Here is a 57671-nt window from a genome sequence, read left to right as displayed (position 1 = left end):
AGGGTTAGGGTGAGGGGCAGCCACAAAGGCCAGCGAAAGCTTAAAGCTTCCCGGCCCGCTGCTGGATCATCATGAACGTGTCGAAGGTGTATTCCGAAAGCTGCATCCAGAGATAGGCGTCCCGCTTGAAGGCGGTCTGGTCGTCGTAGATCTTCTTGAAATACTGGTTGGTGCCCGAGATTTCGCTGTAGATGCCGGTCGCCGCCTGGAAGCAGGCTTCCATGATCTCCTGGCTGAACGGCCGCAGCGTCGCCCCTTCCGCAACGAGTTGCTTCAGCGCGGTCGGGTTTTTCGTGTCGTATTTCGCCAGCATGTTGGTGTTGGCGTAGGCGCAGGCATCGCTCAGCGCCGCCTGATAATGCTTCGGCAGGCCGCTCCATTTTTCGAGATTGAAGAATGCATGCACCGTCGGGCCACCTTCCCACCAGCCCGGATAATAATAATATTTCGCCACCTTGTGGAAGCCGAGCTTCAGGTCGTCATAGGGACCGACGAATTCTGCCGCATCGATGGTGCCCTTTTCCAGCGCCGGGTAAATGTCGCCGCCGGCGATCTGCTGCGGGATGACGCCGACCTTCTCCATGACGCGGCCTGCCAGGCCGGCGATGCGCATCTTGACGCCTTTGAGGTCGTCCAGCGTGTTGATTTCCTTGCGAAACCAGCCGCCCATCTGCGCACCGGTATTGCCGGCAGGCAGTGCGTACATGCCCTGTGTCGCATAAAACTCGTTCATCAGCGTATTGCCGTTGCCTTCGTAGAACCAGGCATTGGTCAGGCGGCTGTTGAGGCCAAACGGAATGGCCGTGCCGATGGCGTAGGTCGGATCCTTGCCGACGAAATAATAGGAGGTCGTGTGCGCCGCCTCGACCGTGCCGGCGGCGACCGCGTCGACGGCCTGCAGGCCGGGCACGATTTCACCGGCCGCGAAAGGCTGGATCGTGAAATTGCCGTCGGTGGCGGCGGCGACATGCTTGGCGATGTCCTCGGCGCCGCCGTAGATCGTGTCCAGGCTCTTCGGAAACGACGACGTCATGCGCCATGCGATCTTCGGATTCTCTTGCGCGATCGCAGGCGCTGCCAATGCCGTTGCGGCAACCGCACCGGCGCTGGCGGTCCCCGCCTTCTTGAAAAACGAACGACGATCCATCAAAAACCTCCCATATAGATGGCACTGCGCGGCCGATCTTCACCCCTACCCGCAGCAAGGGCAAACCTAAGCATGGCGAAGGCCGCGATTCAAGCTTTAGTCTATTAGCCTTTGGCATCAAGACGACAATAAGACAATGCGAACGGGCCCATCAAAATCAGCGGCTTAGCGACAAGCGCGGGAGTTCCGACGCCATTTCCGCCGCAATTTGGCCGCCTGATACAGCCAAGCGTTGACTTGACGACCGTTCTGGCGCCAGAAACGATAAGCATAAAGAAACGACAAGCATGAAGATTTGACCGGGGCTGATATGACGAAACCGATCGTTGCCATTCCTGCCGATATCCGCAGCTTCGACGGCGCGACCTGGCATGCCGTGCAGCATCAATATCTCAGTGCCGCGTTGAATGCAGCCGGCGTCATGGCCTTCATCGTTCCGGCCTTCGAGGCAGGCTACGACACCGACGCGATCCTCGACCGCGTCGACGGCCTCCTGGTTTCCGGCTCGGCCAGCAATGTGCATCCCTCCCTCTACGGCGCCGAGGCCAATGACAAGGACGGCCCCTTCGACCCCGCCCGCGACGCCACCAGCCTGCCGCTGATCCGCCGCGCCATCGACCGCGCCATCCCGCTGCTCGCCATCTGCCGCGGCATCCAGGAGCTGAACGTCGCGCTCGGCGGCTCGCTCGCAAGCGAGATCCAGGAGCAGCCCGGCATCTGGGACCACCGCCGGCCGGAAGGCGTCGACCGCGACGGCATGTACGCCATTCGCCAAAGCGTCCACATCAAGGAGGGATCCTGCATCGCCGGCATTCTCGGCCCGGGCGAGGTCCGCGTGAACTCCCTGCATCGCCAGGCGATCGCCCGCACCGCGCCCCGCCTGCAGGTGGAAGCGATCGCCGAGGACGGCACGGTGGAGGCCGTCTCCGTCATCGACGCCAAGGCCTTCGCCGTCGGCGTGCAATGGCACCCGGAATATTGGGCCGAAACCGACAAGCCGTCGAACAAGCTGTTTGCCGCCTTCGGCGACGCCGTCCGCAGCCATGCCGCGGGCAAGCTGCAAGTCATCCCGGCGCAGGCGATCGCTTAGTTTCAGGTTTTTTGCGGTGTCTCCGGCACCGGCGTCAACGTGGCCCCCTTGTCGAACCAGGCAATGAGATTGTCGGCGACGAGATCGGCCATGGCGTTGCGGGTCGGCACCGACGCGGAGGCGACGTGCGGCAGGAGCACCGCATTGACCGGTTCCAGCAGGCAGGCCGGCACCGTCGGCTCGTCATAGAAGACGTCGAGGCCGGCTGCCCCAAGTGCGCCGGAGGCAAGGGCGGCACCGAGCGCCTCCTCGTCCACCGTCCAGCCGCGGCCGACATTGACGAGAATGCCGTCCGGGCCGAGTGCTGACAGAATATCGGCATCGATCGTCTTATGCGTCTGCGGCGTCTTCGGAACGATGGCGATCAGCGTATCCACCGCTTCCGCCAGCCCCTTCAGCGTCGGATGATAATCATAGGGCGCATCGGCATGGCGCGACCGCGTGTGGTAGCTGATCTTCACCTTGAACGGTTCCAGCCGCTTGGCGATCTCAAGCCCGATACGGCCAAGGCCGTAGAGCCCGACATGACGACCTTTGAGCGAGAAGCGCGACAGCGGATAGGCCACGCCCGGCTTCCAGTTGCCGGTACGCAGCCAGGCCTCGGCCCGCGGCAATTCGCGGATCGTGTTCAGGAGCAGGCCGATCGCCGTATCGGCGACCTCGTCGTTCAGCACATCGGGCGTGTTGGTGACGACGATACCCTTTTCGGCGGCCCGCCTCACATCCATGCCGTCATAACCGACGCCGAAGCTGGCAATCACCTCGACTTCAGGCAGTTGATCCATCCAGGCGCCGGGAAAGGCGCCGGAAACGGCGACGCCGCGAATGCGGCCGGCGGTCTCACCGTCGAGCGCAAGCCTCTCCGCGCGCGGGACGGCGACGATCTCGAAGCGATCCTTCAGCCTTTCGAGAACACGCTCGTGTATCTTCCCGGGAACGAGAATGGCGATGCGGGACATGGCTTTTCCTCTTAGGGCGCGCGGCGGCCTGGGTTCAGGCGCGGGGCCGATGGGGGCTGGTGGACTGGCGAATGCGCATTTCGGGTTTGATCAGATGCATGCCGTCGGGCTCGTGGCTGCCGGCAAGGCGATCGAGCAGCGCCCGGGCGGCCAGGCGCCCGACCTCGGCCTGGCCGTTCCAGACGGTTGTCAGTGCCGGCGTGGCGATCGATGCCTCTTCGAGATCGTCATAACCGGTGACGGAAATGTCGCGTCCCGGCATCAGGCCTGCGCGCGAAATGCCGTTCATCAGCCCGATCGCCACGAGATCGTTCCAGCAAACGGCGGCCGTCGGCTTCTGCGGCAGCGACAGGAAATGCACGGCGGCCTCGAAGCCGCCCTGTTTCGAGCGCGGGCCGGGAATGCGCAGGTTCGGATCGACCTCGATGCCGGCCTTGCGCAAGGCATTGACATAACCCTGGTAGCGGTCGCGGCCAGTGGACGTCTGGTCGGTGCCGCCGATCATGGCGATCGAGCGGTGGCCGAGGCCGATCAGGTGGTTGGTGGCAAGCGAGATGCCGTAGCTGTCGTCGCCGCGATAGGTCGGCAGGTCCTGCCCTTCCATCGAGCGGGCGACCAGGATCGCCGGCATGCCGTTTTCTTCCGCCAGTTGCACGTCTTCCGGCGGCGTGCCGATCGCCGGCGACATGATGACGCCGTCGCCGCCGAGTTGCAGCAGCGTCTCGATGAAGGTGCGCTGTTTCTCGACATTGTCGTAGTGGTTGGAAAGGATGAAGGTATGGCGGCTGCGGTCGAGTTCGCTTTCGATCGCTTTCAGGATCTCGCCGTAGAAGGGGTTCATGATATCGTGCACGACGACGCCGATGATGCCGGAGCGCGAGGTGCGAAGGCTGGCGGCGCGGCGATTGTAGATATAGCCGAGCGCGCGCGCCTGTTCCTTGATCTTTTCCCGGGTATTGCCGGCGACGAGCGGACTGTCGCGTAAGGCTAGCGATACGGTCGCCGTTGAAATGCCGAGCGTTTCGGCGATCGTCGAAAGCTTGATCTTCTGGACCACGTGTCCTCCTCCAGGCAGCACGCAAGACAGCAAGGCCACGCCGGCAAACCGGCGCGGCCCCCTTAAAATGTTTAATTAAAAGATTTAACCGGCGGAGGCAATTCGTCTTTCAGGGAAATTTCAGTCTTCGTCGGGTTCCTCGATATGAAGGGCTTCGGCCTGGAGATTACCGTCGATCGCTTTCAGCAGCCGGACGAGATTGCGGATTTCCTTGTCGGAGAATTCCAGCGTCGCCAGCCGGTCGCATGCCGAGGCCGCCATTTCGATCGCCTGCACGCTGCCACGGCCGAGTTCGGTGAGATAGACCTTGGTGAGACGCGCATCCTCGGCATCGGGCTTGCGCTCGAGAAAACCCTGCGCCTCCATGCGGCCGATCGTGCGCGTCATCGTCGGCGCCTTGACGCCGAGCTTGTGGGCAAGGCCGCCGGCCGTCATGCCGTCGCTTTCGGCGAGCGAGAGAATGACGCCGTCCTGGCCGGCATAGAGGCCGCTTTCGAGCAGGTTGCGCGAAAGTACCGTACGCATGGAACGAGCCGCCTGGGTCAGCGCCGGAGAAAGGTCGACGAGCGTATACTCGGTCTGGTCCTTCTTCTTGGACTTGTTCTTTTTGCCGTCCTTGTGCTTCTTTCCCATTGCCATCCCTTTGATCTTTAAGCCCTGGCGCCGCTGCGATATGACATTGCCCAGGATCTCGTCATAAACAAGAGGCAACGACCGGATGATGACGCCTTCGCCCCGCTTCGAAGACAGCGACCCGGCCTCTGCTCCCGGCGGGCACCGTCCGATCGCCGTGCTGCCGCTCGGCGCCCATGAACAGCACGGCCCTCACCTGCCCTTCGAAACCGACACCCTGATTGCCGAAGGCATCGCCGGACGATTGAAGACGGCCCTGCCCGCCGGCCTGCCGGTTACCTTCCTGCCCGCCGAATCCGTCGGCTATTCCATAGAGCATATGGATGTTGAAGGAACGAAGACGCTCGCCTTCGACGAGGCGGTCGACCGCTGGCTCGGCATCGCCGAAGACGTGGCGAAGCAGGGCATCCGCAAATTCATGATGCTGAACGCCCATGGCGGCAATTCGCCCGTCATGACGATCGTCGCCACCGAAGCGCGGATCCGCTTTGCCATGCTGGCGGTGGCGACGAGCTGGACCCGCTTCGGCCTGCCGGATGGTGTGATCCGACCGGAGGAAAAGGCGATCGGCATTCACGGCGGCGACATCGAGACCTCGGTGATGCTGGCGCTTCATCCTGATAAAGTCGATATGGCCAAGGCTGCGGATTTCCCATCACGGCAAACGGACTTCGCCACCCGCTTCAAACATCTGCGCGCCTACGGGCCGCATGCCTTCGGCTGGAAGATGTCCGATCTCAACCCGCAAGGCGTGACGGGCAACGCCGCGGCTGCGACGGCGGAGAAGGGTGAGGCGCTGATTGCGCATGCGGTGAAGGGACTGGTCGAATTGCTGGAGGATGTCGATGCCTTCGACGTCACGCAGCTGGGCTGAAGGTGGAAGCTGCACCCGGCAGCCGACGTGATCTTATAACATTATAAAACCCTTTGAACTGCCGCGCCCATGCCATTATATGAGACCGACCGTTCAAGCAGCCGACGGGAGCCGCTCGGCTGCACGCCTAATCCTAGAGGTTCTCATGACCGACGCGATCTCCACCCAGAAGCCCATTCCCGTCACCGTGCTCACCGGTTATCTCGGCGCCGGCAAGACGACCTTGCTCAACCGCATCCTTTCCGAAAATCACGGCAAGAAATATGCGGTCATCGTCAATGAGTTCGGCGAAATCGGCATCGACAACGACCTGATCGTCGAGTCGGACGAAGAAATCTACGAGATGAACAACGGCTGCGTCTGTTGCACGGTGCGCGGCGACCTGATCCGTGTCGTCGAAGGTCTGATGCGCCGCCCCGGCCGCTTCGACGGCATCATCGTCGAAACCACCGGCCTTGCCGATCCGGTGCCGGTCGCCCAGACCTTCTTCATGGACGACGACGTGCGCGCCAAGACCGAGCTCGACGCCGTCATCGCCCTCGTCGACGCCAAGCACCTGCCGCTGCGCCTGAAGGACAGCCGCGAGGCCGAAGACCAGATCGCTTTTGCCGACGTCGTCGTCATCAACAAGAGCGACCTCGTGACACCGGAAGAGCTTGATGTCATCGAAGACATCGTCCGCGCCATCAATCCGGCTGCGCGCGTCTACAAAACCAGCCGCTCCGGCGTCGACCTCGCCCGCGTGCTCGATCAGGGCGCCTTCAACCTGGAACGCGCGCTGGAAAACGATCCGCATTTCCTCGAGCATGGCCATGACGATCACGTCTGCGGCCCGGACTGCGATCACGACCACCACCATCATGACCATGATCACGATCATCACCATGATCACCACGGGCACGACCATCATGACCATGGCGCCCATAACCACGGCGCAATGTCGGCGATCCACGATGTCACGGTGCAATCGGTGTCGCTGCGCGGCGGCCAGATGAACCCCGAACGCTTCTTCCCCTGGATTCAGAAGGTCACCCAGACGCAGGGCCCGAATATTCTGCGTCTCAAGGGCATCATCGCCTTCAAGGACGATCCCGAGCGTTATGTCGTTCAAGGCGTCCACATGATCATCGAGGGCGATCACCAGCGGCCCTGGAAGGAAGGCGAAAAGCACGAAAGCCGTCTCGTCTTCATCGGCCGTGATCTCGACCGCGAGAAGCTCGAAGCCTCCTTCAAGGCCTGCGAGGCTGCCGCCTGATGCCGACAGTTGCACCGCTTGATCTCGACGGCCACGTTCTGGCCGTCGAATTTTTAGGTGATGTCCCCTTCTTCGCAAACGCAAACGGCACGTTTCATCGGCTGGATGGCGGCGAGAGGGTTTGCGAAGCCCATCAGGGCATGCTCACCGTCATCCGCGATCCCTATAGCGAGAGCCTGATTTCCGGCGGCGAGGACGGCAAGGTGCTGCGCATCGCCGCCGACGGCAGCGTCAGCGAGATCGCCACCGCGCCGCGCAAGTGGATTTCGCAGGTCGCCGCCGGCCCGCAGGGCGCAATTGCCTATTCCTACGGCAAGAGTTCGCTCGTGCGTCTTGCCGACGGCACCACCAAGGAATTCCCCGAGGAGCGCACCGTCGAAGGCCTTGCCTTCGCGCCGAAGGGCCTGCGCATCGCCGCCGCCCGTTACAACGGCGTGTCGCTGCACTGGGTCGGCATGAGCGCCAAGCCGGTCGATCTCGAATGGAAGGGCGCGCATACCGGCGTCACCTTCTCGCCCGATGGCAATTTCCTCGTCACCTCGATGCAGGAAAATGCGCTGCACGGCTGGAAACTCGACAGCAAGCCGGGCACTGAGGCCCGCCATATGCGGATGACCGGTTATCCCGCCAAGGTGAAATCGCTCTCCTGGTCGGTCAAGGGCAAGTGGCTCGCCTCTTCGGGTGCGCCGGCGGCCATCGTCTGGCCGTTCCAGGGCAAGGACGGGCCGATGGGCAAGGCGCCGCTGGAACTCGGCACCCGCGCCAATATCATGGCAACGGCGGTGAAATTTCATCCGCTCGAGGACATCCTCGCCATCGGCTTCATCGACGGCATGATTCTGGCCGTGCGCATCGCCGACAGCAAGGAGGCGCTGCTGCGCCGTCCCGGCAAGGGCGCCGTCACGGCAATGAGCTGGAGCAAGGACGGCAAACTGCTCGCCTTCGCCTCCGAAGCCGGCGATTGCGGCGTCATCGATATTTCGGCCTGAACTGCATTGTCGGCAATGGACGACGCTCCGACGGAAGCTGAGATCGTGACCCTTGACGCTGGCCATATGCAGGCAGCCGCGAAGATCAGGCGTGTTGCGCTCTGGCAGCGGCTGCCCTGGCTGCCGGATCTGCATACGCCTGAAGAAGAAGAGCAGTACTGGCGCATGCATTTGCTGCCGAACTGCACCATCCTTGGCGCCGCCATGGGCAACCAGCTTGTCGGCGTCATCGCCTATGGCGGCGACTGGATAGAGCAGCTTTACGTTCTCCCCGACTTTCAGGGCCTGGGCATCGGCGCCCGGCTTCTCGGCTACGCGATGGAGGAGATGGACGAGATCAGGCTCTGGACATTCCAGCGGAATATCGGCGCACGTGCTTTCTACGAGCGGCACGGTTTTGCCGCCGAGGAAGAGACCGACGGCGCCGACAATGAGGAAAAAGAGCCTGACGTGCTCTATCATTGGCGCCGTCTTCCGGAACCGACGCTTGGCCCGCAAGCGCCTGGCTAAAGGATCGCCCAAGACCCCTGGAATATCCGGCTTGCCAAATGCCTTGGCCGGGCGAAACATAAAAATCCACGCAGCGACTGCCTGGGCCATGACTGACGGAGGAAACGTCAATGCCGAAATCGACCGGCCTCGGTTTGGCCGAGCAGCAGCCGCTGCCTTTGAGCGACACATCCGTCTGGGCGGCGATCCGCGCCGAGGCGGCCGAACTTGCCGTGCGCGAGCCGATATTACAGCGGCTGCTGGCCGCAGAGGTAATCGAAGCCACCGGCAATAGAGAGATCATCGCCCGTGTTCTGGCCGCGCGGCTTTCCGTGACGCAGGTCGAAACGGGCAATCTGTTCGATCTCATGCTGTCGACGCTTGATGACGATATCATGCGCAAGGTCGAGGCCGATCTCGCCGCCGTGCGCGAGCGCGATCCGGCCTGCGCGACATTTCTGCACGCGCTTCTGAACCTCAAGGGTTTTCATGCGCTTGAGACGCACCGCATCGCCCATGCGCTCTGGAACGCCGGCCGTCCGGAGATCGCCAGCTGGCTCGCCAATCTCGCCTCGCTGGTCTTCGGCCCGGATATCCACCCCGCCGCCAGGATCGGCGCTTCCATCATGCTCGACCACGGCTCGGGCATCGTCATCGGCGAAACCGCTGTCATCGAGGACGAAGTCTCGATCCTGCAGAACGTCACGCTCGGCGGCACCGGCAAGGAAACCGGCGACCGCCACCCGAAGATCCGCCATGGCGTGATGATCGGCGCGGGCGCCAAGATCCTCGGCAATATCGAAATCGGCGCCTTCAGCAAAATCGCCGCCGGCAGCGTCGTGCTGAAGCCGGTTCCCGAGCACTGCACGGTCGCCGGCGTGCCGGCAACACTCGTGCGCGTCCACCGCATCGACGAAATCCCGGCAGAGACGATGGATCAGAATATCTAGAGCATGTCGCGCAAAAGTGTGCAGCGGTTTTGCGGCAACGACATGCGGAAACAAAGACCTAAAGCGCGAAGAGCGAATCTGAAAGATCGCGACGCGCTTTAGGATCATTCCGAGATAGACAGAGTTGTGCTGTCCCTACGCGGCTTGCTGATTTTCTCCGCAGGCTTCGACCCGGTTGCGGCCTTCGCGCTTCGAACGATAGAGGGCCTCATCCGCCTTCTGCATCAGCCGTTCGAAATCTCCGTCGTTTTCCTCGCGCGCGGCAACGCCGATGCTGAGCGTCGGAAAAACAGCCAGATCCGGCCGCTGCATGACGGCGGCGGCAAAGGCGAGGCGGATGCGCTCGGCAATCAGCACCGCATCTTGGCGAGAGATACTTTTCAGCACCGCCAGAAACTCGTCCCCGCCTTGACGGGCGAGCAGATCGCCGGAGCGCATGATGCCTCTCGCAACGCTGGCGAAAAGCCGCAGCATATCGTCGCCGGCGGCGTGGCCGTGCCGGTCGTTCAGCTGCTTGAAATGGTCGATATCGATGATCAGCAGCGATATCGGCTGGGAAGCGAGAGCAGGCAGATGCTGGGCAAGGCCGCCGCGGTTGAGCGCGCCGGTCAGCGGATCGTGATGAGCGAGTTCGGTCAGCTGATTTCGGCTGCGCTCGGCGGCCATCAGCACCATGGCCATGCTGCGGAGCATGATGAAGGCGACCGCCGATACAGCCATCCAGCTATGGACCACACTGCTGCCGAAAGGATCCGGCCCGCCGATCTCGCCAGTCGCCGCAAGAATGCTGCGAACCGCAAAGATCATGGCAGTGCAGACATAGAGACCGACAAGCAGGGCTGCCGAATACAGCTTCTCGCGCCGGACGATGCCGACTGCTTCCCTCGCGACCGCAAGATCGCACAGGCAGCAGATGACGGAGACGTAGAGGAGCCGGGCCGATACTGCCGTAGGGTTGCTGACGATAAGCACGACTGGCACGCTGACGAGAAAGATGGCAAGCCAGAAAATGCGCTGGTCGAGCGCCCGTCCCGAAAAGACGCGCACGGCAAAGAACATCAGCATGTAACCCGCAATGGTCAGCACATTGCCGCCATCGATCGAGACCGAGTAGGGAACGAGATTGCGCAGCGCGACAAGGAAAGACCCGACGCCGACAAGCAGATTGCTCACACCCCACCACAGCGGCCACCTTTCGAAGCGGCCGGTCGCATAGGCTGCAAGCTGGAGCACGCCCAGCACGAAACAACTCACGGCAACAATGAAATAGATTGTCCTGAGATCCAGCAGCATGAGGCTTTTCCGAGGTTCTGGCGGGGAACCTACAGCAAGCATTTTGCAGTTTGATTGGAGGCTTCGTTAAAAATTGAACGATTGCGGGTTTCCTGCCGCATAAATCGAGGCGCTACCTACAGTGCCTGGAGCGGCGCATGCAGGAACGCAGGCATCTCGGCGCCCGCCGACAGATATAGCCGCGCCGTGTCCAGTGCCTCGCGGATAGTGACGTCCATGTCGAGATAGCGGTATGTCCCCAGCCGCCCCACAAAGGTGACGGAGACCTCCCGCAGCGACCTTACCACATATTGGGCAAGCTGCTCCTTTTCCTCCATCAGGCGGATCGGATAGTAAGGAACGTCGTCCGGGCCGCAAGCCCTGGAGAACTCTCGGTAACAGACTGAGCCGGAATGGTCTTCCCACGGTGAGAAGTGCTTATGTTCCGTCACGCGGGTATAGGGCACGGAAACATCTCCGTAGTTCATGACCGCGCAGCCCTGATAGTCACCCTCATAGGTAAAGCGCTCGAAATCCAGCGTGCGATATCCCAAACGGCCATATTCGTAGTCGAAATAACCGTCGAGCGGACCCGAATAGAATACGTGATCGAAGTCCTTGCCGAGAGCCCTGTGAAACCGCGTTTCCAGGTGCACTTCTATATTTGCGTGATCGAGAATTCGTCTGGCCATCTCGGTATAACCGTTTTCCGGCATTCCCTGATGTTTATGGAAGAAATAGTTGTCGTCGTAATTGAAACGGACCGGAAGCCGCTTCAGGATGGAAGCCGGAAGCTCGGCCGGAGAACATCCCCATTGCTTCTGCGTATATCCTTTAAAGAACGCTTCGTAGAGATCCTTGCCGACGAAGCGCAGCGCCTGTTCCTCGAAAGTCTTCGGCTCCCTGATGGTTTTGTCTGCGCATTCATCGATGAACGCCCGCGCTTCGTCCGGCCTGAACGCCTTGCCGAAAAACTGATTGATCGTGTGCAGATTGATGGGCAGGGAATAAATCTGTCCGGAACTCGTCGTCTTGACGCGGTTCTTATAGGGCAGGAATGCCTGAAAGCGGTTCACATAATCCCAGACTTCCGTGTCATCGGTGTGGAAAATATGCGGACCGTAGACATGAACCATGACCCCCGTGGCGGCGTCGCGCTCCGTATGGCAATTTCCGGCAACATGACGTCGCGTGTCGAAAACATCGATCTTGTGACCCGCCAGCGCCAGTTCACGCGCGATGACCGCCCCCGAAAGCCCGGCGCCGACAACGGCAATTTTCTTAACCCGCGGCATTCTGGGTCAGCTCTTTCTGGTTGCGCATATTGGCGTGAATTCCTCAGCCCCCCAATCGGCTGTCGTGCGGAAAAGGCGCATAATTGTGCCATTCGGTCAGCTTGTTGCGGTAAGCCTGCCTGTAAACTCGATCGTCCGAAAACGCGATATTGTCCTGAACGAGTTCCACCCCTATGTCGTAATAGATGTCCAGGTTGCTTAAATCCGGCACCGGTGTTTCACCGCGTTCGCATTCCGCCTGCATTTGCCAGAAAAGCTCTTCGAGACGGGACGCGAGAGCGGGAATATCGCGCAATGCGCAGGCCTCGCGTTTTGCGCGCAAGGATTCCCTGATCTTTCCCAGGCTCTCGGGGTCATTGGCAAAACCGATAGCCCTTTCGATGTAGGCTTGCGGTCCCGAGCAGATCAGTTCCGGGACGCCGGCAGCGGCAACGATGCTGTGGCAGAAGCGGGCCGCAAAGCTCTTGCCGGGGAATGTGAGGACAGGCAGCCCGACGGTCAGAGCATCGGCCGCGGTCGAGTGCGCTCCATAGGGAAAGGTGTCGAGGAACAGATCGGCGAGCTGGATTCGGGCGAGATGTTTGGCATTCGGCGCCTTGGGCGCGAAAATGAGACGGTCGGCTGCGACACCGGCATTTTCAGCCGCTTGGCGCAGACGGTGATCCACATCGTCGTTTCCAGCAAGCAGCCAGAGCACGCTGCCGGGTGCCGCGAGGAGAATGGTCATCCAGTAGGCAAAGGTCTCCTGCGTGATTTTTTGCGTGCCGTTGAAGCAGGCAAAAACGAAAACGGCTTCCGGTAGCCCCGCCTCCGCGCGTGTCGGTCTTTCGGCAATCACCCTCTTTCGATCGATTGGCTGACTGCATGCAACTCTGAGCACTTTTTCCGAATAATAGATCTCGTTTTCGGGCGGGATGATGTGCTCGTCCGCGATGATGTAGTGATGGAACGGGCTGCCCATCGTTCCCGGATAACCGCAAAAGTTGACCACCACCGGTGCCGGTCGATAGGCAAGGATCTTCGTTCGCGCATGTTTGGTGTAACCGTTGACGTCGACAAGGATGTCGATGTCGTCGTCGGCGATCTGCCTTGCAGCTTCCGCATCACCAAGCGCGGCAATGTCGCGCCAGCAATCGACGGCAGCTTTCATGCGCAGCTGGGTCGCATCTCCTTCTGCCGGCTCGCCGCAATAATAGGCGTAGACTTCAACCCTATTCTTGTCATGCAGCTCCAGCACCTCTCTGAGCGCAAAGCCGACCGCATGGTCGCGCAGATCCGAGGAAACATAGCCCACGCGAAGGCGCTGGCCGGTTCCCGTCTTCTGCTTCGCCACCTTGCGCGAGAAGCCGCTGGTATCCGGGCGTCCAACGAAAGACTTGTTGTAGCGGTAGGCCTTGGCGAGCTGGAACAACGGGTCGTCGGAAAAGCAGGCGAGCGCCAGCGGCGACATGGCATCGATCTGTTGACGCATGGAGACATGGTCCGACGGCACAAGCGTTGGCCACTTGCACTGACGCTGGCGCAGCGCACTCCAATGTTGCCCGGCTTCGGTCTTGTCGGGCCGCAGTTCCATTGCCTGCCACAACGCGGTTTCAGCTTCTTCCAACAGACCCGCATTTTCCATGACGCGCCCGACATGCTGAAGCGCCAACAGGCGATGCGTCAGCACGTCAGCGGTAATCTCCCCGGTCATCTCGATAAAATTCCGCCATTGCAGGATTGCTCCCGTGGCGATGCCGCTGTCTTCCAACGCGCGTCCAAGATTGATGTGCGCCGGTCCGAAACGCGGCTCGAGCTTCAAGCATGCACGCAATGCGTGAATCGATCCCGCAACGTCGCCCAATTGCCGCAGAGTGACGGAATAATTGAAATAGACGAGGTGCAGGAACGGATGAGAATCGTTGAAAGCGATCCAGGCTTTGTAGACCTCTGCCGCCTCGAACATCGCTCCGGCAGCACTCCGACTTTCGGCGAACTGAAACAACTCGTTGAAGGAAAGACGTTGGGTGCGCGCAAGCTCCAATATACCGGCAAGAGACGGAACGGGCTGAACTGATGCATCATTGGTGACCATGGACTTCCCACGAATTGACGGCCGGCATTGCAACGAGACAGTTAGCCAGGCCAGCTTGCTTTAAACATGCGTTGAGCGCTGCGGCAGCTCGGTTGAGAGCAGCAATGCGCCGACGAGACGGACGATGGCTTTCGTTCGGAAAGATGGCAACCGCGTGGGCGAGGTCTCAACAGGAAAAGCAGTGGCGCGTCGTCTCTCATCCGCCGAAAACGGCCCGGACCCAAATGGTCTATTTTAACGGGCAAGGTCACGACGCTTCCACCGCGTCTTCGAGACGAATATCGGGTTGGATCTTCGCGCCACCGATCGAGACGGAACCACCCCAACGCACTCCGTTGCGCGGGGTGGACGCGATTCGGTCGAGATCGCGCTTACGCCGTAAGATAGGCCGAGATGACAGCCGCCATCTGATCCGAACTCAGATACGCCATCTGCGACTTCATCAGAGCATCCAGTTGCTCGCTCGAAAGGCTGGCGATGTCTTGCGTAGACAGTCCCGCTATGCCGTTCGAGCTGAACGCGGCGATATCCTTGGTCGAGAAGGTCGCGACCTCCTGGGTCGTCAACGCAGCAACTTGCGCCGACGTCAGCCCACTCACCTGCGCCGGTGTCAGGGCTTCGGCTTGTTCTGTCGTCAACGACGTAATGACGCTCGTGGTCAATCCCGCGATCGCTTTCGAACTCAGAGCCGCGACGTCATCCGTCGTGAAGACGGCGATGTCGTCAGCATCCAGCGCGGCAACCTGCAGCGCGTTCAAGGCGGTGATCTGCGAAGTGGACAGAGCAACGATCTGATCGGTGCTCATTGCCGCTATCTGGTTGTAGGTCAGCGAGGCGACCTGAGTGGTCTTCAGGATCGCGACCTGGTCGGTGGTCAGGGCTGCGACAACGGCGGTCGACAAGCCTTGGATCGAGTCTGAACTAATGGCCAGAAGCTCGGTTGTGGACAGGGTTTCCAGATCCGCCGTGGTCAATCCCGCAACTCCGGAGGAACTCAAGGCAGCGATCTGGGTCGTTGAAAGCGCTTCGAACTGCTCGATGCTCAGAGCTCCGATCTGAGCACTGCTCAGGCCGGCGATGCTGCCCGTTGCCAAGGCGGCGATTTGGGTCGTCGACAGCGACCCGAAAAAGTCCGTGGACAGGCCCTGTATGGAACTGGAACCGATGGCTGCGATATCGGCGGCAGAGAAAGTTGCCAGGTCGAGCGTGCTTAGGCCGGCGATGCCTGCCGAACTCAACGCGGCGATCTGCGTGCTCGACAGCGCTGCGACCTGTTCCACGCTCAGGGCAGCAACCTGTGCGCTGCTCAAGCCGGCGATGCCGGCAGTGCTCAAGGCCGCAATCTTTGCTGTCGACAGGACCGTCAGATCGTCGGTGCTCAACGTCGCCACTTGCTTGGAGCCGAGGGCCCCGATCTGCGCGGCCGTGAGAGCCTCGACCTGGTCGGTGCTGAGCGCGGCAACCTGCGCCGTTGTCAATCCTGCAATACCGCTTGTTCCCAAGGCCGCGATCTGGGCCGTCGTCAGCGCTGCGATGATAGCGGTCGACAGGCCCGATATGCCGGTGGCACTGATTGCCGCAATATCGGCCGTCGATAGGGCTTCGAGAGCAGCGGTTCCAAGAGCCGCAATCTGGGCCGAACTGAAAGCTCCGACTTGGGTAGGCGTCAATACCGCAGCCTGATCGGTGCCAAGCGCTCCGAGTTGATCGGTGGTCAAACCTGATATGCCGGCCGTGCTCAGCGCCGCAATCTGCGCTGTCGACAGGGCTGCAATCACTGAAGTGGACAAGCCCGTTATGGGAAGCGAGCCAATTGCCGCGATATCGGCAGTCGAGAAGGTTGCAAGATCATCGGTCCCGAGGGCTGCGATTTGTTTGGACGTAAGGGTACCGACCTGAACGGATGTGAGGGCCTGGGCCTGGTCGGCGCTGAGCGCGGCTATCTGATCGGTGGTCAGGCCGGCAATACCAGCGGTGCTGAGTGCAGCAATCTGAGCGGTCGAAAGAGCTGTTATACCACTCGTCCCGATTATCGCAGTCTGCTTGGAACTGAGGGCTCCGATCTGAGCGGTGGTCAAAACTTCCAACTGGTCGGAATGCAATGCGGATATCTGTGCAGTGGTCAGGCCAGCGATGCCGGCCGTACTCAATGAGGCGATCTGATTTGTCGAAAGCGCTGCGATCGTGGCCGTCGACAAACCCGATATCGCGCTTGTGATTGCCGCGATATCCGCGGTCGAGAAAGTTTCCAGATCATCGGTTTCGAAAGCCGCTATCTGGGTCGAACTCAACGTCCCGACCTGGGCTGAGGTCAGAGATCCTGCCTGGTCGGCGCTCAGTGTGGCGATCTGCGCAGTCGTCAGACCGGAAATACCACCGGTATTAAGGGCTGCAATCTGCGCGGTCGACAGGGTCGCGATGTCGGCGGTACTCAGAGCCGAGACCTGCTTGGAGCCGAGAACGCCGATCTGGCCTGTCGTCAACGCTGCCACCAGCGTGGTTCCCAGGGCGGCAATCTGCGCGGTGGTCAAGCTGGCAATGCTGGCCGTGCTGATCGCCGCAACCTGCTCCGTCGAGAAGGCGGCGACCGTGGTCGTCGACAAACCGGAGATGGCGCTTGAACTGATTGCGGCGATATCTGCGGTCGAAAAGGCTTCCAGATTGGCGGCATTGAAGGCCGCAATCTGCGTCGAATTCAAAGAGGCGACCTGAACGGATGTCAGGGCCTCGGCCTGGCTGGTACCCAAGGCCGCGATCTGAACAGTGGTTAGACCCGCAATACCGACGCTGCCAAGCGCCGCAATCTGCTCGGTCGTCAGGGCCGAAATATCGGCGGTCGTCAGGGCGGCGACTTGCGTGGAGCCAAGAACCTTGATCTGCCCCGTCGTCAGGGCTTGCACCTGCGCAGTCGTCAGACCGGAAATTTGCGCAGTGGTGAGACCGGTCATCCCGGATGTGCTGATCGCGGCGATCTGTGACGTCGACATCGCGGCCACATCGTCGGTGCCGAGCGCTTTAACCTGCGTGGAACTCAGTGCTGCAAGCTGCTTGGTAAGCAGGGCCTCGACCTGACCGGTGTCCAAGGCAGCGATCTGCCTGGTGGACAGGCCGGAGATGGCAAGCGTGCTGAGCGCGGCAATCTGGGCACTCGTCAATGCCGCAATTGCCTCGGTTGGCAGACCTGAAATAGCGCTGGAGCCGATGGCCGCGATGTCCTGGGTCGAGAAGGCCGCCATATCGGCAGTCGGCACCGCTGAAAGTTGAGTTGAACTAAGGACTGCGACCTGGACGGTCGTCAATGCCTCGGCTTGATCGGTGCTCAAGGCCGCGATCTGCTTGGTGGTCAGGCCGGTAATACCTGAAGCGCTAAGAGCTGCGATCTGAGCAGTCGACAGGGCTGATACAACGGCCGTGGACAGGCCGGATATGGCACTGGACCCGATTGCCGCGATGCTCCTGGTTGACAAAGCCGCTATATCGGCCGTCGTCAGCACCGAAAGCTGAGCCGAGCTGAGGGATGCGACCTGCGTTGTTGTCAGAGCCTGAAGCTGGCCGGTACTCAGTGAACCGATCTGCTGAGTGGTCAGCCCCGCAACGCCCAATGTGCTGAGGGCTGCGACCTGTGTCGTCGACAAGGCTGCAATAGCGTCCGTTGACAGGCCGGAAATGGCGGTCGAGCCGATTGCCGCGATGTCCTTGGTCGAGAAGGTGGCGATATCGGCCGCGCTCAGGCTGTGAATTTGCTTGGAATTCAGCGCTGCCACCTGAACTGATGTCAGAGCTTCGGCCTGGCCGGTGCTCAAGGCCGCAATCTGAGTTGTGGTCAATCCGGCAATGCCAATGCTGCCCAGGGCCGCAATCTGCGCGGTCGAAAGCGTTGCGACAGCCGCCGGGCTCAAGACGGAGACCTGTGCCGAGCTCAACACCGCCATCTGCTTGGTCGTCAGGGCGTTTATCTGGCTGCTGTTCAAAGCGACAAGCTGATTGCTCGTTATGCCTAGGATGCCAGCCGGACTGATGGCAGCGATCTGAGCCGTCGACAAGGCGGCAATAGCAGCGCTGGACAAGCCGGAAATGGCGCTCGAACCGATTGCAGCGATATCCGCGGTCGAGAATGCGGCGATGTCCTCCGCGGTCAGCACGCCAAGCTGCGCGGAGCTCAATGCCGTGACCTGGTTTGTCGCCAGTGCGGCGACTTGCGCACTGTCCAAGGCTTGGACTTGATCCGTGCTCAAGCCGGAAATCCCCGCCGTGCTGAGTGCGGCGATCTGCCCTGTGGCAAGCGACGCGATGGTTGCCGTGCTTAGGGCTGCTACCTGGGCCGAACTCAGTGCCGCAATACGCGTCGTAGCGAAGGCCGCAAGCTGCGCTGTGCCGAGTGCGGCAACCTGATCGGTCGACAAGGCTGCAATGCCGTTTGTGCTCAGGGCCGCGATCTGAGCGGTCGAGAGCGTAGCAATGACCGACGTGCTGAGACCCGAAACCGCTTTGTTCGAAATCGCAGCTATGTCGGCGGTCGAGAAGGTGGCGATGTCTTCCGTGCCGAACGCAGCAAGTTGGGTCGAATTGAGGACCTTCACCTGCGCCGCGGTGAGTGCTTCGGCCTGCGCCGTGCCCAATGCGTCGATCTGGTTCGTCGTCAGGCCGGCAATGCCGGATGTGCTAAGGGCGGCAATTTGTGCCGTGGAGAGCGACGCGACGACATCGGCATCCATTGCGGCAATTTGCGATGAGCTTAAGACCGCAATCTGGTTCGCAAGCAGGGCATCGACCTGACCCGTGCTCAAGGCTTCAATCTGCCCGGTGCTCAGTCCGGCAACACCTGCCGCGCTCAAGGCGGCAATCTGGCTGGCCGATAGAGCTTCAAGCGCGGCCGCGGATAATCCCGGCATCGCGGCTGAGCTGATCGCCGCGATATCGGCTGAGGACATCGCGGCGATATCATCCGTTCCCAAAGCGGAGAGCTGAGCCGATTTCAGGGCCGCGATCTGGCTTGTCGTCAATGCCGCGATCTGCGTTGTGTTGAGTGCATTGACCTGATCGGCCGTCAAACCGGTTATCCCAGATGTGCTGATGGCGGCAACCTGGGCGGTCGACAGGGAATCAATGACGCCGACATCAAATGCGGCAATCTGCGTTGAGCTGAGCGCCGTCATCCACGCCGCGGGCACGGCGGCGATCTGCGTTGTGCTCAACGCGGTGATCTGGCTCGATGTCAATCCGGCGATTCCGGCGGCGCTCAACGCGGTGATCTGGTTCGTCGAAAGGGCTGCGATGACGCTCGTGCCCAAACCCGCTACGGCTTTGCTTGAGATCGCGGCGATTTCGGCGGTTGCAAAGGTTGCGATATCGTCGGTTCCAAGCGCGGAGAGCTGGGTAGAACTCAACTTGCCAATCTGGGTAGCCGTCAATGCCTGGGTCTGAACGGTGCTGAGTGCCGAAATCTGATCGGCGGTCAGCCCCCCGACGCCGGCCGTGCTGAGCGCGGCGATCTGTTCTGCGGAGAAGGATGCGATCACGCCTGTATCGAGAACTGCGACCTGGTTCGATGTCAGAAGCGCAATTTGCGTGGTGTTCAAGGCCGCGACCTGATCGGCTCTCAAGGTGGCGATCTGACTGGTGGTCAGGGCAGCAATGACACTCGTATTCAGGGCAGCAAGCTGGCTGGTCGAAAGAGACGCGATGACGTCTGTGCTCAAACCTCTTATGGCAGTGCTGGTAACTGCCGCCATATCGGCAGTTGAGAAAGCCGAAATATCGTTCGCCGTCAGGGCTGACATTTGAGTTGAGCTCAAGGCCGCGATCTGGCCGGTCGTCAAATTTGCCAGCTGAGCGGTGCTCAGAGTTGAAATCTGATCGGTCGTCAGGCTGGTAACCGCACTCGTCGCCAGTGCGGCAACCTGAGCAGTGGAAAGCGATGCAATGACGCCGGTCGTCAAGCCGTTGATCGCTTTAGTGGAAATCGCCGCCATTTCGTCGGCCGTAAAGGTCGCCAGGTCCTCTGAACTCAGGACAGCGAGTTGCGTCGAACCCAGCGCTTTGATCTGGGTCGACGATAGCGCCGCGATCTGTGCCGTGCTTGCGGCCGCGATTTGACCGGTGGTCAGGCTTGCAACCGCGCTTGTGGTGAGTGCAGCGATCTGCGCGCTTGAAAGGGCCGAAACCTCATCCGTACTCATGGCCGCGATCTGCACGGCTTTCAAAGCGCTGACCTGGGTGGCCGTCAAGGCTGCAATCTGTGCCGTGCTCAGGTTAGCGATCTGATTTGTCGTCAGGCTGGCAACGGCGCCTGAACTGAGAACGGCAACCTGCACGGTTGAAAGTGCTGCAACCTGGCTCGTCGTCAGGCTGGCAGCGGCGCTCGCGTTCAGGGCGGCGACTTGATCACTTGAAAGAGACGCGATGACGCCGGTCGTCAATCCTGGTATGGCACTGCTGACGATCGCTGCCATTTCGGCGGTAGAGAACGTGGCGATGTCATCCGTGGACAGTACGGAAAGCTGGGTCGAACTCAGCACAGCAACCTGCGCGCCGGTGAGAGCTTCGGCCTGCTGCGTGCTCAGCGCGACGATCTGGCCGGTCGTCAGCCCTTTGACGCCCTTCGTGCTGAGGGCGGCCATCTGCGCGGTCGAAAGCGTCGCGACGGCATCCGTGCTGAGCGCCGCAACCTGTTGGGAGCTCAGCACGGCGATCTGCGCCGTCGTCAAAGCGGCCGTCTTCGCCGTGTTCAAGACGGCAACCTGATCAGTGCTGAGACCCGCAATTCCACGCACGCTCAAAGCAGCGACCTGAGCCGTCGAGAGAGCAGCGATCGCAGCCGTGCTCAGGCCCGATATCGCCACGCTGCCGATCGCCGCAATATCGTCGGTCGAGAGGCTGGCGATCTTGTCCGTTCCCAACGCGGAAATCTGCGTCGAGCTCAAAGCGGCGACCTGTGCTGTCGTCAGCGCGGCAAGCTGCGTCGTCGTCAATGTGCCGATCTGCCCCGTGGCAAGACCTGAGAGGCCGCCAAGGCTGAGGGCCGCGATTTGCGCGGTTGAAAGTGCCCCGATGTCGCCCGTGCTCAAGGCCGCTGTTTGCGTCGCCTTCAGTGCGGCGATCTGGCTTGTCGTCAAAGCAGAGGTCTGCGTTGTGCTCAAGACGGCGATCTGGCCTGTCGTCAAGCCGGTGACCGCAGCCTTGCTGACGGCCGCGATCTGCGCGGTCGCCAGCAAGGCGATGTTGTTCGTGCCCATGGCCGCAATCTGCGTCGCCTTGAGGGCCTCGATTTGCGCCGTCGTCAGGGCGCCGGTCTGTGTTGTGCTCAACGCCCCTATCTGCGCGGTCGTCAGGCCGGTGACTGCCGCCGCGCTGAGGGCCGCAACCTGGTCCGTCGAAAGAGAGGAAAGAACTGCCGTCGACAGGCCTGCAACGGCAGAAACGGTGATCGCCGCCATATCCTCGGTGGAAAATGTAGCAAGGTCGTCCGCGCCCAGAATGGAAAGCTGAGCCGAAGTCAATGCTTTCACTTGGCTGGAGCTGAGTGCCTCAGCCTGCGCAGTGCTCAAGGAAGCGACTTGCGCCGTCGTTAGGCCGGCGGTGGCGCTCGTGCCCAAGGCGGCAATCTGCCCGGTTGAAAGCGCCGTGATCCCGCTCGTGCCCAAACCAGCGATTTGGGTGGCTTTGAGTGCCGCGATCTGCGCCGTCGTAAGGGCGCCGATTTGTGCCGTTGTCATGGCCGCAATCTGACTGGTCGTCAGATTGGAGACGGCGCCTGTGCTGAGGCCCGCGACCTGACCGGTCGAAAGAGCCGCAACCGCGGCTGTCGACAAGCCTGTTATCGCTTTGCTGACAATCGCCGCCATATCGGCGGTCGAAAACGTCGCCACATCCGCGGAGCTCAAGGCTGCAATCTGCAACGAACTGAGAGCACCGACCTGTGATGAGGTCAGAGCCTCCGCTTGCTCCGTCGTCAGCGCGCTGATCTGCTTGGTCGTGATTGCAGCGATCTGCAGCGAGGTTAAACTTTCGATGGCGGAGGTCGTCAGGACGGCCAACTGATCGAGAGTGAGGCCGGATACGGCACTTTGCGAAATTGCGCTTAACTGCTGAGAGCTGAGGACCTCTACGTCTTCGGTATCCAAGGCGGCGATTTGAGCCGACGAGAGGACACTGATCTGCTTCGTGGAAAGAGTTGCCACGTCTTCCGTCGTCCAGGCAGCGACAGCCGCCGTCGAAAGCGACCTTATCTGAGTGAGACTGTAGGAAGAAACTATCGAGGTCATAGGGCAGGACTCTTTCAGCAGTCAAATATGAACAGGATCGGAATGTCGCAGCCTGGCAAAGCGCGCTTTACCGAATCGCAGGAAATGAATGTCTCCAAAATTCTCAGCCAGCCTAGACTGGCTGGCTTGCGTGAAACTGTGATTTTTCACGCTGGAGTCCTGGTCCCGAACCAACCGCTGCAACTGCAGAGCGGCAGTACGGGCAATCGATCGGCCTTCTCGCCGGTGCGGATTGAGCGGACGTGGACGCAATGTCCACACGAATGATTCAATGAGAGATGGGAAGGGAATTTGGATGCAGGCCGACAAGGGCTGCGAGGCTTAAGACTTCGTCGAAGGGCGGAAGGTGAAGATGGCCTTCACCTTCGACCTTACCGCTTACAACATCATCCGCCTTTTCAAATTGACAGGATCGATCGTCGGAATGTGTGTTGAGGAACCCAAAACCCTGATGACCGGCCAAATCGCCGTGATCGGCGCAGATCCGCCGGCAATCCGGCTAAAAATCAAATCCACCGCCGGACTGCGCCACGACGCAAAACCATTTTCAGCAGTCGGCTGAAGCGCGTCGCATCGAATGTGATTCACGCGAGGCGCTTCAGCTCTTTGTTTCATACCTGTCGTTATCCCCGACCGCTGCGCGCTTCCGGGTGACCAGCGTTGCCTTCAGGCGGCGCGGCGAACCGGCGCGCTGGCCAGCATGCGTCCCGAAGGGACGATCATGCCGGCCGCGCCGTCAAGCCAGCCTTCCGTGAGCTCGAGCGCGAGAAAGCGCGAGCGTTCGAACGGGCCAGGCATGACAAGATGGCGAGCCTTCTCGGCAAAAAAGCCGAAACGCTCGTAATAGGCGGCATCGCCGACCAGCAGGACGGCGCCATGTCCGCGCTTCTTCGCTTCGAGAATCGCCGCGCGCATCAGCGCCGAACCGATGCCTTTGCCGCCGCAATGCGGCGCAACGGCGAGCGGCCCGAGCAGCAGGGCATTGATCGGCGTGCCTTCGTCGTTGACGCCGGCCTCGATGTTCCAGAGGCGCACCGAGCCGATGATATGGCCGTCGCGATCGCGTGCGACCAGCGCAAGGCCCTCGGCCGGAACGCGGTTGCGGCGGATCTTCTCCGACGACTTCTTGCGGCGATCCGGACCCATGACGCGGTCGAGCAGGTTTTCGCGGGCAACGACATCCGAAGGATTTTCGGCGTCGATGGTGAAGGTGGTGGGCGCAAAGAATGCGCGGACAGAATCAAGAACAGCGGCCATCTTGGCCTCCCGTACCCAATACCGTTATCAGCGGCGATGAAGGAAATTGTGAAGTTGCCGCCCCGGCTGGTTACGGGGCCGGCGGAAACGACCTTAGATGACGTAGGCCTTCAGCGGCTCGAAGCCGTTGAAAGCAACCGCCGAATAGGTCGTCGTATAGGCTCCGGTGCCTTCGATCAGGACCTCGTCGCCGATCGAAAGAGAGATCGGCAGCGGATAGAGGTTCTTCTCGTAGAGCACGTCGGCCGAATCGCAGGTCGGGCCGGCGATGACGCAGGGCTCCATCTCGTCGCCGTCGTGCTCCGTGCGGATCGGATAGCGGATGGCTTCATCCATCGTCTCGGCGAGACCGCCGAACTTGCCGATGTCGAGGAAGACCCAGCGGGCATCGTCATTGTCCGACTTCTTCGAAATCAGAACCACCTCAGCCTTGATGACGCCGGCATTGCCGACCATGCCGCGGCCCGGCTCGATGATCGTCTGCGGGATCTGGTTGCCGAAATGCGTGCGCAGCGCCTGGTAGATCGACTTACCGTAAGCTTCTGCCGACGGAACGTCGCGCAGGTACTTGGTCGGGAAGCCGCCGCCCATATTGACCATCTGCAGGTGGATGCCCTGCTTGGCAAGCGAGACGAAGACGCGCTTGGCATCGGCGAGCGCCGAATCCCAGGCATCGACCTTGGTCATCTGCGAACCGACATGGAACGAGACGCCGTAGGACTGCAGGCCGAGCTGATGGGCGTAGACGAGAACGTCGACGGCCATCTGCGGGACGCAGCCGAACTTGCGCGACAGCGGCCATTCGGCGCCTTCGCCATCGGTCAACACGCGGCAGAAGACACGGGCGCCGGGAGCGGCACGCGAGATCTTTTCGACTTCCTCGTGGCTGTCGACCGCAAAGAGGCTGACGCCGAGCGCATGCGCGCGGGCGACGTCACGTTCCTTCTTGATCGTGTTGCCAAAAGAGATGCGGGCGGCGGTCGCGCCGGCTTCGAGCGCCATTTCGATTTCGGCAACGGATGCGCAATCGAAATTGGAGCCGAGGCCTGCAAGCAGCTTCAGCACTTCGGGGGCCGGATTGGCCTTGACGGCGTAGTAGATGGCGCTGTCCGGCATGGCGTGACGGAAGGCGTGGAAATTGTCGCGAACGACATCGAGGTCAACCACGAGGCAGGGACCGTCGGGACGTCGGGTTGCGAGAAAGTCGCGGATGCGCTGGGTGGTCATATCAGTTCCCTCTTCCAGTTCCAGAGCTCCGGCATGAACCGGAGGACAAAGGGCATACGAGAACTCGCATTGGAACCAGCCGGTGGAGACCCCGGAACCATAGCAAGCGCTCGATGCGCGGTTAGTGAACCAACGCCGCGGACGCGGTGTTAAGTTCGGCTTTGTCTGCCATGGATTGGAGGGAGAATCCCAACCGCACTTCCGGCAATGATGGTGTGCCTCTTCAGTAACCCCCGCTGATGGAAAGCAGGGAGAGAACAAAAAGGCCCGCACCGTCGTTGCTTCAGGCGTCCTCGCATTTTCCGGTTGGCCGGAATAGCGACTGGAGGGGTTAATTCCAGGTACCTTACCGATTTCCTCACCAATTCGAGGGTTCGGCGGACACCCATGGGCACGTGCGACTTTGGGCTGACAGGGAGATAAGAATATTCGCCTTCACAATCAAGCATTTTTTTGATCGCGAGACTAAAAAAATAATTGAACAAAACAGGCCGATTTGTTCAATATTCACAAACAGCTTCGGGAAAAGTCATGGACACTTTGACACGCATACGTGCCTTCATCGATGTCGTCGAGGCCGAGGGCTTTTCTGCCGCGGCCCGGCGCACCGGCCGGTCGAAGGCGCTGCTCTCCAAATATGTGCGCGAGTTGGAGGATGAGCTCGGCGCCCTGCTGCTCAACCGCACCACCCGGCAGTTCTCGATGACCGAGGCCGGCCATACCTATTACCGCAGCGCCTCCGATATTCTCAAAGAAATCGACAACCTTGCCGACCTCGTACGCGAGAACAACGCGCAGTTGAAGGGACGGCTGCGCATTTCCGTGCCCCGCACCTTCGTCGATGCGGATGTCGGCCAGTCGCTGATCGATTTCGCCCGGGAGAACCCGGACCTTTCCCTGGAAATCGCCGCCGACGACCGCTTCGTCGATCTGATCGAGGAAGGCTTCGACGTGGCGATCCGCGTCACCAAGCTCGAGGATTCCGGCATGATCGCCCGCAAGATCTCGGATTTCCGCGTTCATCTCTGCGCCACTCCGGAATTTCTCGAACGCCATCCCGATCTTGAGCACCCCAGCGACATTTCCAATGTCCCCTTCGTCGTCGATACCAATGCACGCACGCAGGCGAGCATCCGCTTTCACAATCCCGACAACACCTCGTTCGCTGTCGCCGTCAGTGGACCGATGGAGGTGAATAGCCCGCATGCGACATTGCGCGCAGCGCTCGCAGGCATCGGCATCGCCCTGATCCCGGATTTCATTGCCCGCAAGCCGATCGAAAGCGGTGCACTGGTGACGCTGTTCAACGACTACCTCCCGACCGACCGCGGCATTTATGCCGTCTATCCGCATCGGCGCTATCTGCCGGCCAAAGTAAGGATCTTCGTCGACTACCTGCACAACTGGTTCAAGAAACATCCCTGATAGTCCCCTTGTGCAGAGATGCGACATCCCGCCTCACGCCGGCCGCGACGAAACCCGGTCCCAATTCCGTCCCAATTTCTGGCAAGAAGTCAGGGTCACCGAACAGGGCAGCGGGATAAATGAGATATTCGACGATACTGATGGCCGCGCTTCTTTCGCTGGCGCCGGCCGCCGCCTTTGCCCATCCGCACATCTTCGTGGAGGCGCGTCTCGAGGTCGTGGCCGACAAGGACGGCAACGTCGAGGAATTGCGCAATGTCTGGCGCTTCGACGAGGTCTTCTCCTCCTCGGTCGTCATGGATTTCGACAAGAACACCGATCTGAAGCTGGAGCCGAACGAGCTCGCGGAAGTCGGGAAAACCGTGAAGCAGTCGCTTGCCGAATACGATTATTACATGAACTTGACGATCAACGGGAAGAACATCACCGTCCAGAAGCCTGACATCATCCACGTCGACTACAAGGACGGCCAGCTGCTGATGTTTTTCGCGGTCAAGCCGGCGGAGAAGATGCCGCTGAAAGGCAGGCTCACTTTCGGCGTCTACGACCCGTCGCTCTATACGTCGATCGATTTCCCGACTGACAACGAATTGGCGACGGTCGGCGACGGCTTCAAGGCCTGCAAACATCAGGTGGTGCGGCCGGATGCGGACGAAGTGATCTCGCAGAACAAGCAGTCGCTGACGGACGCCTTCTTCAATGATCCCACCGGCACCAACATGTCGAAACTCTTCGCCACCCGGCTGGAGGTCACATGCTGACGAAACGCCTGCCGTTCATCCTTGCCGCTTCGGTCTTGGCGCTTCTGGCGGCCGCAAGCCTTGCCCATGCGCAATCGCCACTCGGTATCGGCACGGCGGAACCGAGCTTCCAGCCGACCGGCGGGCCGCTCGCACCGCTCTTGCTCTATGTGAACTATGAGCAGCAGGCTTTCTACCGGGCGCTGACAGGCGCCTTGAAGGCGATGCGCCAGGACCCGTGGCAGCTGGCATCGCTGATCGGCCTCTCCTTCGCCTACGGCGTCTTCCATGCCGCAGGCCCCGGCCACGGCAAGGCGGTCATCTCCTCCTATATGATCGCCAACGAGATCGAGCTGAAGCGCGGTGTGGTGATTTCCTTCATCTCGGCCTTCGTCCAGGGCGTGGTGGCGGTGGTGCTGGTCGGCGGCGCCTGGCTGGTGCTGCGCGGCACCGGCATCACGCTGACGGCTGCGACCCATGCGATGGAGATCGCAAGCTTCGTCATGGTCATGCTCTTCGGCGGCTGGCTGCTGTTTCGCAAACTGCGCTCGTTGGTGGGCAACATGCCGCGCCGCCGGATGATGGCCACATCTGCCGGTCCGGTCAGCATGATGCTTGAGTGGAAGGACAATGCCGCCGAACGCCAGACCTATGCCTTCAACGGCAAGGCACAGGCTGTCGACGCCGGCCATACCTTCGTTCCCGGCATGGCCTGCGAAACCTGCGGCAATGCCCATGTGCCGGATCCGGCCATGCTTTCCGGCGACAGATTCAGCGCCCGCGAGGCCTGGTCGGCGATCGTTGCTGTCGGCCTGCGCCCCTGCTCCGGCGCGCTTCTGGTCATGACCTTCTCGCTGCTGAACGGGCTCTATCTCGGCGGCGTGCTTTCGGTCGCCGCCATGTCGCTCGGCACGGCGATTACCGTTTCTCTGCTGGCCACTCTTGCGGTCACCGCCAAGGGTGCGGCCGTCCGCCTCTCCGGGCGCGGCTCGACCGCCTCGGTCTGGATCGGCAACGCCATCGAAATCCTCGGCGCTTTGCTCGTCATCCTGATGGGTGCCCTGCTGCTCGGGGCCTCGCTGCAGGGATAACTTATTTCCCTCTGCTGCGCTGATAACGCGCCCGCAGCCAGAAAACCGCGAAGAACGCCATGATCAGGCAGACGCCGACGACGATCGCCAGCGTCGGCGAGAAATTGCCGATCCACAGAACGATGGTCGGCAGAAAATAAAGGACGAGGCCGGCGCCGAGCAGGATGATGGCGGCGGCAGTGGCTTGCGAGCGGCTCTCGGGGCTCATGCGAGCCTTTCCTTTTCGAGATCGGCGCGGATATCCTGGAGGCGGCGGATCTGGTTGCCGGCGGCGTCGAAATTCTCCGGCAAAAGCCAGGCTTCGAAGGCCTCGTTGATCAGCGGCCATTCGGCATCGATCATCGAGAACCAGGCGGTATCGCGGTTGCGGTGCTTGGAAATCATGTGCTGGCGGAAGACGCCTTCGAAGCTGAAGCCGTAACGGGCGGCCGTCGTCTTGCTCGCCTCGTTCTTATTGTCGCATTTCCATTCGTAACGGCGGTAGCCGAGATCCTCGAAGACGTGCTTGGCCATCAGGTAATGCGCCTCGGTGGAAAGCGGCGAGCGTTTCATCTCGGGCCCGTGCGCCACCCCGCCGATCTCGACGACGCCGTTTGCCGGGTCGGCACGCATGTAGTTCGCCATGCCGACAATCTTGCCGGTGGCATGGTCGCGGAAGATGTGGGTGAGCCAGCCGGACTTGGTGTAGACGGTTTCCAGCCAATTGGCGAAATCCTCGATACCGGAAAAATCGTCCTGCGCGAAATAGAGAAGCAGCGGGTTGATGCCCATGCCGCCAAGTCCGTCCCACAGCGCTTCGAGATGCTCGGCGCGCCGATAGGGTTCGACGGTGACGAAACGGCCCTTCAGCGTGACCGGCTTCGGCGCCGGGCAGCCTTTGAAATTTGCAAGATCGCGCATGTTCACTCCCCTTGTCCAGGAATGGAGTGGATAGGCCAGCCGCCCGACAAAGGCAACCGGCCTGGAGCCTTTCCGGGTTAGCTTGAAGCATTCTGCCGGAGCAGGTTTTCGTCAGGGCAGAGGCGATTGGCGAAGGGCATACCCCTTGGTACGTCCGAGCCGATCGCCTTTGATCCTGGCGGAAAGATGCCCGGCCCTAGCTGGTTTGCAAGCAAACCACCGGGGTTGGCTGAAACGGGCCGCCTGATCGACCGGCCAGCTTGGCCGTAGAGCCGGGCTACGACGCGCACCGGCCGGTCGACCATCCGACTCCGTTTGAGCCAACAGAATGCTTCAATCTAACCCGGAAAGGCTCCAGATGTCACTGTGACAAGGTAACCTTGGCGGAGGATACCGTCGCCTCGATATGGTCGACCAGCTGGTCGGCAAGGCCGAGCCTGCCGGCAAGCAGATCGAGATAACCGCGCTCGGCGCGCGAATCCGGCTCGATGGTCAGCCGCGAGGCAGTGTAGAGCTCGACGCGCTGTTCTTCCGTCGTCGCGGCAGCGACGAGGGCGTCGATGTCGGTCGGCGAAGCGAGCTCGCGCTCGATGAAGGCTGCAGCCTCGCCGCTGACATCGGCCGCCTTGATCTTGTCCATGATGAGGGCGCGTTCGGCATCGTCGATATGGCCATCGGCCTTGGCGGCTGCGATCATCGCGCTGATCAGCACCAGCACGAATTCATTGCTGCCGGCGGGAGAAGCCGGCCCGAAACCGGATTCGGCAGGCGGCGGCAGGAGAACCGGATTGTTGGCCGAGGGTGCATCCGAAGGCGCAGCGGGCGCTTGCCCCGCCTGGTAATTCTTGTAGGCCTGGTAGCCGAGGCCGGCAATGGCGGCGAGACCGCCGATCGCCAGTGCATTGCCGGCAATACCCCGGCCTGTCTTGGTGCCGAGAAGCGCGGCTGCGATCGCACCTGTCGCCAGCGGGTTGTTTTTTGCCGTCTGAACGGCCTCGCCCGCCCTGTCGCGGACCGAACCGCCGAGACCCGGCACCTGCGAACCCAAGAACTGGTCGAGAAGCTTCTTTGCGTCGAACATTCCTCGTCATCTCCCTGTTTGAAGCTGGAGAGGTACATAGGTTTGCGACAGGTGAAATACAAATAGGGGGCTCGCCGAGAAGCGAGCCCCCTACTTTTGAGAAATACGAACTCAGGCCTTCAGCGCGGCGGCCTCTGCCGCAAGCCGGGTAATGCCAGCCCAGTCGCCGGCTGCGACCAGTTCCTTCGGCGCCACCCAGGAGCCGCCGACGCAGATGACGTTCGGCAGCGAGAGATAATCATTGGCGTTCTTCAGCGAAATGCCGCCGGTCGGGCAAAACAGCGTACCGGCGAGCGGCGAAGACAGCGCCTTCAGCAAGGCCGCGCCACCGGCCTGTTCCGCCGGGAAGAATTTCAGCACCTGATAGCCCTCTTCGCGCAACGCCATGACTTCGCTGGCAGTCGCAGCGCCGGGGAGCAGCGGCACGTCGGAGTCGGCGGCGGCATCGAGCAGTTCCTGTGTCGTGCCCGGGCTGACGATGAACTTCGAGCCGGCCTCGACGGCGGCTTCCCAATGGGCGGCATTCAGGATCGTGCCGGCGCCGACTTCGGCGCCCTCGACCTCGGCGGCCACCGCCCGCACGGCATCGAGTGCCGCCGGCGTGCGCATGGTGATCTCGATCGCCTTCAGGCCGCCCGCGACGAGCGCGCGGGCCAGCGATACCGCCGACTTCGCATCGTCGACGATCAGGACCGGAACGACAGGCTGGAGTTTCAGGATGGAAAGGAGCTTTTCTGTTTTCTCGCCCATGGTCGTGCGACTTCCTTGAAACGATTGAATTCGGATCCCGAATAACGCCCCCGCCGACCCTTGTCGAGATAAAACCAGACCCTATGACAAGATGGGTATGAAATGCGTGGAAATTGGTCTACCGTGCGGTAATCGTCACAAAAGGTTCACCGATATGGCGAAAGAGATCGAGCGGAAGTTTCTTGTACGCAGCGATGGATGGCGCTCCGCCGTCGAGACGAAGTCTGTCTTGCGGCAGGGTTACATCGCCTCGATGGACGATCGCTCCGCCCGCGTGCGCATCCTCGACGACAGGAAAGCGAAGCTGACGATCAAGATCGGCCGCAGCGCGATCACTCGCGATGAATTCGAATACGACATCCCGATCGCCGATGCCAAGGAGCTGTTGCAGAACGCGATCGGTATCGTCATCGAGAAGACGCGCTACCGTGTTCCGCATGAAGGCTTCGTCTGGGAGGTCGACGTCTTTGCCGGCGAGCATCGTGGACTTGTTATCGCCGAAGTGGAGATGACGGCGGAAACGGACAACCCGCCCCTGCCCGCATGGCTCGGCCGTGAAGTGACCGGCGATTTCCGCTATTCCAACCAGGCCCTTGCCACAGAATACGGGCACGACAGGCATGGCCTATCGCATTCGGCCTGATGCCGGCTTCACCAAAGAGTTCCGCAACGTCGCCACCGAACAGTTGAACCGCGCCATCGCGATTCTTGAAGAGCGGCCGGACGGCGCGCATGAGGCGATCCACTCCTTCCGCAAAAACCTGAAACGATTGCGTTCGCTTTACCGCCTCGTGGCCCGCGAGGTACCGGATTTCCAGGCCCAGGAAAACGCCAGACTGCGCGATGCCGCCCAGTCGCTGTCGGCGATCCGCGATGCGGCCGCCCTCATCGGCACCGCGCAATATCTGCAGCAGCCGGCCCGTGGGCCGGAGGAGAGCGAAGCGCTCGGCCGCATCGTCACCATCCTCGAAGGACGCCGTGACTGGATGGCGGATGCCGAAAGCGACCTGGAACAGCGGCTGACGGAAACCTCCGACGTTCTGCAGCAGGCGATCGCCGCCCTGGACACGGTCTCCTTTGACGGCGGCCACCGTAAGAATGCCCGCATGCTGAGCAAGAGCTGGCGCCGCACCGCGCGGAAGGCGAAGGCAGCACTTGCGGCCTGCCACGGCGAGGCATCGGCTGACGACTTCCACAATCTGCGCAAGCGAACCTACGACTACCGGCTCTATCACGGCCTTTTACACGATGCCTGGCCTAGCGCGATGAAGGCCAAGAGCGACGCGGCCAAAGAACTCGTCGAGGATCTCGGCCACATCCACGATCTCGCCGTGCTCTCCGAACTGGTCGAAGCCGAGCCGCAGCTCTTCACCCGCAACGACGATCTGGCTCACCTGCTCGACGCCATCATCTTCCGCCAGCAGGAAGACCGGCGGCAAGCGCTTGTCAAAGCCGAAACCGTCTTCACCGATGATCCCGACGAGGAAGCTGAGCGCATCGAGCTTCTCTGGCTGACCGCCGGACGTTGAGGGACGTAAAATCGGGCCGCTTGTGCGCTGTCGGGTTTGCCACTGCGCCGGCACCAATGAAATTTTCATAACCCCCATTGACCTCAAGTAATCTTGAGGTCCTACCCTCCGGCGGTCGAACAAAAAGAGACCGGACCCCGCGAGGAAGAAATGACCGCCGAAAATGCCGCCATGCCAAAGCTGCTCGGGCTTTACGAGACGCACCTGACTGTTGCCGATCTCAAGACCTCCGCGGATTTTTATCGCGATGTCGTCGGGCTTGAACCGGCGGCTTCATTCGAGGAGCGCAAGGTCGCTTTCCTTTGGGTGGACGACAGGAAGACCGGCATGCTCGGCCTTTGGGAAACCGGAACCGGGCCGCTGAAGATGCGGCTGCACATCGCCTTCCGTATGACCGCCGACGGTGTGCTGCAGGCCCCCGCCATTCTCAAGGCGAAGGGCGTGCAGCCTCTCGGCTTTACCGGTGAGCCGGCGGCGGAGCCGGTGGTTCTCGGTTGGATGCCGGCGCTATCGATCTATTTCAAGGACCCAGATGGGCATTCGATCGAGGTCATCAGCATTCTCGACGATATCCCCGACCGGAGCTTCGGCATACGGCCGTTTTCCGAATGGCAGGCGCGAGCGTAGTCGGCCATGCGGCGAAGGCAATTGCGCGGCCCGCCGATTTTCTGTATTTCCGGGCGCATGACCGACAGCCTCACACACACCAGCCCGTTCCTCGTGGCGGCACTCTACCATTTCGTTTCCGTGCCGCGCTTTGCCAGCCTGCAAGCCGCGCTGCAGACGCTTTGCGAAGAGAACGGCGTCAAGGGAACGTTGCTCCTGGCGCATGAGGGCATCAACGGCACGATCGCCGGACCGGATGCCGGCATTGGCGCCGTACTCTCCTTCCTGCGCACCCAGCCGGAATTTTCCAGCCTGGAGCACAAGGAAAGCCGCGCCTCGAAAATGCCCTTCCTGCGCATGAAGGTGAAGCTGAAAAAGGAAATCGTCACCATGGGCGTCGAGGATATCGACCCCAACAAGGTGGTCGGCACCTATGTGGCGGCCAAGGACTGGAACACGCTGATATCAGATCCCGATACGATCGTCATCGATACCCGCAACGATTACGAGACGGCGATCGGCACCTTCCGCGGCGCGCTCGACCCGAAGACGAAGACGTTCCGGGAATTTCCCGATTGGGTGCGCCAGAATACCGGCCTGCACAACAAGCCGAAGATCGCCATGTACTGCACCGGCGGCATACGCTGCGAGAAGGCCACCGCCTTCATGAAGGCTGAGGGTTTCGACGAGGTTTATCATCTGAAAGGCGGCATCCTGAAATATCTGGAGGACGTGCCGCAGGAGGAAAGCCTCTGGGACGGCGCCTGCTTCGTCTTCGACGAGCGGGTATCGGTCGAGCACGGCCTGAAGGAAGGCGAACACAAGCTGTGCCATGCCTGCCGCAACCCGATCACATCAGAGGAAGTCACCTCACCGCTCTATGAAGAAGGCGTTTCCTGCAGCCACTGCTATCCCAAGCGCACGGAGGAAGACCGGCTGCGTTACCGTCAGCGGCAGCACCAGATCGCTCTAGCGAAAAAACGCGGCCAGCGGCATATCGGCAGCTGAGCCGGGATTGCGGGAATCAGCCCTGATGTCTGAGGGTCACGCCGCCGGTCAGGCTGCACTGATGCGGCGCGGCTCCGCGGCACGTCGCTCGGTCAGCATCTCGGTGATGAGATCTGCTGTGACGGGCTTTCCGAACAAATAGCCCTGCAGGCAATCGCAGCCGAAGAGGCGCATGGCGATTGCCTGCTCCTCGGTCTCGATGCCTTCGGCCGTCACCGGAATGTCGAGCGAGCGGGCAAGCGCCACCGTTGCCTGCAGCATCTCGCGCTGGCGCTTGTCCTCGTTGACACCCATGACCAGCGAGCGGTCGATCTTGATCCGGTCGAAGCCGAACTGCCTGAGATAACCGATCGAGGAGAAGCCGGAGCCGAAATCGTCGAGCGCCACCTTGACCCCCAGCGCCTTCAGCCGTTCGATCGACTGGCGCGTGCGCTGCGGATTCTGGATCATATAGCCTTCGGTGATCTCAAGCGTGATGCGCCCGGCCTCGATCTCCGTCTGCTTCAGCACGTAGCGCACATAGTCGGCAAAGGCGGGATTGCGGAACTGGCCGGGCGAGACGTTGACCGAAACGTTGAGCTCCGGCCATTGTTTGGCCGTCTCGCAGGCCTTGCGCAGCACGAACAATCCGAGCGATTCGATGAGGCCGCTGGTCTCGGCGATCGGAATGAATATCTCGGGTGAAACAGGGCCGTGACCCGGACGGTTCCAGCGCACCAGTGCCTCGACACCGGTCGGCGCATGCGTCGCCGCATCGATCAGCGGCTGGTAGGCGAGCGTCAGGTCGCCGCTTTCGATGGCGATCCTGAGATCGAGCTCCAGCGCATTGCGCTGCTCCCGGTCCGCATCCATCGACGGATCGTAAAGCATCATGCGCGCGCGGCCGGCTTCCTTCGCCTTGTACATGGCAAGGTCGGAGCGACGCACCAGTTCTTCACGCTCGATCGTGCCGGACGGGGACATGGCGATGCCGATGCTGGCCCCGACGACGACGACGCGGCGACCGATTTCCAGCGGATCGACGAGAAAATCGAGGATCTGCTCGGCAAGCTGCAGGGCGGCGGCATTCTCGCTGTCGGAGAGAAAGGCGATCGCAAATTCATCGCCGCCGATGCGGGCAAGCACCGCGCCTTGCGGAATGAGCACGTCGAGCCCGGCCGCGACGGCGCGGATCAACTGGTCGCCGGTACCATGGCCATAACTGTCATTGACTTCCTTGAAGCCATCGAGGTCGAGATAGAGGAGCAGCACGTTGCGCTTGGTCTGGCGCGCCTCGACGACGAAACGGTCGACGGCAAGCCCGAGACCGTCGCGATTGGAAAGGCCGCTCAGCCGATCTCGCAATGCATCCTCGCGAGCGTTGTTTTCCTCGGTTTTCAGCCTGCGGCCGGCAAGCCAGCCGATGACCAGCAGAACCACGAAGAACAGCCCGACGAGGCCGAGCGCCTGGATGACCATCGGCCGCACCTGCGCATAGCCGACGTCACCCGGCGACCGCGAGGTCCAGATGAGCTTCTTGAGCGTCGCTCCCGCCGGATCGGCGATCGGCACGAAATAATCGGCCTCGACGTTCGCCGGCGCCAGCCTCAGGCCGCCGATGACATAGGTCTGACCGAGTGCTGCCACCCTGTCGTTGTCGAGATGGCGGGCGAAAACCAGATAGCGGTGCTGGCCGGCGGGCACGTCAAGCGCCCCGGATTTTTTCCGCACCAACGCCACGCCGACAGCGGCTATTCCCCGCTCGGTCGTGACGAAGCCAACCGCCTGCGGGGTACCGGTCGGGCCGGCAGCCTTCACCGTCTCGAACAGGGTCCAGAGCGACGGCGCGAAGAAATTCGCAAGCGGCTCCTCCATCGGCTTGCCGTCGCGATAGGCCATGATCGCCTTCTTCTCGTCATCGATGACGATCGCCATGTCGAAAAGCGCGCTGTTGACCGACATCTCGCCGTAATTGCTGACCGTCCAGGCCATACCGTCGGGCGCGTAGACGTTGACGGCGGCATCGTCCCAGGCGGCGTAATCGTCGAGCGTCGCGCCGAGCTGATCCTCGAAAGTCTTCAACGCGCCGATCGTCGTTTCGCGCGAGCGCTCGTCATCGAGGAGATTGGCATTTTCGGCCACGCGCTCGAGCGCCGTCAGCACCATGATGGTTGCAACCGCGACGATGACGGCAAAGGAAAAAAGCACGCCCGTAACGGTAAGGTGACGGCCTACTCCCAATCCCTTGCTCTGCGACTTCCCGACTGTCTGCATCACGGCTCCCTGACCGTCCGACATTGCCAGTCAAGGGTTCAAAAACGTTTAAGCAAACGCTGTAGATCTTTGCGCCCGCACGTGGGGGTCACGATCAACCCGCCTTATGATTGCCTTTCGGGAATTGTGCTGCGAGTTCGCGATACCACCTGCCGCTTTTCTTCACGGTACGGACCTGCGTTTCATAATCGACATGGACGAGGCCGAAGCGCATGCGATAGCCTTCCGCCCATTCGAAATTGTCCATCAGGCTCCAGGCGAAATAGCCACGCATGGGATAACCGTCTTTGATGAGGCCGGCCACGACATCGAGATGGTCGCCGAGATAATCGAGACGCATCGTATCGTCGACCTCGCCGTCGACGACGCCGCTGTTGTCGCAGGCGCCGTTCTCGGTAATGTAGCATTCCGGAAGTTCGTAGCGGCGATAGAGGTCCTCGACCAGGAGCTTCAAGGCCGGCGCATAGATTTCCCAGCCGATATCGGTCTTGACGTCGCTTGCCGGCGGCGCTTTCACCGTCCAGGGGAAATCGCCCTTGCGTTCGGCATCGTCGGCGACCCGCTCAGGCGTGTAGTAATTCAGACCCCACCAATCGAGCTTCTGGCTGATGAGCTTCATATCGCCGTCCTCGATAACAGGCATACGGTCGCCGAGCGCCTCGACGAATTCCCTCGGATATTCTCCCTTGAAGACGGGATCGAAGAAGGCGCCGTTGTGGAACTGATGCGCGCGTTCGGCGGCAGCCAGATCGGCCGGGCTGCCGGAGCCAGGAATGACCGAGGCGGCATTGAGCACCAAACCGACCGGCACATCGGGAGCTTCCGAGCGGATCGCCTCGACGCCGAGGCCATGGGCAAGGTTCATATAGTGCATGGCGTGAAGGGCAGCCTGCATGTTGCGCTCGCCGGGAGCATGAATGCCGTAGAGGTGGCTCAGCCAGACGATGCACCAGGGCTCGTTGAAGGTCGCGACAGCGTCGAGACGGTCGCCGAGACGGTTCATCACCGTCTTGGCGTAGCGCTGATAGGCATAGGCGGTCGAGCGTGCCGTCCAGCCGCCATCGCCGGCAAGCAGCAACGGCAGATCCCAGTGGTAGAGCGTGGCGAAGGTCTTGATCCCCCGCGCCTTGCAACCATCGACCAACCGGTCGTAGAAATCGAGGCCGGCCTCATTCACCGGACCCGTGCCGTCGGGGATGATGCGCGGCCAGGCAATGGAAAAACGATAGGCTTCGACGCCCATCTCCTTGATGAGATCGAGGTCCTGCTCCAGCCGGTTATAATGGTCGCAGGCAACGTCGCCATTGTCGCGATTGTAGACGCGGCCGGGCATGTTGCAGAAAGCGTCCCAGATGGACGGCTTGCGGCCATCGGCCTTGCCGGCGCCCTCGATCTGGAAGGCGGCGGTGGCGACGCCGAAGGTGAAATCACCGGGAAAGCGGCCTGCGAGTTTTTTCGGGTCGATCATCTGAAATCCTATCTCTAGGTTGAGGCCGTTTGCGCGGGATTTAACCAAGGCCGAAGGCAAAGTACAGGCCGGCGACGATAAAAACTGCAACGTTACAGGAAGGCCGCGCCGCTGCTGGCCGATCAAGATAAAACAAAATATGCCGAGGCAGCTCCAGCCGCCTCGGCATTGTCATCAAGCGCTGCGCGCCGGTCGAATCGGGTAATTCAGACCTTGACCCATGCGCCGTTCTTCTTGGAAGACGCAACGCAGGCTTCGACGAAGGCCACCCCCTTCACGCCGTCATCGACGGTGGGATAGACCACCGCCTTGTCGACATCCTTGCCCTTCTTGCGGGCATTGATCGCATGCGCGGCTTCCGTATAGATCGTCGCAAAGGCCTCGAGATACCCTTCCGGATGCCCCGACGGCACGCGCGAAACGCGGCCGGCAGCCGCGCCTGACCCGGCGCCGCCCCGGGTGATCAGCCGCTTCGGCTCGCCGAACGGCGTGTACCAGAGATAGTTCGGGTCCTTCTGGGTCCATTCCAGCCCGCCTTTGGTTCCGTAGACGCGGACCATCAGGCCGTTTTCATGGCCGGGCGCCACCTGGCTGCACCAGAGCATGCCCTTAGCCGGCTTCTCCGAGCCCTTCGCCTTGAACCGCAGCATGACATGGGCATTATCGTCCAGCCGGCGGCCGGGAACGAAGCTGTCGAGGTCGGCGGCCAGGCTGTCGAGCTCCAGCCCGGTGATGAAGGAGGCGAGATTATAGGCATGCGTGCCGATATCGCCTGTCGACCCGCCGACGCCGGACTGCGCCGGATCGGTGCGCCAGGCGGCCTGTTTCTGCCCGGTCTGCTCGACGGCTTCCGTCAGCCAGTCCTGCGGGTATTCGGCCTGCACGACTCTTATATCGCCGAGTTCGCCGTTCGCGATCATCTCACGCGCCTGACGGACCATCGGATAACCGGTGTAATTATGCGTCAGCACGAACAGCGCGCCGCTCTCGTCGGCAACCTTCTTCAGCTTCTTCGCATCGGCAAGGTTCGATGTCAGCGGCTTGTCGCAGATGACATGGATGCCACGCTTCAGGAATTCCTTGGCTGCATCGTAGTGCACATGGTTCGGGGTGACGATCGCCACCGCCTCGATACCGTTTTTCAGCTTCGCCTCGCGGATCGCCATCTCGCGATAGCTGGAATAGGTCCGCGACGGATCGAGGCCGAGGTCGCGGCCGGACTGCACGGCCTTGTCGGGCGTCGACGACAGCGCGCCGGCGATAAGATCGTACTGATCGTCGATGCGCGCCGCGATACGGTGCACCGCGCCGATGAACGCGCCTGCGCCTCCCCCCACCATGCCAAGCCGGATGCGCGGCTCGCGGGTCTGTTCGGATGATGCTTCGATTGCCATTCTTGTCCTCCTGAAATTTTTTCTTCCCTTCTCCCCGGCGGGGAGAAGGCGGCCCGAAGGGTCGGATGAGGGGGCTACACGGCAGATTGCCTTTCGCTTGCCGCTCAAGGCATTCGTCGCCATCGCTCCTCATCCCCCTCATCTGCCCTGACGGGCATCTTCTCCCCGCTGGGGAGAAGGGAAATAGGACCTAAAGCCCCAGCATCCGACGGTTTGCCGCCTGGTCCGTGCCGCCGGCGGCAAAATCGTCGAAGGCTTTCTCGGTGACGCGGATGATATGCGCGGCGACGAATTCGGCCCCCTCGCGGGCGCCGTCCTCCGGATGTTTCAGCGCGCATTCCCATTCGACCACGGCCCAGCCGTCGAAATTATTGGCGGTCATCTTCGAGAAGACTGCGCCGAAATCGACCTGGCCGTCGCCGAGCGAGCGGAAGCGGCCGGCGCGTTCCACCCAGCCCTGATAGCCGCCATAGACGCCCTGGCGCCCGCTTGGATTGAACTCCGCATCCTTGACGTGAAACATCTTGATGCGGTCCTTGTAGATGTCGATATTGTCGAGATAATCGAGGCACTGCAGGACGTAGTGCGAGGGATCGTAGAGCATGTTGGCGCGGGGATGGTTCTTCACCCGCTCCAGGAACATCTCGAAGGTGATGCCGTCATGCAGGTCTTCACCCGGATGGATTTCGTAGCAGACATCGATGCCGTTCTCATCCGCATGGTTGAGGATCGGCGTCCAGCGGCGGGCAAGTTCGTCGAAGGCGGTCTCGACCAGGCCGGCGGGACGCTGCGGCCAGGGATAGACGAAAGGCCAGGCAAGCGCGCCGGAGAAGGTCGCATGCGCCTTGAGGCCGAGGTTTTTCGACGCCGTCAGGGCCATCTTGACCTGCTCGACCGCCCATTCCTGACGGGCTTTCGGATTGCCGCGTACCTCGGGGGCCGCGAACCCGTCGAAGGCTTCATCATAGGCCGGGTGCACGGCGACAAGCTGGCCCTGCAGATGGGTGGAAAGTTCCGTGATCTCGATGCCGTTTTCGCGGGCCTTGCCGGCGAATTCGTCGCAATAATCCTTGGATGTGGCAGCCTTTTTCAGATCGATCAACTGGCTGGCCCAGGTCGGCACCTGGACACCCTTGTAGCCGATGTCGGCCGCCCATTTGGTGATCGCGTCCCAGGAATTGAAAGGTGCGGTATCGCCCGCGAACTGGCCAAGGAAAAGGCCGGGGCCCTTGATCGTCTTCATGTCAGATTCCTCCCTGAATATCGACCGTAAACGTTTCTGAAATGTTGTAGCACGCAATTTGGCGGGCGCAAGGCGCCTCCTCGCCCTTGCCGGCGGATTTGGCGCGAAGCCAGATCCGAGATGGCCGCGAGCTAATCATGATGGGCTTTGGCGGGCAAGAGGTACGTGCAGCATTTTCGGTGGGGCACGGTATGGAAGCATGAAAATGCGCCCATCCCTGACGAATGGGCGCATCTCTCCGATCGATGGATCAGAACGGAGAATCCGGGAAATAGAAGTCCTTGGCATTGTCCTTGGTAACGAGCGTGGCATCGAGGATGTAATTGCCGTGGACCGGAACCTGATCGTAGAGCGCCGCCGCCGTCAGTTCCATTGCCGTGCCGACCATTGCCGGCGGGTAGAGAACGTCGACCGGGATCAGCTTGTCGCCGTCCATGACTTTCTTGACCATGTCCTTGGACCCGGCGCCGGCAACGACATATTTGATGTCGGTGCGCTTGGCCTGCTCGATCGCCTGCAGAACGCCGACGGCCATGTCATCGTCCTGACACCAGACGACGTCGATCTTCTGGTACTTGGTCAGATAGTCCTGCATCACCTTGAAGGCATCGTCACGGTTCCAGTTGCCGTACTGGCGATCGAGAACCTTGACCTTGGAACCGGCAATGCCCTTGTCGAAACCGTCCTGGCGCTGCTGGTCGATCGGGATCGGCAGACCGCGGATGATGACGACTTCGGCGTCCGGAGTCTTTTCGGCAATGTACTTGCCGGCGACTTCGCCGAGAGCCGGATTGTTGCCGGCGACGTAAAGGTCGCGCACGGAATTGTCGTTGTTGCTCGGCGCGCGGTCGACAAGGGCGACGAACTTGCCCTTGCCTTTGACTTCCTTGATGGCGTTGACGAGCGGATCCGGGTCCGACGGCAGGATGACGAGAGCGTCGATACCCTGCGTATCGAGATCCTGCACGGCATTTGCCTGTGTGGCCGCATCCGGCGAGGTCTTGACGATGACGTTCAGCCCCGGATGTTCGGCCATCAGCTTCTTGGCAATACGCTCGGCATGGAACACGACGCCTGAGGTCCAGCCGTGATCTGCGGCCGGAATGGACACGCCGATCGTGTAGTTCTTGTCCTGGGCGTAGGCTGCGCCGGCAAAAGCCACCCCCGCAACGGCCAGACCCAACATGAGCTTGCGCATGCTATTTTCCTCCCAAAAATATCAGGGACTTGTCCAATTCGAGCCGGGTGCCCTGTGAAGCCCGACCAATCCGAGAAGGAGTTTGCCTAGGATTTGCGAACCAGCGACCGCTGCACCAGCATGGCAATGATGATGATTGCCCCCTGAATCGCGCCAATCAGATACTCGCTGATGAAGTTCGAAAGCAGCATGATGTTGCCGACGAGTTCGAGAATGAAGGCGCCGCAGATCGTGCCCCAGACCCGGCCGGCGCCACCCTTGAGAGCCGTGCCGCCGACGACGACGGCGGTGATGGCCTGCAACTCCCACAGGATACCGGTCGTTGCCGATGTGGAACCGAGACGCGGCACATAGAGCAGCACGGCAATCGCCACACAGAGACCCTGGATGACGAAGGCAATGGTGCGCACGCGGTTGACGGCAATGCCCGAATAGCGCGCGACGTCACTGTTCGAACCGACAGCCACGACATGGCGGCCGTAGCGGGTGCGGTACAGGATAAAAGCTGCGATCCCGGTAACAACAAGGATCACCACGATCGGCACAGGAATGCCAAGAATGTTGCCGAAATAGGCCGGACGGTAGAGCGTCTGGATTTCACTCGAGCGCAATGTGATCGCGCCGCCCTGCGACAGCCAGGTGGTCAGACCGCGATAAATACCCATTGTGCCGAGCGTGGCGATGAAAGGCTCGATCTTGCCGACGGTGGTGATGAGCCCGTTTGCGAGACCGCAAAGAGCCCCCGCAATCACCGTAAAGACCACGGCAGCCGTCAGCATCAGCACCGGATCGGCAATGACGCCCGAATTGATGAGCAGGATCATCAGGCTGGCGACGAAGGCGACCATCGAACCGACGGAAAGGTCGAGGTCTCCGGCCGAGATTACGAAGGTCGCGCCGACCGCGATAATGGCGATGAAAGCGCAGCGTGTCGCGACGTTGGCAAGATTGGTGATGCCGATGAAATTCGGATTGACCAAGGCGCCGACGATCAGGAGCAGGGCCAAGGCGGCAAACGGCGCAACCGCGCGCAGATCAACGTCACGCCAGGACCTGCGCCGGACCTCCCTGGTTTCCTCGTGAATACTCATCTCCAAAACCAACCTCCCGTCCCAGACTGTCTGGGCATGTTGTCTTTTGTCCGCGCCGGCGAAGTCCCGCCTCGCCCTCAGGCCGCGGCCTTCTTTTTGAGCCCGGCCGCGTAACGCATGATCTCCTGCTCGGAAATCTCATCGCCTTCGAGCACGCCGACGATCCGCCCCTCGCGCATGACGGCCACTCTCGTGCAGAGCCCGATGACCTCAGGCATTTCCGACGAAACGACGATGATCGACCGGCCGTCCCGGGCGAGCGCCGAAATGAAATGATAGATCTGCTGCTTGGTGCCGACATCGATGCCGCGCGTCGGCTCGTCGATGATGATGATGTCGGGCTCGGTCTCCATGACCTTGGCGAGCAGCAGCTTCTGCTGGTTTCCGCCGGACATGCGGCCGGCGATGACATTGCCGTCGCGAACCCTGATGTCGAAACGGCGTTTGGCCTTCGCCAGTGCAGCCGCCTCGCTGGCCGGGCTGAGATAGCCGTGGCGGCCGTGCCTTTCGAGCGATTGCAACGTCAGATTAGCCACCATGCCGGAGCGCAGCAGCAGCCCTTTCGACTTGCGGTCCTTGGTCATGTAAGCGAGCCCGCAGCGATTGGCGGCATGCACGTCACCGGAGGGAACCATTTCGCCCTTGATGACCACCTCGCCGTCAAGACGGCTTCGCAAGCCGGCGATCGCTTCCATCAACTCGGTACGGCCGGAGCCGATCATGCCGGAGAAGCCGATGATCTCGCCCTTGCGCACCTCGAAGCTCGCATCCTTCACATAGCCAGTGGACACCGAGGCAACGCGGAGAACGACCTCCTCGTCCACGTCAGGCTCGACCTTGGCGGGATAGAGGCTGGAAAGTTCGCGGCCGACCATCAGCTGCGCGATCGATTCCCCGTCCAGAATTGAGGTCGGCGACGTCTTGATCCACTGGCCGTCGCGCAAGACCGTCACCCGATCGGTCAATTCCATGACCTCGTCGAGCTTATGGGAGACGAAGACGAAACTCGTGCCCTGGTCGCGAAGCTTGCGGACCTGCTTGAACAGCATATTGGTCTCTTCCCGCGACAAGACCGCGGTCGGCTCGTCCATGAACACGACCCGCGCGTCACGGCTGATCGCCTTGGCGATTTCGACCATCTGCTTGTCGGCGATGGAGAGCGTGCTGATCAAAGCATTTTCATCGACATGCGAACCGAGCACATCGAGAACTTTACGTGTCTCGGCGCGCATATATTTGCGGTCGAGCACGCCGAAACGCGTGACTTCGCGCCCGAGAAACAGGCTCTCCGTCACCGTCAGATGGTCGGCGAGATTGAACTCCTGATGGATGATGACGATGCCGAGCGCTTCCGCTCCGCCATTGGGCGGCAGCACCACCGGCCTGCCGTCGAGCAGGATCTCGCCGGAACTCGGCTGCTCGAAACCTGACAATACCTTGACGAGCGTGGATTTGCCGGCACCGTTTTCGCCCATGAGCGCGTGGATTTCTCCGGCACGGAGATCGAAATTGACGCTGAAGAGCACCTGCACGCCGCTGAAAGATTTGCATATGCGCCTGGCGGACAGCACCACGGGTGCGGTGTCGGCGATCTCCACGGTCATCATGCCCTCCCCCTAGAGCGCCGCGCACCGGCATTACGCACCGGCAACGCTCCCTCACTTGAACTAGCGCGCATTTTCCTTCTGAAAACCGCCCTGGGTGCTCAAGAGGCCTGCGCATGCGGCTCCCGCCCGCTTCGAGCTCTATGTAAACCTTTACATCAGGCATGTAAAGGTTTACATCGTGGATTAACACCGATGAGTTGAAGCTTGCCTTTGACCTCTCGACAAGTCTGTGTAGTGTCGCGGCGAAGACAGCCCAAGGCAGAGCTCAGTGTCGAATTCTACGCCCGCAACCATCGAAGACGTCGCCCGGATCGCCGAGGTCTCCATCGCGACGGTTTCGCGGGCGATCCACACGCCGGAAAAGGTCGCCAACTCGACGCGGCTCAAGGTCAACCAGGCGATCGCCGTCACCGGTTATACGACCAATGCCATGGCGCGCAGCCTGAGGCTCGGCCGCTCCAATATGATCCTCGTGGTGGCACCGGATATCGGCGACCCCAATTTCTCCAACATCCTCGTCGGCCTGGAGAATGAGGCGCGCGCGCACGGCTACGGCGTGCTGATCGGCCACACGCAGAATGACGCCCAGCGCGGGCTGGAATATCTGAAATTCTTCAACTCCAATCAGGCTGCCGGATTGATCCTCTTCACCGGCATCCTGCCCTTCGGCCATCAGACCATGACCGCGCGGCTGCCGCCGAGCGTCGGCGTTTTCGAACCCGTCTTCAACGGCGGCATTCCCTATGTCGGCGTCGATGATACCGAGGGAGCGCGAAAGGCGGTGGACCTGCTGCTGGCCGAAGGCCATCGCAAGATCGCCTTCATCGGCGATTCGCGCACCCGGCTTGCCTTTATCCGGCGCCGCATGGGGTATGATGCCGGGCTCGACGCCGCCGGCATTCCGCCCGATTTGAGGATCGTGCTCGAAGGCGACGGCACGATCGAAAGCGGCCGGCATGCGGTCGAACAGCTTTTCATGCGCGATACGCTTCCCACGGCCTTCATGTGCGTCAACGACCAGACGGCGATCGGCGTCATGATCGGGCTCGGCGCGCGCGGCTACGACATTCCGCGGGATTTCTCGGTAACCGGTTTCGACGACGTGCCGCAGGCCGTCTTCATATCCCCGCCGCTGACGACGATCCGCCAGCCGCGAACAGCGATCGGCAAGCAGGCGATGGCGCTGCTGCTGGAACTCCTGTCCGATGGCCGGCCGGCCGAGACGGAAATCCTGCTGCGGCCGGATCTGGTGGTGCGAAACTCCGTCTCCGCGCCATCGCGAAACTGGTCGAAACGCTGAACCGATATTGGCTGGCAGTCATCGGACGGAGATGGTTGCGCCGGCGACCGATGGCCGCCGGCGCCTATCATCAAACGTAACGGTTGACGATGTTCTCGAGCAATTCCTGCTTGCCGGATCTCGGCTGCGGATTGACGTCCTTGCTTTCGACCCAGTTGGTGATCTCATCCAGCGAATACTCGCCGCGGAAGAGCTTCTGCGCTTCGGCCGATTCCCAGCCGGCGTAACGATCGGCGAGCGGCTGCGACAGAGCCTTGTCCTCGATCATCCTGGCGGCGGCCTTCAGGCCGCGGGCGCAGCAATCCATGCCGCCGATATGGCCGATCAGGAGGTCCGCCGGATCGAGCGACTGGCGGCGCAGCTTAGCGTCGAAGTTGGTGCCGCCGGTCTTGAAGCCTCCGCCCGCCAGGACATGGTAATAGGCAACCGCCATTTCCGGAACATTGTTCGGGAACTGGTCGGTGTCCCAGCCGGACTGGTAGTCGTTGCGGTTCATGTCGATCGAGCCGAAAATGCCGAGCGCATTGGCAAGCGCCAGCTCGTGCTCGAAGGAATGGCCGGCCAGGATCGCATGGCCCTGCTCGATATTGACCTTCACCTCGTTTTCGAGGCCGTGCTTCTTGAGGAAACCGTAAACAGTCGCGACGTCGTAATCATACTGGTGCTTGGTCGGCTCCTGCGGCTTCGGCTCGATCAGGATCGTGCCTTTGTAGCCGATCTTGTGCTTGTATTCGACGACGAGGTTGAGGAAGCGTCCGAGCTGGTCGAGCTCGCGGCCGATATCGGTGTTGAGCAGGGTTTCATAACCTTCGCGACCGCCCCAAAGCACGTAGTTCTCACCGCCGAGCTTCTGCGTGGCGTCGATGCAGGTTTTGACTGTCGCAGCAGCGAAAGCAAAGACATCCGGGTCCGGATTGGTGGCTGCACCCGACATATAGCGGCGGTTCGAAAACAGGTTCGCCGTGCCCCAGAGCAGCTTGGTGCCGGTCGCGGCCTGCTTTTCGGCGAAATAATCGACGATCTCGTTCAGGTTCCTGGTGTTCTCGGCAAAATTCTTGCCTTCCGGGCGCACATCGGCGTCATGGAAGCAGTAATAGGGCGCACCCAGCAGCGAGAAGAATTCGAAAGCGACGTCGGCCTTCAGCTTGGCAGCCTTCATCGTGTCTTCGAACCAGGGACGCAGGAAGGTCTGGCCGCCGAAGGGGTCGCCGCCCGGCCAGGTGAAGGTGTGCCAATAGGCCACCGCAAAGCGCAGATGGTCTTCCATGCGCTTGCCGAGGACGATCTCGTCCGGCTGGTAATAGCGGAAGGCCAGCGGATTGGTGCTGTCGGGGCCTTCATATTTGATCTTCTGGATATCGCCGAAAAATCCGGTGCTCATCTTGGGGTCTCCTTGGGTTCGTATCTCTTGGCAGTTCTGAATTCATGTCTGCGGAGGCGGCCCCCTCATCCGCCTGCCGGCACCTTCTCCCCGAGGGGAGAAGAAACTTGCGGCAACGTTGCAGCTCTTTCAAAGCCGTCGCTGCGAACTCCCCCTCTCCCCTCGGGGAGAGGGTAGGGGGAGGGGGCGCCTCGATCTCAATGCGCCAGCGATTTGATCGCCGGGTAAAGCGCGCGGTAACGCTTGTAGGCATCCTCGTAAGTGCCGCTCAGCGCCGATACCGGCTCGATCGTACCTGATGTCACCGGCGGCGTGCAGACGGCGATCGGATCCGCACCCGTTGCCGCGATCAGGCCGAGACGGGCCGCACCGAAGGCCGCGCCGAAATCGCCGTCGGCCGGCAGATCGACGGGAACGCCGAGCGCGGTGGCGATCGACGCCAGCCAGTAATGCGAGCGAGAACCGCCGCCGATCGCCGTGACGCGGGAGATGCCAGTGCCGGCAGAACGTAGCGCTTCGAGATTGTCGCGAATGGCGAAGGCGACACCTTCGAGCACCGCCTGGGTGAGCACGGCACGGCTGCTTTCATGTTCGAGGCCGATGAAGGCGCCGCGGATGGCCGCATCATTGTGTGGCGTGCGCTCACCGGAGAGATAGGGCAGGAAGGTGACGCCGGTCGGCGCCTTCAGCGCCTCGCCGAGTTCGCCGGTGAGATCGGCGGCCGATTTGCCGGTCACACCGGAATGCCAGTTGAGCGCATCGGTGGCCGACAGGATGACGCCCATCTGGTGCCAAGTGTTCGGCAATGCGTGGCAGAAGGCGTGCACGGCGCTTTCCGGCTTCGGCAGATAGGAGCCGTTGGCGGCAAAGAGAACGCCCGAAGTGCCGAGCGAGACGAAGGCGGCGCCGTCGCTGACCGTGCCCATGCCGCAGGCGGACGCCGCATTGTCGCCGGCGCCGCCGGCAACGACGACATCGCCGGATATGCCCCATTGCGCCGCGAGTTCAGACCGCAGCTTGCCGGCCTGTTCGGTGCCCTCGACGAGCGCCGGCATCTGCTCCTCGGAAAGATTGGTGGCGGCCAGCAGCTCGGACGACCAGGCGCGCTTGCCGGTGTCGAGCCAGGAGGTGCCGGCCGAATCCGACATTTCGGAGATATATTCCCCGGTCAGCCAGAGACGCAGATAGTCCTTCGGCAACAACACCTTGGCGATCTTGGCGAAAACATCGGGCTCATGCTTGGCGACCCAGGCGAGCTTCGGCGCCGTGAAGCCGGGGAAGACGATGTTGCCGGTCAGCGCGCGGAAGCGCGGATCGGCATCGAGGGCGGCCGCCTCGACATGGCTGCGCGTGTCGTTCCAGAGGATGCACGGGCGCAGGACCTTGTCGCTGGCATCGATGAGCGTCGCGCCGTGCATCTGGCCGGAAAGGCCGATACCCCTGACCGCGGCCAGTTCTTTCGGATGTTTTGCCTTGAGGCCGGCAACAGCCTCCTCAGTAGCGCGCACCCAGTGAGACGGCTCCTGCTCCGACCAGCCGGAATGCGGACGCGAAACGTCGAGCGAACCGTTGGCCGAGCCGACGATCGTCTGATCGCCGTCGATCAGCATTGCCTTGACGCCGGAGGTTCCGAGATCGAGACCGAGATACATGGGTATGCTCCTTTGCCGTTACGGCAGATTGTCTTTCAGGAATATGTCGAGGCGGATGCGCTCCTGCGCTTCGATGACAGCAAGCCCGTCCGCCTTGGCTTTCAATACGCGGATGGCGCTGCGCACCTCATGGCCGGCGTCCTGGTTGAGGATCGCATCGATGGTGTTGTCGAGGAGTGCCGCGCGGGTGTGGGCGGTCAGCTCGTGGGCGATCACGGTTAGCGTCCGGTCGACGGCTTTTGCCTTCAGCGCCCGGATCAGGCCGCGATTGCCGGCGCCCAGGCTGTAGACGCCGACGATGCCGGCATTGCGGGAAAGCGCATCGGTTACGAGCCTATGGGCGACCTCCGGGTCGTCGCGACCTTCGAGAACCGGCAGGATCGCCAGATCAGGAAATTCCTCGGCGAGAACCGCGGTGAAACCCTCCAGCCGCTCGCGATGGTCGCGCACCAGCATGGAGCCGGCGAGAACGGCGATCTCGCCTTTTCGCGGCCCGAGAAATCGCCCGAGCAGCCGGGCGGCCGTGCGGCCGGCTGCGATATTGTCGACACCGGCATAGTGGTGGCGCAGCGACCCGGTGAGATCGGAAACCAGGGTGACGATGGGAAAGCGCTCGCGCACCAGCCTGTCGACGGCGGCGCGCACGTCAGGCGCATCGGTCGCCACCATCGCGATACCGCATGGCCTTTCCCGGGAAAGCCCCTCCAGCACGGAGACAAGCGCCGACGGATCGAAGGCCGGCACCTCGATGGTGCGGATATCGGTGCGCTCGACCGGCGAGCGGAGGATCGCCTGCCGGATCTCGGCATTGAGCCCGTGCATGAAGGAATTGTCGCTGGCCGGAAGGATGAAGACCAGGGGATAGGTGCGTCCCTTGGCGAGATTGGCTGCGGCGACATCTCTGATATAACCGAGTTGGCGGATCGCGTTCTCGACCTTCTCCCGCGTGATATGACGCACACCGGGGCGCTGGTTGAGAACCCGGTCGACAGTCGCGAGACTGACACCGGCGGCAGCAGCGATATCGTGAACAGTTGGCCTCATCATTCCTCCTGACGAGACCCTTAGCGCCAAATTTGATGTACGTAAATCAAAAAATCGAACAGGCCGGTTTCCTGATCGATTTTCCGGCATTGATCGCCCGATTCGGGCTGACCGGCCGGCAATCATCCGCCTGATGGCACGGAAGCTGGAAAACCGCAACAAAAAGGCCCTCCGAAGAGGGCCTTTCAAGGGGCGGCAGGCCGGAGGTCAGTGGCCGCCACCGCCTCCCCCGCCTTGCGGCGCGGGTTTCTTGATCATGGCGACACCGAAGATCATCGCGACGAAAAGCGCAGTCAGGATCAGGAAGATATCGCTGAAGGAGAGGATGACCGCCTGCTTGGTGGCAAGGCCGACCATCTGCTTGATCGCGACCGAGCTGCCGTCCATGCCATAGGTGCTGAAATTGGCGGCCATGTTGTTCATCTGGTCGACCGCTGCCGGATTGCCCCAGTCCATATTCTCCCGTAGCCGCTCGTAATGCACGTCCTGCCGGTTGGTGAGCACGGTGTTGATGACGGCAAGGCCGACGGCGCCGCCGAGGTTTCTGGTCAGATTGAACAGGCCGGACGCACCGCGAATGCGCGAGGGCGGCATCGTGCCGAGCGCGATGTTGTTGATCGGCACCATGCACATCATCAGCCCGAAGCCGCGCAGGATCTGCGGGATGAAGAGCTCGTAGAAATCCCAATCCGCCGTCAGGTGGATCATGATGTAGGTGCCGGCGGCGAAGCTGGTGAAGCCGATCACCATCATCAGCCGCAGGTCCATCTTGGTCGACAGCCGGCCGGCGATCGGCGCGGTGAAGAACATGGCAAGCCCGGAGACGAACATCGTCTGGCCGATCATCAGCGAATCATAACCGCGGATGCGGCCGAGATAGACCGGATAGATATAGGTGAGGCCATAGAGGCCAATACCCATGACGAAGGAGAAGATCGAGCCGAAGGAGAAATTCCGGTTCGCGAAGGCCTTGAGGTCGACGACGGGAAAATCCACCGTGAAGGCGCGGTAGAAGAACACGATGGCGGCAGCGCCGGAAGCGACGGCGGCAATCGCGATGGACTGGTCGTTGAACCAGTCGTTCGAATTGCCCTCTTCGAGCACATATTCCATCGCGCCGAGGAAGATGCCCATCGAGAACAGCCCCCACCAGTCGAACTTCTTGAAGAGCGACAGTTCCGGCTTGTCGAAATCGATAAAGTTCCAGGTGACGATCGTCACGATGATGCCGGGGACGATATTGACGAGGAACAGCCAGTGCCACGAAAAGGCGTGGCTGAGATAGCCGCCGACGGTCGGGCCGATGGTCGGCGCCAGCGTCGCGATCAGGCCGATGATCGGCGAGACGATGCTGCGTTTCGACGGCGGAAAAATGGTGAAGGCGGCGGCGAACACCGACGGGATCATGCCGCCACCGATGAAGCCCTGGATGGCGCGGTAGACGATCATCTGGTCGATGTTCGTCGCCGTCGCGGCCAGCGCGCTGGCCATGGTGAAACCGGCCGCCGAGATCGCAAAGAGATAACGCGTCGAGATAATGCGCGCCAGCGTGCCCGACAGCGGGATCATGATCACTTCGGCGATCAGATAGGCCGTCTGCACCCAGCCGACCTCGTCGCTGCCGGCTGAAAGGCCGGCCTGAATTTCGGCAAGCGAAGCCGAGACGATCTGAATGTCGAGGATCGACATGAACATGCCGAGCACCATCGCGAAGAAGGCGATGAGCTTCCTCGGATCCATGCGATCCTCGGCATGAGCAGGCGCTGCCGGCATCGTTCCCGCTGTTGCTGTCGCGCTCCCGGCCATCGGACCACCTCCGCCTTTTCGAAAGGCTTACTGGCCCGGCGCCGTGCGGGTATCGACGTCGACGACGACGCTGAGGCCCGCGCGCAGGCGTCCGCTGTCGAGCGCATCCTGCGGCAGGGCGATGCGCACCGGCACACGCTGGATCACCTTGGTGAAATTACCCGTCGCATTTTCCGGCGGCAGCAGCGAGAAGACCGAGCCGGAAGCCGGCGAAATCGATTCGACGGTGCCGACGACGGGATGGTCGCTATAGGCGTCGACATGGACGTTGACCTTCGAGCCGGGAACGAGATGCTGGATCTGCGTTTCCTTGAAGTTGGCGTCGATATAGAGCTGCCGCACCGGAACCAGCGCCATCAGGCGCTGGCCGGGCGAAACGAGGTCGCCTTCCTGGACCGAGCGGTTGCCGACGATACCGTCATAGGGCGCCTTGAGCACGGTGAAAGAGAGGTCGCGTGCGGCCTTGTCGCGCTGGATTTCCAGCGTGCGGACGGAACCTTCAGCTTCCTTGCGCTGGGCTTCGAGAATGGCAATATTGGCCTGCGCAGTCACGATATTGGCATCGCCGCCGGCAAGATTGGCCCTGGCCTGATCGAGGGCCGTATTGGCATCATCGAGATCCGCGGTGGTGCCGACCGACTTTGCCTGCAGGTCGCTTTGGCGCTTCTGCTTGATTTCCGCGCCGCGAACCGTGGCTTCGAGGGCAGTCTTCTGCGCCTGGGCCTGCACGAGGCTCGCCTTGGCGCCTTCGATCTGCGCATCGATACGGCTCAGCGAAAGCTGCTCGGTCACGATCTGGGCATTCGCCTGATCGAGGGCGTTCTGGTAGTCGCCGTTATCAAGGGTCGCGAGAACGTCTCCTGCCTTGACTTCCTGGTTGGCAACAACATTCACCTTCGCGACATAGCCGGTAACCTTCGGCGAGATGGTCGCGATATCACCTTCGATATAGGCGTCGTCGGTCGACACCATGAACCGGCCGTTCGTCCACCATTCGTATCCATACCAGCCGCCGCCCGCGAGCAGGGCGAGCACCACGATCGGCAATACCGGGCTGCGCCGCTTCTTCGCGGCGGCAGGAGGAGCAACAGGAGCCTGGGCCGGCGCCGACTGCCCGGGAGCAGGCGGCGCTTCGCGGGCTTCCGCCGTCGGAGCCTCAGCAACGGTCACGACCTTTGCCTCTTCGGCTTCGGCGTTTTCGCTGACGATCCGCGCGACGTTGCTTTTCTGGTTGCTCGACATGGCCACTTTACCGATCTGGAGTAAATAATCGAACTGAACGGTTCGGTTCAGTTGACTTAAACCTGTTTAACCGTCATATCAAGATGTATAGAACCAATCGGTTCGATTTCTTTAACGAAAATGCGAAATCGTGAACACGGTTAAGGAGACATGACGCTGAAACCCGACCATGCCGCCGTCTTCAGTCCCCCGGTCGGCGGAGGCCGATTTGCCGCGGGCGAAGATCCGGCCAAGCGCCAGCAGATTCTTGCCGGCGCCAAGCGCGTCTTCATGAAGATGGGCTTCGACGCCGCCAGCATGAACGACGTGACGCGCGAGGCCGGCGTCTCCAAGGGAACGCTTTACGTCTATTTCACCAACAAGGAAGAACTGTTTTCGGCGATGATCGAGGCCGAGCGCGCCGCCTTCCTGGCGGCCGTTCGCACCGCGCTTGCCGAACACGACGATCCCGAAGTCGGCCTGTACGAATTCGGGATGGGTTTCGTCACGCATATGACCGATGAAAAGGTCATCAAAGCCATGCGCATCGTTCTCGGCGTTCGTGACCGCATGCCGGTGCTCTGTCAGCGCTTCTTCAAGGGACCGGAAAACCTGCGCACCATCATGCGCGACTTTCTGGAGCGGCGCGTCGCCGAAGGCACGCTCGAGATCGACGACATCGATCTGGCCGCCGGCCAGTTCCTCGATCTCGCCAGTGGCAGCTTCTTCAAGCTGCGCCTGTTCGGAACCATGGAAGAGCCGCCCACTCGCGACGAAATCGAGCGCGTCATCCGCGGCGCGATCCGGGTTTTCATGGCTGCCTACGGCGCGCGCCGGCACGAGACCGCTTGACCGCATCCTTGACTGCCGCCCTCCATCGGCCAAAACTCCGCAACAACGATCAAACCCGGCTGGCGGCTTTTCTCTAAGAAAGAGGCGGCAACCCCTGCATAATTCCTTAAATCGGAAATCGATTTAAGGATAAAATTATGCAGCATTCAAAGTGCTACAGCGTCCTTTGCGCGTCTTGAAGGACGCGCGGCGCTGTAGGGAGTGAGAATGAGCGCCGTCGCACGGGCGATCTGGTTCATAGAGAGCCATTTCGAAAACGATCTATCGCTGGAAGAGATATCGGAAGCAGCCGGATTGTCGCGCTACCATCTGTCGCGCGTCTTCGGGCTCGTCACCGGCCACTCGATCAGCGGCTATATCAGGGGACGGCGCCTCAGCCGCGCCGTTCCCGCGTTGGCCAGCGGCTCATCCACCATTCTCGAGGTTGCGCTTTGCGCGGGCTACGGCTCGCACGAGGCTTTCACCCGTGCCTTCCGCGACCAGTTCGGCATGACGCCGGACGCGGTGCGCAGACAGGGGCACGCCCGCAATCTTGTCTTGCTGGAGCCGATCAGAATGGACCCCGCCCACCTCAACGACCTCGAACCACCCCGCTTCGAAACCCTGCAGCCGATGCTCCTTGCCGGCCTGCAGGAGATCTATGCCTATGGCGGCAACGCCGCCATCCCCTCCCTCTGGCAGAGGTTCAACGCCCATTTCGGCCACATCCCCGGCCAGAAGGGCAACGTCGCCTACGGCGTCTGCACCCATATCGACGGCGAAGCGGAGAAATTCCGCTATATGGCCGCAGTCGAAATCGCCGATGCCGACGATCTGCCGGCAGATTTCGCCACGCTCAAGCTTCCGGGCCAGCGCTATGTCGTCTTCACCCATCGCGGCCATGTCTCCGGCATCTCAGCGACGATGAACCGGATTTTCGGCACATGGTGGCCGACGTCAGGCCTGGGGCACGGCGAGACGCCCGACATGTTCGAACGTTACGACGAGCGCTTCGACCCCCATACCGGCATGGGCGTCACCGAAATCTGGCTACCTATTAGGGAATAAAAGTCACACCGATTGCGTATACCCCCTTGCGGCGCTTGCGTGGCGGGCCGCCGACACTACATTGCGCGCGTCATCCAATCATGTGACGCAAGAGGGATATAAGCTGATGCAGGAAATCATGACGCTCATTCAGGATCCGGCTGCCTGGGTGGCGCTCATCACGTTGGTGGTGATGGAAGTCGTTCTCGGGATCGACAACCTGATCTTCATTTCCATTCTCACCAACAAACTGCCGCCTGAGCACCGGGAGAGAGCCCGCAAGATCGGCATCGGCCTTGCCCTCGTCATGCGCTTGGCGCTGCTCGGCACCGTCGCCTGGATCGTGCAGCTGACCGAACCGCTGTTTACGGCCTTCGGCCACGGCTTCTCCTGGAAGGATCTGATCCTGATTGCCGGCGGCTTGTTCCTCGTCTGGAAGGCCACCAAGGAAATTCACCACACCGTCGACCCCGTGGACCACCAGGAAGATTTCATCGCAACGTCGGCAACGACGGGCTTTGCATCGGCAATCGGCCAGATCCTGCTGCTCGACCTCGTCTTCTCGGTCGACAGCATCATCACCGCCGTCGGCATGACGCCGCATCTGCCGATCATGGTGATTGCCGTCATCGCCGCCGTCACCGTCATGCTGGTCGCCGCAAACCCGCTTGCCAACTTCATCGAGAGGAACCCGACGATCGTCATGCTGGCGCTGGCCTTCCTGCTGATGATCGGTACGACACTGATCGCCGAAGGCATGGGCTTCCACGTGCCGAAGGGTTACGTCTACGCCGCCATGGCCTTCTCGGCGCTGGTCGAGGTGCTGAACATGTTCGCGCGCAATGCCCGCAAGCGGAAGCGGGAAGGCGCGCATTGAGGCTGAAGCGGGAGGCGCGGCGAGACCGGCGCGCCTTCCCTCACCGCCATCGGGCCTTTGCAAGCGCGGTTTTTCTTGACGCGCCCGGTTGAATATGGCCTAAGGCCAGCCGAACGGACGATCGGCGAATGGTGCGGGCGAATGCCCTTTTTCGGCCGGTTTGCCGATGAAGATATCTGCATCCTTCCGGCCGAACGTCGCTTTCCCGCGAATACCGTCCGGCATTCATTGACGGGCACATACAATGACAGTTTCCGGGACAGCTACCGGCGTCCGCGTCCGCATCGCTCCCTCGCCGACCGGCGAGCCGCATGTCGGCACCGCTTACATCGCTCTTTTCAACTATCTCTTTGCCAAGAAGCACGGCGGCGAGTTCATCCTGCGCATCGAGGATACCGATGCGACACGCTCGACCCCGGAATTCGAGACCAAGGTGCTGGACGCGCTGAAATGGTGCGGGCTGGAATGGAAGGAAGGCCCCGATATCGGCGGCCCCTACGGCCCTTATCGCCAGTCCGACCGCAAACCGATGTACCAGCCCTACGCTGAGGAATTGTTGGACAAGGGCCATGCCTTCCGCTGTTTCTGCACGCCTGCCCGCCTGGAGCAGATGCGCGAGACGCAGCGCGCCGCCGGCAAGCCGCCGAAATATGACGGCCTCTGCCTGAGCCTTAGCGCCGAGGAAGTCACCTCGCGCATGGCCGCCGGCGAGACCACAGTCATCCGCATGAAGATCCCGGCCGAAGGCTCGTGCGATTTCACCGACGGCGTCTATGGCGATGTATCCATCCCGTGGGATTCCGTCGACATGCAGGTCCTCATCAAGGCCGACGGCATGCCGACCTATCATATGGCGAACGTCATCGACGACCATCTGATGAAGATCACCCATGTGGCGCGCGGCGAGGAATGGCTCGCTTCGGTGCCCAAGCACATCCTGCTCTATCGCTATTTCGGTTGGGACCAGCCGGTCTTCATGCATCTGTCTCTGATGCGCAATGCCGACAAGTCGAAGTTGTCGAAGCGCAAGAACCCGACCTCGATCTCCTATTATTCCGCGCTCGGCTACATCCCCGAAGCGCTGATGAACTTCCTCGGCCTGTTCTTCATGCAGATCGCCGAAGGCGAAGAACTGTTGACGATGGAAGAACTGTCCGAAAAGTTCGATCCGGACAATCTCTCCAAGGCCGGCGCTATCTTCGACATCCAGAAGCTCGACTGGCTGAACGGTCGCTGGATCCGCGAGAAGCTGTCGGAGGAGGAGTTCCGCAGCCGCGTGCTGACCTGGGCAATGGAAAACGACCGTCTGAGGGAAGGCCTACGGCTGTCGCAGACCCGCATTTCCAAGCTCGGCGAGCTGCCCGATCTTGCCGGCTTCCTGCTGAAATCCGATCTCGGCCTGCAGCCGTCCGACTTTGCCAAGATCAAGTCGCCGCCGGAAGAAATCCTGGAGATCCTCAACACCGTCCAGCCGGATCTCGAAAAGATCCTGGAATGGAACGTCGAGACCATCGAAGCGGAACTGCGCGCGATCTCCGACCGCATGGGCAAGAAGCTGAAGGTCGTGGTCTCGCCGCTCTTCGTTGCCGTCTCCGGCTCGTCGCGTTCCCTGCCGCTCTTCGATTCCATGGCGATCCTCGGCCGCTCGGTCGTGCGCCAGCGCCTGAAACTCGCCGCCCAGGCGGTCGCCGCTCTCGTCGGCTCGAAATGAAGGTGGAAGCCCCTCCCCCTTGTGGGGAGGGGTTGGGGAGGGGCCTTTCCTAGAAAACCCCTCCCCTCCGCTTCGCTCCGACCCTCCCCACAAGGGGGAGGGTTAGCGCCGAGCCAGCCGCAACGCTTCGAGCCAGCAAACATTGATTTAGAATTCATGCCGCATCGATGAGGCAAAAGACATGAACGACAAGACCGAAAACACCCTCTCCTCCGACGCGACTGAAGTGCGCGCCCAGAAGCTGAAGCTGTTGCGCGAGCAGATCGGCGATGTCTATCCGGCGCATTTCCACCGGACGCTGACCAATGCCGAACTCGGCGCCAAGTATGAATCTCTGGAACCCGACGTCGAGACGCAGGATGTCGTCACCGTCGCCGGCCGCGTCTATTCCTCGCGCAACTCCGGCATGTTCATGGATATCCGCGACGCTTCCGGCAAGATCCAGATCTTCAGCCACAAGGACACGACGCCGGAAGAGGCCCGCGGCCTGCTGCCGATGATCGATATCGGCGATATCATCGGCGTCACCGGCATCGTGCGCCGCACCAAGCGCGGCGAACTGACGATCAACGCCCAGAAGATCGA

47 protein-coding genes (1 of these 47 running past the window's edge) are annotated in these 57671 nt (G+C 61.5%); 20 read left to right on the top strand and 27 right to left on the bottom strand.

Going from position 1 to position 57671, the window contains the following annotated elements; genetic code table 11:
- Positions 1 to 40: 40 nt before the first annotated feature.
- Positions 41 to 1147: a TRAP transporter substrate-binding protein gene (locus tag CO666_RS17535; protein ID WP_085738397.1), complete on the bottom strand. Its 1107-nt coding sequence runs from the start codon at positions 1145 to 1147 to the stop codon at positions 41 to 43.
- A 310-nt stretch (positions 1148 to 1457) separates the two neighbouring features.
- Here CO666_RS17535 and CO666_RS17530 point away from each other — a divergent pair, with 310 nt between their 5' ends.
- The gene (locus tag CO666_RS17530) at positions 1458 to 2237 is read left to right on the top strand and encodes a gamma-glutamyl-gamma-aminobutyrate hydrolase family protein (protein ID WP_097613380.1); all 780 of its coding nucleotides are present in this window, start codon (positions 1458 to 1460) and stop codon (positions 2235 to 2237) included.
- Positions 2238 to 2239: 2 nt separating this feature from the next.
- On the opposite strand, the gene CO666_RS17525 is transcribed toward CO666_RS17530, so the two are convergent.
- From CO666_RS17525 to CO666_RS17515, 3 genes are all read right to left on the bottom strand, one after another.
- Complete coding sequence (locus CO666_RS17525; RefSeq protein WP_097613379.1) at positions 2240 to 3196, bottom strand: 2-hydroxyacid dehydrogenase; 957 nt, start codon at positions 3194 to 3196, stop codon at positions 2240 to 2242.
- A 34-nt stretch (positions 3197 to 3230) separates the two neighbouring features.
- Complete coding sequence (locus CO666_RS17520; protein ID WP_085738403.1) at positions 3231 to 4253, bottom strand: LacI family DNA-binding transcriptional regulator; 1023 nt, start codon at positions 4251 to 4253, stop codon at positions 3231 to 3233.
- A 120-nt stretch (positions 4254 to 4373) separates the two neighbouring features.
- Positions 4374 to 4886: a MarR family winged helix-turn-helix transcriptional regulator gene (locus CO666_RS17515; RefSeq protein WP_097613472.1), complete on the bottom strand. Its 513-nt coding sequence runs from the start codon at positions 4884 to 4886 to the stop codon at positions 4374 to 4376.
- Between the two features lie 85 nt (positions 4887 to 4971).
- Here CO666_RS17515 and CO666_RS17510 point away from each other — a divergent pair, with 85 nt between their 5' ends.
- The 5 genes from CO666_RS17510 (at position 4972) to cysE (ending at position 9443) form a co-directional block, all read left to right on the top strand.
- Entirely contained in the window at positions 4972 to 5760 is a 789-nt protein-coding gene (locus CO666_RS17510; protein WP_097613377.1) for a creatininase family protein, read from the top strand.
- 145 nt (positions 5761 to 5905) lie between these two features.
- Positions 5906 to 7015, top strand: coding sequence for a CobW family GTP-binding protein (locus CO666_RS17505; protein WP_097613375.1), 1110 nt, complete (start codon positions 5906 to 5908; stop codon positions 7013 to 7015).
- Positions 7015 to 8004, top strand: coding sequence for a WD40 repeat domain-containing protein (locus CO666_RS17500; protein WP_097613373.1), 990 nt, complete (start codon positions 7015 to 7017; stop codon positions 8002 to 8004). Before CO666_RS17505 ends, CO666_RS17500 begins: the two co-directional genes overlap by 1 nt.
- Before the next feature lie 15 nt (positions 8005 to 8019).
- Positions 8020 to 8514, top strand: coding sequence for a GNAT family N-acetyltransferase (locus tag CO666_RS17495; protein WP_097613371.1), 495 nt, complete (start codon positions 8020 to 8022; stop codon positions 8512 to 8514).
- Between the two features lie 110 nt (positions 8515 to 8624).
- Positions 8625 to 9443, top strand: a complete 819-nt coding sequence (gene cysE / locus CO666_RS17490; RefSeq protein WP_097613369.1) for a serine O-acetyltransferase — start codon at positions 8625 to 8627, stop codon at positions 9441 to 9443.
- 135 nt (positions 9444 to 9578) lie between these two features.
- Here cysE and CO666_RS17480 read toward each other — a convergent pair whose 3' ends face one another.
- The 4 genes from CO666_RS17480 to CO666_RS17465 form a co-directional block, all read right to left on the bottom strand.
- Positions 9579 to 10736, bottom strand: coding sequence for a GGDEF domain-containing protein (locus CO666_RS17480; protein WP_097613367.1), 1158 nt, complete (start codon positions 10734 to 10736; stop codon positions 9579 to 9581).
- A 116-nt stretch (positions 10737 to 10852) separates the two neighbouring features.
- Positions 10853 to 12010 carry a UDP-galactopyranose/dTDP-fucopyranose mutase family protein gene (locus CO666_RS17475; RefSeq protein WP_097613366.1) on the bottom strand — a complete coding sequence of 386 codons (1158 nt, stop codon included), beginning with the start codon at positions 12008 to 12010 and terminating at the stop codon, positions 10853 to 10855.
- Positions 12011 to 12053: 43 nt separating this feature from the next.
- On the bottom strand, positions 12054 to 14084 hold the full coding sequence (locus tag CO666_RS17470) for an O-linked N-acetylglucosamine transferase, SPINDLY family protein (RefSeq protein WP_097613365.1): 2031 nt from the start codon (positions 14082 to 14084) through the stop codon (positions 12054 to 12056).
- A gap of 371 nt (positions 14085 to 14455) precedes the next feature.
- On the bottom strand, positions 14456 to 22348 hold the full coding sequence (locus tag CO666_RS17465; protein WP_097613363.1) for a beta strand repeat-containing protein: 7893 nt from the start codon (positions 22346 to 22348) through the stop codon (positions 14456 to 14458).
- A 352-nt stretch (positions 22349 to 22700) separates the two neighbouring features.
- On the opposite strand from CO666_RS17465, the gene CO666_RS17460 reads away from it, so the two are divergent.
- Positions 22701 to 22910, top strand: coding sequence for a hypothetical protein (locus CO666_RS17460; protein WP_097613361.1), 210 nt, complete (start codon positions 22701 to 22703; stop codon positions 22908 to 22910).
- Positions 22911 to 23014: 104 nt separating this feature from the next.
- Here CO666_RS17460 and CO666_RS17455 read toward each other — a convergent pair whose 3' ends face one another.
- Both CO666_RS17455 and odc2 read right to left on the bottom strand, forming a co-directional pair.
- Positions 23015 to 23605: a GNAT family N-acetyltransferase gene (locus CO666_RS17455; RefSeq protein ID WP_097613359.1), complete on the bottom strand. Its 591-nt coding sequence runs from the start codon at positions 23603 to 23605 to the stop codon at positions 23015 to 23017.
- Between the two features lie 93 nt (positions 23606 to 23698).
- The gene (odc2, locus tag CO666_RS17450; protein ID WP_038691369.1) at positions 23699 to 24832 is read right to left on the bottom strand and encodes an ornithine/lysine decarboxylase; all 1134 of its coding nucleotides are present in this window, start codon (positions 24830 to 24832) and stop codon (positions 23699 to 23701) included.
- Positions 24833 to 25363: 531 nt separating this feature from the next.
- Here odc2 and CO666_RS17445 point away from each other — a divergent pair.
- The 3 genes from CO666_RS17445 (at position 25364) to CO666_RS17435 (ending at position 28088) form a co-directional block, all read left to right on the top strand.
- Positions 25364 to 26257 carry a LysR family transcriptional regulator gene (locus CO666_RS17445; RefSeq protein ID WP_097613357.1) on the top strand — a complete coding sequence of 298 codons (894 nt, stop codon included), beginning with the start codon at positions 25364 to 25366 and terminating at the stop codon, positions 26255 to 26257.
- Positions 26258 to 26376: 119 nt separating this feature from the next.
- On the top strand, positions 26377 to 27018 hold the full coding sequence (locus tag CO666_RS17440; protein WP_097613355.1) for a DUF1007 family protein: 642 nt from the start codon (positions 26377 to 26379) through the stop codon (positions 27016 to 27018).
- Positions 27012 to 28088, top strand: coding sequence for a nickel/cobalt transporter (locus CO666_RS17435; RefSeq protein ID WP_097613353.1), 1077 nt, complete (start codon positions 27012 to 27014; stop codon positions 28086 to 28088). The genes CO666_RS17440 and CO666_RS17435 overlap by 7 nt, the downstream gene beginning before the upstream one ends.
- Before the next feature lies 1 nt (position 28089).
- On the opposite strand, the gene CO666_RS17430 is transcribed toward CO666_RS17435, so the two are convergent.
- The 5 genes from CO666_RS17430 to CO666_RS17405 form a co-directional block, all read right to left on the bottom strand.
- Complete coding sequence (locus CO666_RS17430; protein ID WP_097613352.1) at positions 28090 to 28296, bottom strand: hypothetical protein; 207 nt, start codon at positions 28294 to 28296, stop codon at positions 28090 to 28092.
- Positions 28293 to 28988, bottom strand: a complete 696-nt coding sequence (locus tag CO666_RS17425; RefSeq protein WP_097613470.1) for a GNAT family N-acetyltransferase — start codon at positions 28986 to 28988, stop codon at positions 28293 to 28295. Before CO666_RS17425 ends, CO666_RS17430 begins: the two co-directional genes overlap by 4 nt.
- 77 nt (positions 28989 to 29065) lie before the next feature.
- Positions 29066 to 29293, bottom strand: a complete 228-nt coding sequence (locus CO666_RS35035) for a hypothetical protein (protein ID WP_097613351.1) — start codon at positions 29291 to 29293, stop codon at positions 29066 to 29068.
- Between the two features lie 56 nt (positions 29294 to 29349).
- Positions 29350 to 30069, bottom strand: coding sequence for a tellurite resistance TerB family protein (locus CO666_RS17410; RefSeq protein WP_097613349.1), 720 nt, complete (start codon positions 30067 to 30069; stop codon positions 29350 to 29352).
- A gap of 111 nt (positions 30070 to 30180) precedes the next feature.
- Positions 30181 to 30819 (bottom strand): 2-dehydro-3-deoxy-phosphogluconate aldolase, encoded by a 639-nt coding sequence (locus CO666_RS17405; RefSeq protein WP_010069625.1) that lies wholly within the window; start codon positions 30817 to 30819, stop codon positions 30181 to 30183.
- A gap of 154 nt (positions 30820 to 30973) precedes the next feature.
- On the opposite strand from CO666_RS17405, the gene CO666_RS17400 reads away from it, so the two are divergent.
- From CO666_RS17400 to trhO, 4 genes are all read left to right on the top strand, one after another.
- The gene (locus tag CO666_RS17400; protein WP_097613347.1) at positions 30974 to 31462 is read left to right on the top strand and encodes a CYTH domain-containing protein; all 489 of its coding nucleotides are present in this window, start codon (positions 30974 to 30976) and stop codon (positions 31460 to 31462) included.
- Complete coding sequence (locus tag CO666_RS17395; RefSeq protein ID WP_097613346.1) at positions 31440 to 32348, top strand: CHAD domain-containing protein; 909 nt, start codon at positions 31440 to 31442, stop codon at positions 32346 to 32348. Before CO666_RS17400 ends, CO666_RS17395 begins: the two co-directional genes overlap by 23 nt.
- A 150-nt stretch (positions 32349 to 32498) precedes the next feature.
- Positions 32499 to 32975 (top strand): VOC family protein, encoded by a 477-nt coding sequence (locus tag CO666_RS17390; protein ID WP_097613344.1) that lies wholly within the window; start codon positions 32499 to 32501, stop codon positions 32973 to 32975.
- A 57-nt stretch (positions 32976 to 33032) separates the two neighbouring features.
- Positions 33033 to 33962, top strand: a complete 930-nt coding sequence (trhO, locus tag CO666_RS17385; protein WP_097613468.1) for an oxygen-dependent tRNA uridine(34) hydroxylase TrhO — start codon at positions 33033 to 33035, stop codon at positions 33960 to 33962.
- A 48-nt stretch (positions 33963 to 34010) separates the two neighbouring features.
- On the opposite strand, the gene CO666_RS17380 is transcribed toward trhO, so the two are convergent.
- The 7 genes from CO666_RS17380 to CO666_RS17350 all read right to left on the bottom strand — a co-directional run bounded on the left by CO666_RS17380 (position 34011) and on the right by CO666_RS17350 (position 44213).
- Entirely contained in the window at positions 34011 to 36215 is a 2205-nt protein-coding gene (locus CO666_RS17380; protein WP_097613343.1) for a bifunctional diguanylate cyclase/phosphodiesterase, read from the bottom strand.
- Positions 36216 to 36309: 94 nt separating this feature from the next.
- Complete coding sequence (locus CO666_RS17375) at positions 36310 to 37683, bottom strand: GH1 family beta-glucosidase (protein ID WP_097613342.1); 1374 nt, start codon at positions 37681 to 37683, stop codon at positions 36310 to 36312.
- 206 nt (positions 37684 to 37889) lie between these two features.
- A complete protein-coding gene (locus CO666_RS17370) occupies positions 37890 to 39077 on the bottom strand; it encodes a Gfo/Idh/MocA family protein (protein WP_097613341.1) in 1188 nt (395 codons plus the stop codon).
- 190 nt (positions 39078 to 39267) lie between these two features.
- A complete protein-coding gene (locus CO666_RS17365; protein WP_097613340.1) occupies positions 39268 to 40320 on the bottom strand; it encodes a sugar phosphate isomerase/epimerase family protein in 1053 nt (350 codons plus the stop codon).
- 250 nt (positions 40321 to 40570) lie between these two features.
- The gene (locus tag CO666_RS17360; RefSeq protein WP_097613339.1) at positions 40571 to 41518 is read right to left on the bottom strand and encodes a substrate-binding domain-containing protein; all 948 of its coding nucleotides are present in this window, start codon (positions 41516 to 41518) and stop codon (positions 40571 to 40573) included.
- An 86-nt stretch (positions 41519 to 41604) separates the two neighbouring features.
- On the bottom strand, positions 41605 to 42609 hold the full coding sequence (locus CO666_RS17355; RefSeq protein WP_097613337.1) for an ABC transporter permease: 1005 nt from the start codon (positions 42607 to 42609) through the stop codon (positions 41605 to 41607).
- Positions 42610 to 42686: 77 nt separating this feature from the next.
- Positions 42687 to 44213, bottom strand: a complete 1527-nt coding sequence (locus CO666_RS17350) for a sugar ABC transporter ATP-binding protein (protein WP_097613466.1) — start codon at positions 44211 to 44213, stop codon at positions 42687 to 42689.
- A 271-nt stretch (positions 44214 to 44484) separates the two neighbouring features.
- On the opposite strand from CO666_RS17350, the gene CO666_RS17345 reads away from it, so the two are divergent.
- Complete coding sequence (locus CO666_RS17345) at positions 44485 to 45516, top strand: LacI family DNA-binding transcriptional regulator (protein WP_097613336.1); 1032 nt, start codon at positions 44485 to 44487, stop codon at positions 45514 to 45516.
- Positions 45517 to 45586: 70 nt separating this feature from the next.
- Here CO666_RS17345 and xylA read toward each other — a convergent pair whose 3' ends face one another.
- From xylA to CO666_RS17320, 5 genes are all read right to left on the bottom strand, one after another.
- Entirely contained in the window at positions 45587 to 46897 is a 1311-nt protein-coding gene (gene xylA, locus CO666_RS17340; RefSeq protein ID WP_097613335.1) for a xylose isomerase, read from the bottom strand.
- 197 nt (positions 46898 to 47094) lie between these two features.
- Positions 47095 to 48549, bottom strand: coding sequence for a xylulokinase (xylB, locus tag CO666_RS17335; RefSeq protein ID WP_097613334.1), 1455 nt, complete (start codon positions 48547 to 48549; stop codon positions 47095 to 47097).
- An 18-nt stretch (positions 48550 to 48567) separates the two neighbouring features.
- Positions 48568 to 49593, bottom strand: coding sequence for a LacI family DNA-binding transcriptional regulator (locus CO666_RS17330; protein ID WP_097613333.1), 1026 nt, complete (start codon positions 49591 to 49593; stop codon positions 48568 to 48570).
- Positions 49594 to 49800: 207 nt separating this feature from the next.
- On the bottom strand, positions 49801 to 51399 hold the full coding sequence (locus CO666_RS17325; RefSeq protein WP_097613332.1) for a DHA2 family efflux MFS transporter permease subunit: 1599 nt from the start codon (positions 51397 to 51399) through the stop codon (positions 49801 to 49803).
- A gap of 27 nt (positions 51400 to 51426) precedes the next feature.
- Positions 51427 to 52641 carry an HlyD family secretion protein gene (locus tag CO666_RS17320; RefSeq protein ID WP_097613331.1) on the bottom strand — a complete coding sequence of 405 codons (1215 nt, stop codon included), beginning with the start codon at positions 52639 to 52641 and terminating at the stop codon, positions 51427 to 51429.
- A gap of 150 nt (positions 52642 to 52791) precedes the next feature.
- Here CO666_RS17320 and CO666_RS17315 point away from each other — a divergent pair, with 150 nt between their 5' ends.
- The 5 genes from CO666_RS17315 to lysS form a co-directional block, all read left to right on the top strand.
- Positions 52792 to 53472 carry a TetR/AcrR family transcriptional regulator gene (locus tag CO666_RS17315; protein WP_097613329.1) on the top strand — a complete coding sequence of 227 codons (681 nt, stop codon included), beginning with the start codon at positions 52792 to 52794 and terminating at the stop codon, positions 53470 to 53472.
- Between the two features lie 207 nt (positions 53473 to 53679).
- The gene (locus CO666_RS17310; protein WP_097613328.1) at positions 53680 to 54519 is read left to right on the top strand and encodes an AraC family transcriptional regulator; all 840 of its coding nucleotides are present in this window, start codon (positions 53680 to 53682) and stop codon (positions 54517 to 54519) included.
- 106 nt (positions 54520 to 54625) lie between these two features.
- Positions 54626 to 55375, top strand: coding sequence for a TerC family protein (locus CO666_RS17305; RefSeq protein ID WP_097613326.1), 750 nt, complete (start codon positions 54626 to 54628; stop codon positions 55373 to 55375).
- A 244-nt stretch (positions 55376 to 55619) separates the two neighbouring features.
- A complete protein-coding gene (gene gltX / locus CO666_RS17300) occupies positions 55620 to 57086 on the top strand; it encodes a glutamate--tRNA ligase (RefSeq protein ID WP_097613324.1) in 1467 nt (488 codons plus the stop codon).
- Positions 57087 to 57267: 181 nt separating this feature from the next.
- On the top strand, positions 57268 to 57671 hold the 5' portion of the coding sequence (lysS, locus tag CO666_RS17295) for a lysine--tRNA ligase (RefSeq protein ID WP_097613322.1). 1090 nt of this gene lie beyond the right edge of the window; the window shows 404 of its 1494 coding nt (coding positions 1-404); its start codon is at positions 57268 to 57270; its stop codon lies off the right edge, out of view.

Source organism: Rhizobium chutanense, assembly GCF_002531935.1.
Classification (GTDB): Bacteria; Pseudomonadota; Alphaproteobacteria; order Rhizobiales; family Rhizobiaceae; genus Rhizobium; species Rhizobium chutanense.
This window is presented reverse-complemented; position numbering and strand designations above follow the sequence as displayed.

Bases quoted from the DNA above. Each gene is read 5' to 3' on its own strand.
- CO666_RS17535 (WP_085738397.1), bottom strand. From the start codon at position 1,147: ATGGATCGTCGTTCGTTTTTCAAGAAGGCGGGGACCGCCAGCGCCGGT.
- CO666_RS17530 (WP_097613380.1), top strand. From the start codon at position 1,458: ATGACGAAACCGATCGTTGCCATTCCTGCCGATATCCGCAGCTTCGAC.
- CO666_RS17525 (WP_097613379.1), bottom strand. From the start codon at position 3,196: ATGTCCCGCATCGCCATTCTCGTTCCCGGGAAGATACACGAGCGTGTT.
- CO666_RS17515 (WP_097613472.1), bottom strand. From the start codon at position 4,886: ATGGGAAAGAAGCACAAGGACGGCAAAAAGAACAAGTCCAAGAAGAAG.
- CO666_RS17510 (WP_097613377.1), top strand. From the start codon at position 4,972: ATGATGACGCCTTCGCCCCGCTTCGAAGACAGCGACCCGGCCTCTGCT.
- CO666_RS17505 (WP_097613375.1), top strand. From the start codon at position 5,906: ATGACCGACGCGATCTCCACCCAGAAGCCCATTCCCGTCACCGTGCTC.
- CO666_RS17500 (WP_097613373.1), top strand. From the start codon at position 7,015: ATGCCGACAGTTGCACCGCTTGATCTCGACGGCCACGTTCTGGCCGTC.
- CO666_RS17495 (WP_097613371.1), top strand. From the start codon at position 8,020: ATGGACGACGCTCCGACGGAAGCTGAGATCGTGACCCTTGACGCTGGC.
- cysE (WP_097613369.1), top strand. From the start codon at position 8,625: ATGCCGAAATCGACCGGCCTCGGTTTGGCCGAGCAGCAGCCGCTGCCT.
- CO666_RS17480 (WP_097613367.1), bottom strand. From the start codon at position 10,736: ATGCTGCTGGATCTCAGGACAATCTATTTCATTGTTGCCGTGAGTTGT.
- CO666_RS17475 (WP_097613366.1), bottom strand. From the start codon at position 12,010: ATGCCGCGGGTTAAGAAAATTGCCGTTGTCGGCGCCGGGCTTTCGGGG.
- CO666_RS17470 (WP_097613365.1), bottom strand. From the start codon at position 14,084: ATGGTCACCAATGATGCATCAGTTCAGCCCGTTCCGTCTCTTGCCGGT.
- CO666_RS17465 (WP_097613363.1), bottom strand. From the start codon at position 22,348: ATGACCTCGATAGTTTCTTCCTACAGTCTCACTCAGATAAGGTCGCTT.
- CO666_RS17460 (WP_097613361.1), top strand. From the start codon at position 22,701: ATGGCCTTCACCTTCGACCTTACCGCTTACAACATCATCCGCCTTTTC.
- CO666_RS17455 (WP_097613359.1), bottom strand. From the start codon at position 23,605: ATGGCCGCTGTTCTTGATTCTGTCCGCGCATTCTTTGCGCCCACCACC.
- odc2 (WP_038691369.1), bottom strand. From the start codon at position 24,832: ATGACCACCCAGCGCATCCGCGACTTTCTCGCAACCCGACGTCCCGAC.
- CO666_RS17445 (WP_097613357.1), top strand. From the start codon at position 25,364: ATGGACACTTTGACACGCATACGTGCCTTCATCGATGTCGTCGAGGCC.
- CO666_RS17440 (WP_097613355.1), top strand. From the start codon at position 26,377: ATGAGATATTCGACGATACTGATGGCCGCGCTTCTTTCGCTGGCGCCG.
- CO666_RS17435 (WP_097613353.1), top strand. From the start codon at position 27,012: ATGCTGACGAAACGCCTGCCGTTCATCCTTGCCGCTTCGGTCTTGGCG.
- CO666_RS17430 (WP_097613352.1), bottom strand. From the start codon at position 28,296: ATGAGCCCCGAGAGCCGCTCGCAAGCCACTGCCGCCGCCATCATCCTG.
- CO666_RS17425 (WP_097613470.1), bottom strand. From the start codon at position 28,988: ATGCGCGATCTTGCAAATTTCAAAGGCTGCCCGGCGCCGAAGCCGGTC.
- CO666_RS35035 (WP_097613351.1), bottom strand. From the start codon at position 29,293: ATGGTCGACCGGCCGGTGCGCGTCGTAGCCCGGCTCTACGGCCAAGCT.
- CO666_RS17410 (WP_097613349.1), bottom strand. From the start codon at position 30,069: ATGTTCGACGCAAAGAAGCTTCTCGACCAGTTCTTGGGTTCGCAGGTG.
- CO666_RS17405 (WP_010069625.1), bottom strand. From the start codon at position 30,819: ATGGGCGAGAAAACAGAAAAGCTCCTTTCCATCCTGAAACTCCAGCCT.
- CO666_RS17400 (WP_097613347.1), top strand. From the start codon at position 30,974: ATGGCGAAAGAGATCGAGCGGAAGTTTCTTGTACGCAGCGATGGATGG.
- CO666_RS17395 (WP_097613346.1), top strand. From the start codon at position 31,440: ATGGCCTATCGCATTCGGCCTGATGCCGGCTTCACCAAAGAGTTCCGC.
- CO666_RS17390 (WP_097613344.1), top strand. From the start codon at position 32,499: ATGACCGCCGAAAATGCCGCCATGCCAAAGCTGCTCGGGCTTTACGAG.
- trhO (WP_097613468.1), top strand. From the start codon at position 33,033: ATGACCGACAGCCTCACACACACCAGCCCGTTCCTCGTGGCGGCACTC.
- CO666_RS17380 (WP_097613343.1), bottom strand. From the start codon at position 36,215: ATGCAGACAGTCGGGAAGTCGCAGAGCAAGGGATTGGGAGTAGGCCGT.
- CO666_RS17375 (WP_097613342.1), bottom strand. From the start codon at position 37,683: ATGATCGACCCGAAAAAACTCGCAGGCCGCTTTCCCGGTGATTTCACC.
- CO666_RS17370 (WP_097613341.1), bottom strand. From the start codon at position 39,077: ATGGCAATCGAAGCATCATCCGAACAGACCCGCGAGCCGCGCATCCGG.
- CO666_RS17365 (WP_097613340.1), bottom strand. From the start codon at position 40,320: ATGAAGACGATCAAGGGCCCCGGCCTTTTCCTTGGCCAGTTCGCGGGC.
- CO666_RS17360 (WP_097613339.1), bottom strand. From the start codon at position 41,518: ATGCGCAAGCTCATGTTGGGTCTGGCCGTTGCGGGGGTGGCTTTTGCC.
- CO666_RS17355 (WP_097613337.1), bottom strand. From the start codon at position 42,609: ATGAGTATTCACGAGGAAACCAGGGAGGTCCGGCGCAGGTCCTGGCGT.
- CO666_RS17350 (WP_097613466.1), bottom strand. From the start codon at position 44,213: ATGACCGTGGAGATCGCCGACACCGCACCCGTGGTGCTGTCCGCCAGG.
- xylA (WP_097613335.1), bottom strand. From the start codon at position 46,897: ATGAGCACCGGATTTTTCGGCGATATCCAGAAGATCAAATATGAAGGC.
- xylB (WP_097613334.1), bottom strand. From the start codon at position 48,549: ATGTATCTCGGTCTCGATCTCGGAACCTCCGGCGTCAAGGCAATGCTG.
- CO666_RS17330 (WP_097613333.1), bottom strand. From the start codon at position 49,593: ATGAGGCCAACTGTTCACGATATCGCTGCTGCCGCCGGTGTCAGTCTC.
- CO666_RS17325 (WP_097613332.1), bottom strand. From the start codon at position 51,399: ATGGCCGGGAGCGCGACAGCAACAGCGGGAACGATGCCGGCAGCGCCT.
- CO666_RS17320 (WP_097613331.1), bottom strand. From the start codon at position 52,641: ATGTCGAGCAACCAGAAAAGCAACGTCGCGCGGATCGTCAGCGAAAAC.
- CO666_RS17315 (WP_097613329.1), top strand. From the start codon at position 52,792: ATGACGCTGAAACCCGACCATGCCGCCGTCTTCAGTCCCCCGGTCGGC.
- CO666_RS17310 (WP_097613328.1), top strand. From the start codon at position 53,680: ATGAGCGCCGTCGCACGGGCGATCTGGTTCATAGAGAGCCATTTCGAA.
- CO666_RS17305 (WP_097613326.1), top strand. From the start codon at position 54,626: ATGCAGGAAATCATGACGCTCATTCAGGATCCGGCTGCCTGGGTGGCG.
- gltX (WP_097613324.1), top strand. From the start codon at position 55,620: ATGACAGTTTCCGGGACAGCTACCGGCGTCCGCGTCCGCATCGCTCCC.